This is a genomic window from Bacillus sp. GW821-FHT11D08, assembly GCF_058808515.1.
In genome coordinates, this window is the sequence record NZ_JBXARS010000003.1 from 284,132 (window position 1) to 341,802 (window position 57,671).

The 57,671-nt window shown below is 46.3% G+C and carries 51 protein-coding genes, 2 tRNA genes, 1 pseudogene, 1 riboswitch and 1 other annotated feature (2 of these 56 running past the window's edge); of the genes and pseudogenes, 7 read left to right on the top strand and 47 right to left on the bottom strand.

Annotated elements, in window-relative coordinates:
* The 11 genes from lonB to ilvB form a co-directional block, all read right to left on the bottom strand.
* Positions 1–885 carry the 5' portion of an ATP-dependent protease LonB gene (lonB, locus tag AC1RRX_RS08365; protein ID WP_012118116.1) on the bottom strand. It extends 774 nt beyond the left edge of the window, so only the first 885 of its 1,659 coding nucleotides appear in the window; the start codon lies at positions 883–885; its stop codon lies beyond the left edge, outside the window.
* Between the two features lie 149 nt (positions 886–1,034).
* The gene (gene clpX, locus AC1RRX_RS08370) at positions 1,035–2,297 is read right to left on the bottom strand and encodes an ATP-dependent protease ATP-binding subunit ClpX (protein ID WP_007408149.1); all 1,263 of its coding nucleotides are present in this window, start codon (positions 2,295–2,297) and stop codon (positions 1,035–1,037) included.
* 271 nt (positions 2,298–2,568) lie between these two features.
* Positions 2,569–3,843 (bottom strand): trigger factor, encoded by a 1,275-nt coding sequence (gene tig / locus AC1RRX_RS08375; RefSeq protein WP_003152618.1) that lies wholly within the window; start codon positions 3,841–3,843, stop codon positions 2,569–2,571.
* Positions 3,844–4,059: 216 nt separating this feature from the next.
* Positions 4,060–5,064 (bottom strand): DNA damage checkpoint antagonist DdcA, encoded by a 1,005-nt coding sequence (gene ddcA / locus AC1RRX_RS08380; RefSeq protein ID WP_144464175.1) that lies wholly within the window; start codon positions 5,062–5,064, stop codon positions 4,060–4,062.
* Positions 5,065–5,181: 117 nt separating this feature from the next.
* On the bottom strand, positions 5,182–5,781 hold the full coding sequence (gene leuD, locus AC1RRX_RS08385) for a 3-isopropylmalate dehydratase small subunit (protein WP_007408146.1): 600 nt from the start codon (positions 5,779–5,781) through the stop codon (positions 5,182–5,184).
* Between the two features lie 15 nt (positions 5,782–5,796).
* Positions 5,797–7,215, bottom strand: a complete 1,419-nt coding sequence (gene leuC, locus AC1RRX_RS08390) for a 3-isopropylmalate dehydratase large subunit (RefSeq protein WP_144464177.1) — start codon at positions 7,213–7,215, stop codon at positions 5,797–5,799.
* 49 nt (positions 7,216–7,264) lie between these two features.
* Entirely contained in the window at positions 7,265–8,362 is a 1,098-nt protein-coding gene (gene leuB / locus AC1RRX_RS08395; RefSeq protein ID WP_042635397.1) for a 3-isopropylmalate dehydrogenase, read from the bottom strand.
* 20 nt (positions 8,363–8,382) lie between these two features.
* Positions 8,383–9,939, bottom strand: a complete 1,557-nt coding sequence (locus AC1RRX_RS08400; protein ID WP_042635398.1) for a 2-isopropylmalate synthase — start codon at positions 9,937–9,939, stop codon at positions 8,383–8,385.
* Entirely contained in the window at positions 9,926–10,954 is a 1,029-nt protein-coding gene (ilvC, locus tag AC1RRX_RS08405) for a ketol-acid reductoisomerase (protein ID WP_007408142.1), read from the bottom strand. Before ilvC ends, AC1RRX_RS08400 begins: the two co-directional genes overlap by 14 nt.
* A 22-nt stretch (positions 10,955–10,976) precedes the next feature.
* On the bottom strand, positions 10,977–11,495 hold the full coding sequence (gene ilvN, locus AC1RRX_RS08410) for an acetolactate synthase small subunit (RefSeq protein ID WP_007408141.1): 519 nt from the start codon (positions 11,493–11,495) through the stop codon (positions 10,977–10,979).
* Positions 11,492–13,216 (bottom strand): acetolactate synthase large subunit, encoded by a 1,725-nt coding sequence (gene ilvB / locus AC1RRX_RS08415; protein ID WP_144464179.1) that lies wholly within the window; start codon positions 13,214–13,216, stop codon positions 11,492–11,494. Before ilvB ends, ilvN begins: the two co-directional genes overlap by 4 nt.
* A gap of 119 nt (positions 13,217–13,335) precedes the next feature.
* Positions 13,336–13,587 (bottom strand) — a binding site (T-box leader).
* Positions 13,588–14,013: 426 nt separating this feature from the next.
* On the opposite strand from ilvB, the gene AC1RRX_RS08420 reads away from it, so the two are divergent.
* Positions 14,014–14,364, top strand: coding sequence for a DNA helicase (locus AC1RRX_RS08420; protein WP_164833840.1), 351 nt, complete (start codon positions 14,014–14,016; stop codon positions 14,362–14,364).
* Between the two features lie 39 nt (positions 14,365–14,403).
* Here AC1RRX_RS08420 and AC1RRX_RS08425 read toward each other — a convergent pair whose 3' ends face one another.
* The 19 genes and pseudogenes from AC1RRX_RS08425 to sdhC all read right to left on the bottom strand — a co-directional run bounded on the left by AC1RRX_RS08425 (position 14,404) and on the right by sdhC (position 31,637).
* Positions 14,404–14,589: a hypothetical protein gene (locus tag AC1RRX_RS08425; protein WP_007408136.1), complete on the bottom strand. Its 186-nt coding sequence runs from the start codon at positions 14,587–14,589 to the stop codon at positions 14,404–14,406.
* Between the two features lie 615 nt (positions 14,590–15,204).
* A pseudogene (locus AC1RRX_RS08430) lies at positions 15,205–15,512 on the bottom strand (recombinase family protein); the annotation flags it as partial.
* 274 nt (positions 15,513–15,786) lie between these two features.
* Entirely contained in the window at positions 15,787–17,193 is a 1,407-nt protein-coding gene (locus tag AC1RRX_RS08435) for a restriction endonuclease subunit S (protein ID WP_144464181.1), read from the bottom strand.
* A complete protein-coding gene (locus tag AC1RRX_RS08440) occupies positions 17,190–18,620 on the bottom strand; it encodes a class I SAM-dependent DNA methyltransferase (protein WP_144464183.1) in 1,431 nt (476 codons plus the stop codon). Before AC1RRX_RS08440 ends, AC1RRX_RS08435 begins: the two co-directional genes overlap by 4 nt.
* Before the next feature lie 132 nt (positions 18,621–18,752).
* On the bottom strand, positions 18,753–21,959 hold the full coding sequence (hsdR, locus tag AC1RRX_RS08445; RefSeq protein ID WP_144464185.1) for a type I restriction-modification system endonuclease: 3,207 nt from the start codon (positions 21,957–21,959) through the stop codon (positions 18,753–18,755).
* A 210-nt stretch (positions 21,960–22,169) separates the two neighbouring features.
* Complete coding sequence (locus AC1RRX_RS08450) at positions 22,170–22,418, bottom strand: hypothetical protein (RefSeq protein ID WP_144464187.1); 249 nt, start codon at positions 22,416–22,418, stop codon at positions 22,170–22,172.
* A 203-nt stretch (positions 22,419–22,621) separates the two neighbouring features.
* Positions 22,622–22,695 (bottom strand) — tRNA-Arg (locus AC1RRX_RS08455).
* Positions 22,696–22,819: 124 nt separating this feature from the next.
* Positions 22,820–22,893 (bottom strand) — tRNA-Arg (locus AC1RRX_RS08460).
* 113 nt (positions 22,894–23,006) lie between these two features.
* The gene (locus tag AC1RRX_RS08465) at positions 23,007–23,516 is read right to left on the bottom strand and encodes a YfcE family phosphodiesterase (protein ID WP_007408135.1); all 510 of its coding nucleotides are present in this window, start codon (positions 23,514–23,516) and stop codon (positions 23,007–23,009) included.
* Positions 23,517–23,531: 15 nt separating this feature from the next.
* Positions 23,532–24,128, bottom strand: coding sequence for an XTP/dITP diphosphatase (locus AC1RRX_RS08470; RefSeq protein WP_087920775.1), 597 nt, complete (start codon positions 24,126–24,128; stop codon positions 23,532–23,534).
* An 11-nt stretch (positions 24,129–24,139) separates the two neighbouring features.
* Positions 24,140–24,877: a ribonuclease PH gene (rph, locus tag AC1RRX_RS08475; protein ID WP_007408134.1), complete on the bottom strand. Its 738-nt coding sequence runs from the start codon at positions 24,875–24,877 to the stop codon at positions 24,140–24,142.
* 109 nt (positions 24,878–24,986) lie between these two features.
* Complete coding sequence (locus AC1RRX_RS08480; protein ID WP_144464189.1) at positions 24,987–26,072, bottom strand: GerMN domain-containing protein; 1,086 nt, start codon at positions 26,070–26,072, stop codon at positions 24,987–24,989.
* A 106-nt stretch (positions 26,073–26,178) separates the two neighbouring features.
* Positions 26,179–26,997 carry a glutamate racemase gene (racE, locus tag AC1RRX_RS08485; RefSeq protein ID WP_108724798.1) on the bottom strand — a complete coding sequence of 273 codons (819 nt, stop codon included), beginning with the start codon at positions 26,995–26,997 and terminating at the stop codon, positions 26,179–26,181.
* Between the two features lie 7 nt (positions 26,998–27,004).
* Positions 27,005–27,445: a MarR family winged helix-turn-helix transcriptional regulator gene (locus AC1RRX_RS08490; RefSeq protein WP_003152580.1), complete on the bottom strand. Its 441-nt coding sequence runs from the start codon at positions 27,443–27,445 to the stop codon at positions 27,005–27,007.
* A 186-nt stretch (positions 27,446–27,631) separates the two neighbouring features.
* The gene (gene gerE / locus AC1RRX_RS08495) at positions 27,632–27,856 is read right to left on the bottom strand and encodes a spore germination transcription factor GerE (RefSeq protein WP_003152579.1); all 225 of its coding nucleotides are present in this window, start codon (positions 27,854–27,856) and stop codon (positions 27,632–27,634) included.
* Between the two features lie 120 nt (positions 27,857–27,976).
* A complete protein-coding gene (locus AC1RRX_RS08500; protein WP_007408130.1) occupies positions 27,977–28,414 on the bottom strand; it encodes an acyl-CoA thioesterase in 438 nt (145 codons plus the stop codon).
* A 59-nt stretch (positions 28,415–28,473) separates the two neighbouring features.
* Complete coding sequence (gene sdhB, locus AC1RRX_RS08505; protein WP_003152575.1) at positions 28,474–29,232, bottom strand: succinate dehydrogenase iron-sulfur subunit; 759 nt, start codon at positions 29,230–29,232, stop codon at positions 28,474–28,476.
* A 2-nt stretch (positions 29,233–29,234) separates the two neighbouring features.
* Positions 29,235–30,995 carry a succinate dehydrogenase flavoprotein subunit gene (sdhA, locus tag AC1RRX_RS08510; protein ID WP_007408129.1) on the bottom strand — a complete coding sequence of 587 codons (1,761 nt, stop codon included), beginning with the start codon at positions 30,993–30,995 and terminating at the stop codon, positions 29,235–29,237.
* A gap of 33 nt (positions 30,996–31,028) precedes the next feature.
* Positions 31,029–31,637, bottom strand: a complete 609-nt coding sequence (gene sdhC / locus AC1RRX_RS08515; RefSeq protein WP_003152571.1) for a succinate dehydrogenase cytochrome B558 — start codon at positions 31,635–31,637, stop codon at positions 31,029–31,031.
* Between the two features lie 296 nt (positions 31,638–31,933).
* On the opposite strand from sdhC, the gene AC1RRX_RS08520 reads away from it, so the two are divergent.
* Positions 31,934–32,380, top strand: a complete 447-nt coding sequence (locus tag AC1RRX_RS08520; RefSeq protein WP_007408128.1) for a YslB family protein — start codon at positions 31,934–31,936, stop codon at positions 32,378–32,380.
* Between the two features lie 46 nt (positions 32,381–32,426).
* On the opposite strand, the gene AC1RRX_RS08525 is transcribed toward AC1RRX_RS08520, so the two are convergent.
* The 9 genes from AC1RRX_RS08525 to AC1RRX_RS08565 all read right to left on the bottom strand — a co-directional run bounded on the left by AC1RRX_RS08525 (position 32,427) and on the right by AC1RRX_RS08565 (position 43,060).
* Positions 32,427–33,656, bottom strand: a complete 1,230-nt coding sequence (locus AC1RRX_RS08525) for an aspartate kinase (protein WP_039254317.1) — start codon at positions 33,654–33,656, stop codon at positions 32,427–32,429.
* Positions 33,657–33,781: 125 nt separating this feature from the next.
* Positions 33,782–33,961: riboswitch (Lysine riboswitch) on the bottom strand.
* 61 nt (positions 33,962–34,022) lie between these two features.
* Positions 34,023–35,795, bottom strand: coding sequence for an excinuclease ABC subunit UvrC (gene uvrC / locus AC1RRX_RS08530; protein WP_015417948.1), 1,773 nt, complete (start codon positions 35,793–35,795; stop codon positions 34,023–34,025).
* Positions 35,796–35,937: 142 nt separating this feature from the next.
* The gene (gene trxA, locus AC1RRX_RS08535; protein ID WP_003152560.1) at positions 35,938–36,252 is read right to left on the bottom strand and encodes a thioredoxin; all 315 of its coding nucleotides are present in this window, start codon (positions 36,250–36,252) and stop codon (positions 35,938–35,940) included.
* 153 nt (positions 36,253–36,405) lie between these two features.
* Positions 36,406–37,896, bottom strand: a complete 1,491-nt coding sequence (locus AC1RRX_RS08540) for an alpha-N-arabinofuranosidase (protein WP_144464191.1) — start codon at positions 37,894–37,896, stop codon at positions 36,406–36,408.
* A gap of 213 nt (positions 37,897–38,109) precedes the next feature.
* Complete coding sequence (locus AC1RRX_RS08545) at positions 38,110–39,087, bottom strand: electron transfer flavoprotein subunit alpha/FixB family protein (RefSeq protein WP_020956166.1); 978 nt, start codon at positions 39,085–39,087, stop codon at positions 38,110–38,112.
* A gap of 31 nt (positions 39,088–39,118) precedes the next feature.
* Entirely contained in the window at positions 39,119–39,892 is a 774-nt protein-coding gene (locus tag AC1RRX_RS08550) for an electron transfer flavoprotein subunit beta/FixA family protein (RefSeq protein WP_032866571.1), read from the bottom strand.
* Positions 39,893–39,905: 13 nt separating this feature from the next.
* The gene (locus AC1RRX_RS08555) at positions 39,906–40,685 is read right to left on the bottom strand and encodes an enoyl-CoA hydratase (RefSeq protein WP_003152548.1); all 780 of its coding nucleotides are present in this window, start codon (positions 40,683–40,685) and stop codon (positions 39,906–39,908) included.
* A gap of 13 nt (positions 40,686–40,698) precedes the next feature.
* Positions 40,699–41,283, bottom strand: coding sequence for a fatty acid metabolism transcriptional regulator FadR (fadR, locus tag AC1RRX_RS08560; protein WP_007408119.1), 585 nt, complete (start codon positions 41,281–41,283; stop codon positions 40,699–40,701).
* Between the two features lie 88 nt (positions 41,284–41,371).
* Positions 41,372–43,060 (bottom strand): AMP-binding protein, encoded by a 1,689-nt coding sequence (locus AC1RRX_RS08565; protein WP_007408118.1) that lies wholly within the window; start codon positions 43,058–43,060, stop codon positions 41,372–41,374.
* Between the two features lie 105 nt (positions 43,061–43,165).
* Here AC1RRX_RS08565 and AC1RRX_RS08570 point away from each other — a divergent pair, with 105 nt between their 5' ends.
* Positions 43,166–43,843, top strand: coding sequence for a DUF2711 family protein (locus AC1RRX_RS08570; protein WP_007408117.1), 678 nt, complete (start codon positions 43,166–43,168; stop codon positions 43,841–43,843).
* 138 nt (positions 43,844–43,981) lie between these two features.
* Here AC1RRX_RS08570 and AC1RRX_RS08575 read toward each other — a convergent pair whose 3' ends face one another.
* The 5 genes from AC1RRX_RS08575 to zapA all read right to left on the bottom strand — a co-directional run bounded on the left by AC1RRX_RS08575 (position 43,982) and on the right by zapA (position 49,397).
* Entirely contained in the window at positions 43,982–44,386 is a 405-nt protein-coding gene (locus AC1RRX_RS08575; protein WP_003152541.1) for a DUF350 domain-containing protein, read from the bottom strand.
* A 16-nt stretch (positions 44,387–44,402) separates the two neighbouring features.
* Positions 44,403–46,760, bottom strand: coding sequence for an endonuclease MutS2 (locus tag AC1RRX_RS08580; protein ID WP_020956170.1), 2,358 nt, complete (start codon positions 46,758–46,760; stop codon positions 44,403–44,405).
* A 20-nt stretch (positions 46,761–46,780) separates the two neighbouring features.
* Positions 46,781–48,493 carry a DNA polymerase/3'-5' exonuclease PolX gene (gene polX / locus AC1RRX_RS08585; protein ID WP_144464193.1) on the bottom strand — a complete coding sequence of 571 codons (1,713 nt, stop codon included), beginning with the start codon at positions 48,491–48,493 and terminating at the stop codon, positions 46,781–46,783.
* A gap of 105 nt (positions 48,494–48,598) precedes the next feature.
* The gene (locus AC1RRX_RS08590; RefSeq protein WP_007612958.1) at positions 48,599–49,132 is read right to left on the bottom strand and encodes a CvpA family protein; all 534 of its coding nucleotides are present in this window, start codon (positions 49,130–49,132) and stop codon (positions 48,599–48,601) included.
* A gap of 7 nt (positions 49,133–49,139) precedes the next feature.
* A complete protein-coding gene (zapA, locus tag AC1RRX_RS08595) occupies positions 49,140–49,397 on the bottom strand; it encodes a cell division protein ZapA (RefSeq protein ID WP_007408114.1) in 258 nt (85 codons plus the stop codon).
* A 133-nt stretch (positions 49,398–49,530) separates the two neighbouring features.
* Here zapA and rnhC point away from each other — a divergent pair, with 133 nt between their 5' ends.
* Entirely contained in the window at positions 49,531–50,472 is a 942-nt protein-coding gene (rnhC, locus tag AC1RRX_RS08600) for a ribonuclease HIII (RefSeq protein WP_007408113.1), read from the top strand.
* A 36-nt stretch (positions 50,473–50,508) separates the two neighbouring features.
* On the opposite strand, the gene pheT is transcribed toward rnhC, so the two are convergent.
* From pheT to AC1RRX_RS08615, 3 genes are all read right to left on the bottom strand, one after another.
* Positions 50,509–52,923 carry a phenylalanine--tRNA ligase subunit beta gene (gene pheT, locus AC1RRX_RS08605; RefSeq protein WP_042635406.1) on the bottom strand — a complete coding sequence of 805 codons (2,415 nt, stop codon included), beginning with the start codon at positions 52,921–52,923 and terminating at the stop codon, positions 50,509–50,511.
* Between the two features lie 13 nt (positions 52,924–52,936).
* Positions 52,937–53,971 (bottom strand): phenylalanine--tRNA ligase subunit alpha, encoded by a 1,035-nt coding sequence (gene pheS / locus AC1RRX_RS08610; RefSeq protein WP_085342242.1) that lies wholly within the window; start codon positions 53,969–53,971, stop codon positions 52,937–52,939.
* Positions 53,972–54,332: 361 nt separating this feature from the next.
* Entirely contained in the window at positions 54,333–55,079 is a 747-nt protein-coding gene (locus AC1RRX_RS08615; RefSeq protein WP_059367992.1) for a TrmH family RNA methyltransferase, read from the bottom strand.
* Between the two features lie 119 nt (positions 55,080–55,198).
* On the opposite strand from AC1RRX_RS08615, the gene sspI reads away from it, so the two are divergent.
* The 3 genes from sspI to glcD all read left to right on the top strand — a co-directional run.
* Entirely contained in the window at positions 55,199–55,414 is a 216-nt protein-coding gene (sspI, locus tag AC1RRX_RS08620; protein WP_003152527.1) for a small acid-soluble spore protein SspI, read from the top strand.
* Between the two features lie 61 nt (positions 55,415–55,475).
* Positions 55,476–56,561 (top strand): CdaR family transcriptional regulator, encoded by a 1,086-nt coding sequence (locus tag AC1RRX_RS08625; RefSeq protein ID WP_032866561.1) that lies wholly within the window; start codon positions 55,476–55,478, stop codon positions 56,559–56,561.
* Between the two features lie 99 nt (positions 56,562–56,660).
* Positions 56,661–57,671, top strand: the 5' portion of a protein-coding gene (gene glcD / locus AC1RRX_RS08630) for a glycolate oxidase subunit GlcD (RefSeq protein ID WP_007408109.1). 402 nt of this gene lie beyond the right edge of the window; only the first 1,011 of its 1,413 coding nucleotides appear in the window; its start codon is at positions 56,661–56,663; its stop codon lies off the right edge, out of view.

A 57,671-nucleotide genomic window follows, 5' to 3' on the forward strand; every position in this document is an offset into this window, starting at 1 on the left:
CAGCACACTGAGAGCTTCGTCAGAAATCTCTTTCTGAATTTTGTCGGCTGCTTTTTTCGCAACGATTTTAAGTTCATCCTTTTCCAGCTCGCGGAAAAATACTTCAAGACAGCGCGAACGGATGGCCGGCGGAATTTCATTCGGCATTCTCGTTGTCGCTCCGATCAAACGGAAATCTGCCGGAAGCCCATTTTGAAAAATATCATGAATGTGATTCGGTATTTGCGTATTTTCTTCACTGTAATACGCACTGTCTAAAAATACTTTTCGATCTTCAAGCACCTTCAGCATTTTATTCATCTGAATCGGGTGAAGCTCGCCGATTTCATCAATAAACAATACCCCTCCGTGAGCATGGGTCACAGCCCCCTGTTTCGGCTGCGGAATGCCTGCTTGGCCCATCGCACCCGCTCCCTGATAAATCGGATCATGCACTGAACCGATAAGCGGATCGGCAATCCCCCGTTCATCAAACCGCGCGGTCGTCGCATCAAGTTCAACAAATACAGCCTGCTTTTGAAACGGTGACTGTTTATGTTTTTTCGCTTCTTCCAATACCAGCCGCGCCGCAGCCGTTTTTCCGACTCCCGGAGGACCGTAAATAATGACGTGCTGCGGGTTCGGTCCGCAAAGCGCTGCTTTTAACGCTTTAATTCCGTCTTCCTGGCCGACAATGTCCTGAAAGCTTTTCGGCCGCACCTTTTCTGATAAAGGTTCTGATAAACTGATGGCGCGCATTTTGCGCAGCTGTTCCATTTCTTTTTTTGATTCTTTATCTATCGTCACTTTTTGTGTACGCTGGTTTTTGAGCAGATTCCAAAAATATAATCCGATGACTATCCCGAAAAACAGCTGTACAAATAATGCGATCCCTGTCCAACTCATGCTGGTCCCTCCTGAAAAAACGATTTATGTATCCAATTCATTCCTCTGTCCGCTAGTATCTCCCAGCAAAGCCCGGAATAAACATTTTCAGAAGGGTCAGGACAAGAAAAAAACCTCCTGATCAATTCGAGTCAGGAGGTTTTGTCATGTTATGCTGATGTTTTATCTTGGCCGACAACTGTGCCGTCTTTTAATACAAGACGCGGTGCTTCACCGTCTGCGACTGTCGCTCCGGTAATGACACATTTTTCAATATCATCGCGGGACGGCAGATCAAACATGACGTCAAGCATGATGCCTTCAATGATAGAACGCAGGCCGCGTGCGCCTGTTTTACGCTCGATCGCTTTTTTCGCAATTTCAGATAATGCCTCGTCTTCAAATTCAAGCTCGACATCATCAAGTTCTAACATTTTCTTGTATTGTTTGACGAGTGCGTTTTTCGGTTTAGTCAGAATTTCAACCAGTGCCGTTTCGTCAAGCTGCTCAAGGCTTGCAATGACAGGAAGACGGCCGATGAATTCAGGAATCAGACCGAAACGGAGCAAGTCTTCCGGAAGAACTTTAGAAAGCAGTTCTTCTTTTTCCAGGTCTGCCGCTTTATTATCAGAGCCGAAGCCGATGACTTTTTGTCCGAGACGGCGTTTGATGATTTGTTCGATGCCGTCAAATGCACCGCCGCAAATGAACAGGATGTTCGTCGTATCGATCTGGATGAATTCCTGATGAGGATGTTTGCGTCCTCCTTGAGGCGGCACGCTTGCAACCGTTCCTTCAAGAATTTTCAGCAGCGCCTGCTGAACGCCTTCGCCTGATACGTCACGTGTAATGGACGGGTTTTCAGATTTTCGCGCTACTTTATCGATTTCATCGATATAAATAATACCTTTTTCTGCTTTTTCCACATCATAGTCTGCTGCCTGAATCAGCTTGAGGAGGATGTTTTCTACGTCCTCACCGACATATCCGGCTTCAGTCAGAGATGTAGCGTCCGCGATCGCAAACGGCACGTTCAGAATACGCGCAAGCGTCTGGGCAAGAAGTGTTTTCCCGCTTCCAGTCGGTCCGATTAAAGAAATATTACTTTTAGAAAGCTCGACATCATCCACTTTACTGTTGGAGTTGATGCGTTTGTAATGGTTGTATACCGCAACCGCAAGTGATTTCTTCGCCTGATCCTGTCCGATGACATATTCATTCAGAATCTCACGGATTTCCTGCGGCTTCGGAACGTCTTTAAATTCGACTTCTTCTTCCGTACCAAGCTCTTCCTCTACGATTTCTGTACAGAGCTCAATACATTCGTCGCATATATATACGCCCGGTCCTGCAACCAGCTTACGAACCTGATCTTGCGTTTTTCCGCAGAACGAGCATTTCAATTGTCCTTTTTCCTCGTTGAATTTAAACATTCTTTCACCCCTTAATCTTGTCTCACTTTTTCTTTTACCTGAAGGGCAAAAGAAAACGGTTCTTGCTACGATCGAGTATGTATTGCATTTTACCATACTTTCCAGTAAGACGGTAACAATGTGTTTCGCACTTGCACATTCTATATGTATGACGAAAAACAGCCCGGCAATGACTATCTTGCCCCAAGAAAAAGAGTTATATCATAATTGTACAAAACAAGGCACGAATTAATCGCGCCCTGTTTTATTATGTCTATTATTATGAACCATATTAACGGTTTTCTACAAGAAAATCAATTGCTTTTCGAACTTTTAAATCTTCTTTCATCGCGTCAGTTGAACCGATTGCCTGCTTAATGTTTTCAACCGGCATGTTGTAAGCTTCAGCCATTTTAGTCAGCTCAGCTTCAACTTCTTCGTCCGTTACTTCAAGGTTTTCTGCTTGAGCGATCGCTTCAAGAGTCAGGTTTGATTTTACGCGTTTTGCGGCATCTTCTTTCATTTGCTCTTTTAACGCGTTTTCGTCTTGGCCTGAGAATTGAGTGTAAAGCTCAAGGTTCATGCCTTGCATTTGCAGACGCTGTTCGAATTCTTTCAGCATGCGGTCAAGCTCAGTGTCGATCATCGCTTGAGGAACATCAGCTTCAGCGTTTTCAGATGCTTTCAGAACAAGCTCTTCACGCAATTTAGCGTCAGCTTCGTTTTCTTTTGCTTCTTCAAGGCGTTTTTTTGTTTTCTCAGTTAATTCAGCAAGCGTTTCAACTTCTTCGTCAATGTCTTTTGCGAATTCGTCGTTAAGCTCAGGAAGCTCTTTCGCTTTGATTTCATGAATTTTCACTTTGAAAACAGCTGGTTTTCCGGCAAGCTCTTCAGCGTGGTACTCTTCAGGGAATGTTACTTCAACATCCTTTTCAGCGCCTGCTTCAAGGCCTGTTAACTGCTCTTCGAAGCCCGGGATGAATGAACCTGATCCTACTTCAAGTGAGTAGTTCTCAGCTTTTCCGCCTTCAAACGCTTCGCCGTCAACGAAACCTTCGAAGTCAAGAACGACTGTATCGCCGTTTTCAACAGCGCCTTCTTCTTTCACGACAAGCTCAGCCTGACGCTCTTGAAGCGCTTTAAGTTCGTTTTGTACATCTTCGTCAGTAACGGCAGTGTCATCTTTTTCGATTCCTAAGCCTTTGTAGTCGCCAAGTTTCACTTCCGGTTTTACAGTCACTTTTGCAGTGAAAATTAAGCTTTCGCCTTTTTCGATTTTTTCAACATCGATTTCAGGGCGGTCTACAGGCTCAATGCCGGCTTCTTCAACCGCTTTAGGGTATTCTACAGGAAGTAAAATATCTAAAGCATCCTGGTAAAGAGCTTCAACGCCGAAACGCTGTTCGAATAAACCGCGGGGAACTTTCCCTTTGCGGAATCCAGGAATAGAAACCTGTTTTACTACTTTTTTAAATGCATCATCAAGAGCTGTTTTGAACGTATCCGCATCAACTTCAACCGTTAATACGCCTTCGTTGCCTTCTTGTTTTTCCCATTTTACAGACATGTGTTTCCCTCCAAAAATCTATTCAGGTTGTGTCGGTCTTCCATTCTAAAGCAATCCGCGGGTTTGTCAAAGAAAAAACCGCTTTGAATCAGAATCATTATGTAATGAACTGGCAGCCTGTCCAACCGTAATTCTCATTTCAGTTAAACCGCTATACATAAATACAACCACTATATTATAACATAACGCCTACCGCTTTCAACTATATGGTGTGATTTACAAATAAGAAATTTCTTCAATATCCTTAATCATCGTGCAGGCTTCTTCAAGTTCGCGGCTGTCAAACTCGTACATCATATGAAGTTCCTCCGGCTCAATGTCAATGCCGTGCATCTCGTAACCGACCTTATGAAGCGCCGCCGCCCATAAATCTGCGTTCAAAAACTTCGGCATAAAAGGGTGCAGGACGTACAGATGCCTTCTCCACAGCTCCTCGACGGCAGCGTATAATGTAGGGTTTTCATTGCCGAGCGTTTCATCAAGCACCCGGAGAACACGATGCAAAATCGGAGCCGTATCAGGCTGAACCGTTTCACTCGGAACCGCGGTCATTGAATCGCCGAATTTTGTAATATGAACCGGCTTGCTGTAGTCGTGCTCCGCCATCAGCGTCAAAATCATCGTTTTGATAAGCGGATGTGCGCCCGGATCTTGAAGAATCGTTTTTAAGAGACCCGTGTATTTTGCAATATTGCGGTCTTTGAGAGAATGAATCAGATTCATTTGTTCAGCGGGGTTGTTCAGCACTTTTTCCGCATCAAGAATGTCCTCGTATTCCTCCTCCCACGCTTCATCCTGCTGGTCGGGATCGGTCATTTTGCGGCTGAATTCGAGCAGCCGGTAGAATTGCTCCGCACTTTCTGCGGGCAGCTGGTTTTCTTCCAGCACAGCTTCAATTGTGCTTTTGACTTCTTCATATTGTTTCAGCTGAATTAAAATGGTCATGTACACCTGCAGTACGGTGAAATAATGGCCGTACCCTTCATTCAGCATTTTCTCGCAAACTTGTTTTGCTTCTTCCAATTCCCCGAGTTCCAGAAAACAAATCGCCATGCCTAAATGCACGTCGGACTCGGTATCGCCGTGGCTTACCGCCTCTGAAAACAGTTCGAGGGCCTCCTGATACTGTTTATCCTTCATGGCGGCCATCCCTTTATCAACCAAGCGTTCTTTCAGACGGGGGAAAGGAATGATATCAGCTTTTTTCTTGTCATGCGTCATACTTTATTTCCTTTCAGGCGCTATTTTGTTCAAGTGTATCAACACGCGTCAGGAAACACAAGAAAGGATGGTGCGCACGGTAAAAAAAGCCGCCGGACAGATGCCGGGCGGCTTTTTTCAGGCTTGAAGCCATGAACTTCTTTTCGATTCAAACTGCTGAATGTCGTCCTCCAGCAGAAGCGTTAATGAAATTTCATCATAGCCGTTTATCAGCATTTCCTTCCAGTGAGGATCGACTTCAAATGAAATCTCTTTGCCTTCACTGTCGTGAATGAGCTGGTTTTCCAAATCAACCGTCATGTTAAGAGACTGATTTTCATATTGACCGGCGAGTTTTTTCCACTGATCATACGGCATACGGATGGGAAGCATACCGTTTTTAAAACAGTTTTGATGAAAAATATCGGCAAATGACGGAGCAATGATGATTTTGAAGCCGTAATCATCCAGCGCCCAAGGAGCGTGCTCACGGGATGACCCGCAGCCGAAATTCTCTCCGGCAATTAATATGGACGCGCCTTCATAGACTTTGCGGTTTAACTCAAATTCAGGATCAGGCTCACCGTTCTCAAGGTATCTCCAATCAAAAAACGCGAATCTGCCGTATCCGGTTCTTTCAATTCTTTTCAAAAACTGTTTCGGAATAATCTGGTCCGTATCGACGTTGATCCGGTTTAAGACGGCCGCTTTTCCCGTATGCGTTTTTAAAGGTTCCATCTTTTCGCGCACTCCTTACACAACTGTTTTTTCTTGATAAAACTTTCTTACATCGACGAAATGCCCGTGAATGGCTGCCATTGCCGCCATCGCCGGACTGACAAGGTGTGTTCTCGCGCCTTTTCCCTGTCTGCCTTCGAAGTTGCGGTTGGAAGTGGAAGCGCATCGTTCCCCTTCAGGCACGACATCATTGTTCATACTGAGGCACATGCTGCAGCCTGATTCTCTCCATTCAAATCCGGCCTCGAGAAACACGCGGTGCAGCCCTTCTTCCTCGGCCTGCTGTTTCACGCTTTGAGAACCCGGGACCACAATGGCTCTGACGCTGTCAGCGACTTTTCGGCCTTTGATCATATCCGCAGCCTGGCGAAGATCGGTCATCCGCGAATTTGTACAGGAGCCGATAAACACATGCTCGACTTTAATATCTTCAATTTTTTGATTCGGTGAGATTCCCATGTATTCGTACGCGCGGATGGCTTCTTTTTTACCGTCTTCAGAATCAATCGTTTCCCGCGCCGGTATTTGGGCATCGACCGGAAGAACCATACCGGGATTGACGCCCCATGTTACCATTGGAGAAATCTCGCTGCCGTCTAACACGATGGAATGATCGTATACGGCGCCCGGATCGGTTTTTAACGCTTTCCATTCTGCGGCGGCTTTTTCAAATTCCTCGCCTTTTGGCGCGTATTTACGGTTTTTACAATATTCAATCGTCGTGTCATCCGGAGCGATCAGTCCCGCCCGTGCTCCCGCTTCTATTGACATATTGCAGACCGTCATGCGTTCGTCCATAGACATGTTTCTGAATACTTCCCCGGTGTATTCAATGACATATCCGGTACCGAATTTCACCCCGTATTTTCCGATGACCGACAAGATGACATCCTTCGCGGTCACTCCTTTTTGGAGCGTTCCGTCAACACGGATTTCAAGCGTTTTCGGCCGCTGCTGCCATAGTGTCTGAGTGGAAAGAACATGTTCCACCTCACTTGTGCCGATACCGAAGGCAAGCGCTCCAAACGCGCCGTGAGTCGATGTATGGCTGTCTCCGCAAACGATCGTTTTTCCCGGAAGTGTCAGACCAAGCTCAGGCCCGACCACGTGAACGATTCCCTGGTCTGCGCTGTGAAGATCCGCAAGACGGACGCCGAACTCCTCACAATTCCGTTCAAGCGCGGTTACTTGGCGCTTTGCAACTTCATCTTTAATGTCAAAACGGTTGACGGTCGGAATATTGTGGTCCATCGTCGCGAATGTATTCTGCGGCCGTCTGACCTTTCTTCCCTTCTGCCTTAACCCTTCGAACGCCTGAGGAGACGTCACCTCATGAATTAGGTGCAGATCAATATAGAGAAGGTCGGGTTTTCCTTCACCGCTTTTTACAACATGCCGATCCCAAATCTTTTCGATGATTGTTCGAGGCATCATCTTTGTTTCCTCCCTCTACCTATGAACTAAGACCGCTTTCTTTAAAGCGTCACACTATAGATTTTGTATTCGAGCCGGCTAATGCGGCTTTTACTTTTTCAGTAATGTCATGCGTTCCGGCATATTGGCCGTCCCGGGCGATATCACGTGTACGGCTGCCATCTGCAAGCACCTTTGCGACCGCTTTTTCCACCGCCTGCGCTTCGTTTTCAAGCCCGAAAGATGTTCTCAAAAGCATCGCCGCTGATAAAATCGCCGCAAACGGATTGGCCATCCCTTTACCGGCGATGTCAGGCGCAGATCCATGCACGGGTTCAAACAAGTGAAGACCTGAACTTGATAAACTGGCTGACGGCAGCATGCCGAGCGAGCCTGTCAGCATGGAGGCTTCATCGCTTAAAATATCGCCGAACATATTCTCAGTTACGATGACGTCAAATTGGCTCGGAGCGTAGATGAGCTGCATCGCGGCATTATCGACAAGCATATGTTCAAGCGTCACATCAGGAAATTCTTTTGCGATTTCATCCGCTGTTTCACGCCACAGCCTGCTTGAAGAAAGCACATTCGCCTTATCAACGGACGTCACTTTTCCTTTTCTGCCGGCAGCCATCTTAAAAGCTTCTCTGACAACGCGTGCGATTTCTTCTTTCTTATAAAAAAGGGTATCGACCGCTTCCTTTTCTCCCGCTTCATTGACATACTGTCTGCTCGGTTCTCCAAAGTAGAGGCCGCCCGTCAGTTCCCTGACGATTACAAAGTCGACGCCGCTGATATACTCTTTTTTCAGCGGAGACGCCTCAGACAAGCTTTCAAATACGGTCACGGGACGCAGATTGGCAAACAGGCCGAGTTTTTTTCTGATGCCGAGTAGGCCTTTTTCCGGTCTGAGCTCCGGAGGATTTTGGTCCCATTTCGGCCCGCCGACTGCCCCGAGCAGGATGGCGCCGGATCTTTCACAAAGAGCCACCGTCTCCTCAGGAAGGGGGTTTTGATGGGCGTCAATAGCCGCTCCCCCGATCAGCCCGTTTTCAAATTCAAATTCATGTCCGAATTGTTCGGCAACGCTTCTCAATACATCTGCCGCTGATTCCGCCACTTCCGGTCCGATTCCGTCACCGGGCAGCAAAGCAATGCGTTTTTTCAAATCAAACGTTCTCCTTTCTATTACGAGCCGACCGCAGTCTGTCTCTTTAATCCGTCTAAATTGCTATCCAGCACCAGCTGCCGGTTCACGGCGTTCAGATAAGCTTTAGCAGAAGCTTCCAGAACATCCTGCGCGATTCCCCGCCCTGATGTTTCTTTTCCGTTCACGGTCACTCTGACAAAAACTTGAGCCAGCGCGTCTTCGCCTTTCCGGTTGGATTGGATGCGGTAGTCTGTCAGTTCAATATTTTTATCGATGCAGCGCCCGAGCGTATTATAAACGGCTTCTACGCTGCCCGCCCCCGTTGCCGCCTCTTGAATCAGCTGTTCGTTTTCCTGATTTTTTAAAGAGACTGTTGCAGTCGGCACCTGAGACGTCCCGTAATGCACTTGCAGAGACAAAAATTCATAGCCGATTTTTTTGTCTGTCACTTTTTCTTCTAAAATAAGAGAAATCAAGTCATCATCGGTGATTTCTTTTTTCTTTTCGGTCAGTTCTTTAAACATCGTAAAAAATTTATTGATTTCCTCACTATCAAACTGGAATCCAAGCGAATTCAGGCGGTCTTTGAACGCATGGCGTCCGGAATGCTTTCCGAGTACGAGCGCATCAGCAGTCACGCCGACAAGTTCCGGTGAAATGATTTCATATGTTGATTTTTCTTTCAGGAAACCGTCTTGGTGAATGCCGGACTCATGTGCGAAAGCGTTATCTCCGACGATTGCTTTGTTGCGGGGAACGGCCATGCCCGTCAGTTTGCTGACAAGATCACTCGTCCGCTTCAATTCATGAAGATTAAGAGATGAATCGGCTTGATGCGCGTCATTTCTGACATGAAGCGCAACGGCGATTTCCTCTAGCGCGGCATTCCCGGCTCTTTCTCCTATGCCGTTAATGGCGCATTCAATTTGATCAGCGCCGTTCTCAATTGCCGAAAGCGAGTTGGCAACCGCCATTCCGAGATCATCGTGGCAATGGGCTGAAAGCTTTACCCGGCTGATATTCGGAACGTGTTCCTTCATATATTTAAAGATGTTTCCGTATTCATCCGGCGTCAGGTAACCTACAGTGTCCGGCAGGTTGATGACGCTCGCGCCGGCATCAATCACTTCTTCAACGATTTCAGCCAGAAACGGAAGTTCGGTGCGGCATGCGTCTTCTGCTGACCATTGAACGATCGGAAAGCGTTCTTTTGCATACTTCACCATTTCAACCGCTTTTTCCTTAACCTCTTCCCGCGTCATTTTCAGCTTATGCTTCAGATGAATGTCAGAGGTGGCGATAAAGATGTGAATCCGCGGGCTGGCCCCGTCTTTCAGCGCTTCCCAGGCTGCGTCGATGTCACCTTTGACAGATCGGGCAAGCCCTGTTACCGAACAATTTTTAATCGTTTTTGCGATTTCCTGCACGGCTAAAAAATCACCTCGGGATGAAGCGGGAAATCCCGCTTCAATAATGTCCACCCCGAGTCTTTCAAGCTGCTTGGCTATCGCCAGTTTCTCCCGGGAATTGAGGTTGACCCCGGGGGATTGTTCACCGTCACGAAGGGTCGTGTCGAAAACATTAATTTTGCGCAACGGAGACCACCGCTTCCTTCTTTTTGCCTTGTTTGACAAACGGCATCATTTCACGGAGCTGTCTGCCGACCTTTTCAATCTGATGCTCGTTTTCACTTGCATTGATCGCATTGAAGCGAGGACGGTTCACTTGGTTTTCCACGATCCATTCTTTCGCGAATGTACCGTTTTGAATATCCGTTAATACTTGTTTCATCGATTCTTTTACCTTTGCATCGACTACGCGCGGCCCTGAGACAAAATCTCCCCATTGAGCCGTATCAGAGATAGAGTATCTCATGCCCGCCAATCCTTCTTCATACATCAAGTCTACGATCAACTTCAGTTCGTGCAGACACTCGAAGTATGCGAGTTCAGGCTGGTAGCCGGCTTCTGTCAGCGTTTCAAAACCCGCTTTGACAAGCGCCGTTAAACCTCCGCACAGAACGGCCTGCTCACCGAACAAATCCGTTTCCGTTTCTTCCTTAAATGTTGTTTCAAGAACGCCCGCACGCGCTCCGCCGATTCCTTTTGCATAAGCAAGAGCCGTATCTTTCGCTTCGCCTGATACATCCTGGTAGATGGCAAACAATGCCGGTACGCCCGCGCCTTGTTCATATGTTCTTCTGACAAGGTGTCCAGGCCCTTTAGGGGCGACAAGGAATACATCCACATCAGCAGGAGGCACGATCTGATGGAAATGGACGTTAAATCCGTGTGCGAATACTAATGACTTGCCCGCCGTCAATTCATCTTTGATTTCAGCTTCATATACTTTTTGCTGCTGTTCATCCGGAAGAAGAACCATAATGATATCAGCCTGGGCAGCCGCTTCTCTTACCGAAAAGACTTGATGACCGTCTTCTTGGGCCTGTGTAAATGATTTTCCTTGTCTGACGCCGACAATGACATCAATTCCGCTTTCTTTTAAGTTCAGCGCATGTGCGTGACCTTGTGAACCGTAACCGATAATCGCTACTTTTTTACCTGCCAATACGTTCTCTTTGATATCACCGTTATAATATACTTTTACCATTTTAATCTCTCCCTTTTTTGTGTTATACAATTGAAATTGTTTTATTGGATGACGTCTTCTGCTGGGTTCCCCTCGCAAAAGCCGTTGTGCCCGTTCTCGCGATTTCTTTAATGCCGTAAGGTTTGAGAAGCTCTATGAGCGCTTCGATTTTATTAGATTCGCCGGTAACCTGAACGACGATGCTGTCTCTTGAGACATCAACGACGGAAGCTCTGAACGGCTCAATGATTCCATTGATTTCCGTTCTGGCCGACGGTGCGGAAACAACTTTGATTAATGCCAGCTCACGCTGTACAATCGATTGGTTTGTAATATCCGTCACTTTCAGGACGTCAATTTGTTTGTTAAGCTGCTTTGTCAGCTGCTCTACGTCATTTTCGCCTTCCACATGGACGACAAATGTAATCCTTGAAACACCGCTTGTTTCCGTGTGGCCTACAGTGATGCTTTCGATATTATAGTGTCTTTTTGTAAACAGGCCGGTGATCCGGTTTAATACTCCCGAGCGGTTGACCACCGTTAATGTGATAATGCGTTTCAAGGTTTCACCCCCACCATTTCATGAAGTCCTTTACCCGGCGCAATCATCGGGAATACTTTCTCGCTTTTGGCGACCCGGACGTCAATAACGGCCGGTTCTTTTGATGAAAGCGCCTTTTTAAACTCTTCTTCCGCCTCTTCCTCCGATGAAATCCGGACGCCTTTAATGCCGTAGGCTTCTGACAATTTGACAAAGTCAGGCTGCGCCGAGAATTTGGATTCAGAATAGCGCTCTTCATAGAAGATTTCCTGCCACTGTCTGACCATGCCCAGACATTCGTTGTTCAAGATAACCACTTTGACAGGAAGATTCAGCTGCCGGATGACATCTAATTCCTGAAGGGTCATCTGAAAACCGCCGTCTCCGAGGATGGCAACGACCGTGGCGTTACGATCGGCCAGCTGCGCTCCGATAGCCGCCGGAAGGCCGAAGCCCATTGTGCCGAGTCCCCCCGAGGTAACCCACTTATCAGCCTTTCGGAAAGGATAAAACTGAGCCGCCCACATCTGGTGCTGGCCGACATCCGTCGCCACAATCGCCTCTCCGTTTGTGAATTGGTGAATATACTCAATCAGCTTTTGGGGTTTCAAGCCCTCTTCTCTGTTGTCTGTATACCAAAGCGGATATTCTTCTTTCCATTCTGAAAGCTGCTGTTCCCATTCCTCTGTCTGTCCCTGTTTTCCGTTTTGCTTCAATAATTCCTGAAGGACGATTTTACTGTCGCCGACCACCGGAATCTGCGTTTCGATAATTTTTCCGATTTCAGCAGGATCAATATCGATATGCGCTACTTTGGCCGTTTTTGCAAAATGCTTCAGATTTCCGGTCACGCGATCATCGAACCGCGCTCCGATGCTGATCAACAAGTCACAGTGGTAAAGCGCCATATTCGCTGTGTATGTGCCGTGCATCCCCGCCATTCCCAGAAAAAGAGGATGGTCTGCCGGGAAACCGCCCAGACCGAGGAGCGTGTGCGCTACCGGAATTTGCTGCTGTTCGGCATAATTTTTTAAATCTTCTGAAGCTTTACCGTGCAAAACACCCGCTCCGGCTAAAATAACCGGCTTTTTCGCACTACTGACAGCTTCCACGAGCTTTCGGATCTGCAGATAGTTAGGCTCTTTTACAGGCTGATAACCCGGAAGGCTGATCTCGTGATCATATCTGAACTCTCCTTCAAATGCTGCGACATCCTTCGGTATATCAATTAATACCGGGCCCGGTCTTCCCGTCGTGGCGATATGGAACGCCTCTTTAATCACACGGGGGAGATCTTCCGGACGGCGGACTTGGTAGCTGTGTTTCGTAATCGGCATCGTAATTCCTAAAATGTCGGCTTCCTGGAAAGCGTCGCTGCCGATGACCGAAGTGGCCACCTGACCGGTAAACACTACGAGCGGCAATGAATCAATCATCGCATCCGCAAGACCGGTAACTAAATTTGTCGCTCCGGGTCCGGAGGTAGCAATCACAACCCCCGGCTTTCCGGAGACTCTCGCATACCCTTCAGCCGCATGAATCGCGCCTTGCTCGTGGCGGGGCAGGATGTGAACCAATCCTGATTGATACAGTTTATCGTAAATCGGAAGGACGGCTCCCCCCGGATAGCCGAAGATCATCTCGACATTTTCTTTCTTTAATGATTCAATCAGCATCAGAGCCCCGTTCATTGTTTTTGTACATTCGGCAGACAAAGAATCCGCCTGTACATTTGTACCCATTTTCAGTTCCTCCTTTTCAATGTTCCCTTCTAAAATCCAATTCATAAAACGCAGCGCCGGCTGACGCAAATAAAAAAGCCTTCCCACCCACATTCAGCCAAGCATTTCATGCGATAGCCAAAAGGGGCGAAAAGGCTTTGCTTTCCGCGGTACCACCCTTGTTTACGGTCATATGCAGACCGTCTCATGGATAATGATTATCCGTTTTGATAACGAGTAAACATTGTGTTCACTCGGCCGAGTCCTACTCTTTACATTTCAGACCGGCACTCTGAGGGGAGTTCACTTTGATTTGTTTTACCGGCTCTCAGCGTTACCGGCTCTCTGTGAAAAACTTCAGCAAAGCTACTTATCCTCTTCTGCGCTTTTTATTATGGCAGCTCTTTTATTAAAAAAGAACCTTCACTTGTTTGTTTTTTCAGTGTTTTATGATTTTTCTTTTTAGCGTGAATCATTTATTTATTTATTTTTGTTTGAACTCATATTACGCCCGTTTGCAGACAGTGTCAACAGCATTTTTATAATTATTAGACAATTTAGATTAATCAATCTATTTTGTATACGCTTTCATTACTGGTACAAAGGGATCTGTAAATGTTAAAAGTTTTTATCATTTTTTTATTAATCTCTCAAGATTACATGAAATTTTTCCGTTCATATACGAATATGTCACATTTTATTACACAATTTTTCTCTGTCCTTCCGGCATGCTTGTCAGATATTCCGTTCGATTGAACAGGCTCTTTCTACAGACATACGCATACACTGTTCTTATCTCGTAAGAAATGAGTGATGTCATGAATAAGATGTTATCAGGCATGCAGGGCCTGCCTCCTGGATTTCCGCCTTTACCGGTCTTACCGCCGCAGTCTTACTATCCTCCGGCCCCGATGCATACAGCACCAAATCAAGGCGGCCCTTCTTTTCAGCAGGGATTCCCGTCATCCGGATACGGACAGCAGACCCCGCAAAGCACGCTGTCATTCGCCGGGCAGCAATTCGTTCCGTACCCTTATACAACCGGGTACTACGGCCAATCCTTCAGTGACGTCGGCGGAAGCCTCGGCGCCGGGGCGCATCCCGGCGCGCTCGGGGGCGGTTTCAGCGGCCATGCCGGGGGCTTCAGCGCTCCGAGCGGATTCAGATGATACAAAAACCGGCCTCCCACGGCCGGTTTCTTTTCTTATTCACAGAGTATAACGGTCATTCCATTGATTCATTTCCTGCTCCGTATAGTAATCAGCCCTTGAAACCTCAACAATGATTAAACCGCATTGAGTGATTAAAAATTGCTTCAGTTCCTCAAACAGCTCGTCTTTTCCGCAAAAGATCGTTTCTATATTGTGATTTTTATATGCAAATGCGTACTTCAAAAGCTAATTCCTCCTGCTGTCTTTCTATCATTCATTGACAAAATGTATGATAGAAATTAGATAATTTATCACTCAAGGGCGCCTTAAGTATCTTTATACATATATTTATTACGATAAATATTACATTAAGTTTCATTTATATTAAAATTACTTTACAATTTTCATCAAATACGGAACTTTTGTTTCGTAAAATAAAAAATAAAATACAAAAAAACCTCAAACCCATTGTCAGGGCTTGAGGTTTTTTATACGTCCCAGGAGAGATTCGAACTCCCGACCGACGGCTTAGAAGGCCGTTGCTCTATCCGGCCTCCCCCCTTTATATATCGCTATTCGTTCACGTTCATGTATAACGGTCACTTTCCGAACTTTGACCGATTGACTTAATTTCTTATTATATTTACTTATGCTTTACAATTCAAGCATTCATATAGTGGAAAACAACCCTATTGAAAAGGTAATACAGTTAAATCTGCTATGTTAAAAGGTAAAGGTATTTATTTAAAGGAGTGGTTTCATGAGAGATAACAAAGAATGTTGTCCCTATTGCGATGCTGATGCAACCCACGATAATACCTGTAACACCAAGTAAGCTATGAAAGAACCGATGAGTCATTGTGTATACAACAATGGCATATCCATTTCAACAATATGTACTTTAATGCTCTGTGTGATATCTTTCCACTCGTTTAAAATCATCTCTTTGTTACGACCTAGCCTATCTAATGTATGTATAACGTATCTCCTTTTCGCAAACGCAATTTCAAAGCTTGGTATTGAGGTCTATTGAAGTCTTACACGCTTTGCTTATCGATATGAATATCACGCTCATCAATTCCAGGAGCATACACACTATTCAGTTGTCGTGCTTCATTTTGGTCTTTGCTGCTTACTCTAACGTATCCAAATTCTTTGTTGTCCATAATTGATTCCACCTTGAGGCAGCGGTATCTTTTCTTTGATATCACTTATAAGTCTCCACCTCTGCTATCGATACCATTATCGAACTTGAATAGGGTTTCACTGCAATTCTTATTACTTTATCATGCTAAATCATATTGATAATGTGGGTCGTGTCGGAAATTTACCGATTGTCAGTTTGTGAATGAGAGTGGTTCTGTATCAAACCAATACCACAACTTGGCATGTATACAACCATAAAAGACACCCAATTAATTTGGATGCCTTCTTTTGTAACTATTTTACTTGTTCTCGTAGCACTTCTTTTAACAATTCAATCGCATTTTCTTCACTTGGGTCATTTGTTCCAAGTTCACCTCGGAAGGCTTTTGAGAGGATGGATTGTTTTAAGAGTTCTATACTGTTTTCAAGGAATAGATATTGACTTGCTTCATATTCTTTATCTAGTAAATTCTTTATTTTATCCATTATAACTTCATGTTCTCTTAGCGATGGAACTGGAACTAAAACTTCATTTAGAATTTTTAAATTTATGTTTTTTTGTGCGGTTGCAGGAGCGTAATGTTCTAAATCATTTTTAATCGTGCTTATATAGTAATGGACAAATTCTGAAGACACAATCTCTTCAAACGGAACAAAACCGACAACACTATCTGGAAAGCAACAAGGGAACTTCAAAATAGCTGTATCTGCGATATTAGCTGCAATTGTAATACATACAGTACCTATAGGAAATAATTTACTCTGGTTATAACCAAACTCACTTAATGTTTGAGAGAAATCCTCTACATAGTCACTCGATCTAGCTACATCACCAGTTTGAATAAACGGATATTCCCCTCCAAATAACTTAGGGTCATTTCTAGGTCTATGTTTAGATTTTCCTCTTTGTAATTCTCCTATTTCACCAAGTTTCTTCCATTCCCAACCATGAGGTAGTTTAAAAGGACCTAAATTACCAGATTGTTCTATAAGCTCTAACTTATCACACTGATTTTCTTCTCTCCACTTTCTTGTTAACTCCCCATGAAACGCCTTATCCAAAATTGCCGCTCGACGAAGTTCAAACGTTTTCTTCGCTTCCTCAATCAACTGCTTAGCTTCCTCAATTTTACTTAAAAGACGCTCCACTTTGTCAGCAATCCGTTTTTGTTCATTAAAAGGAGGTAAAACATAAGGAATCAAAGACATTTTTCCTTTATTAATTATTGAAACTGTTGTGGCAGAAGAGCGATTCCAAAGTTCATTTTGGTAAGTTCCATTTAAAACTTGATAATAGTTAAACTTTGGGTTAATCATTTTCTTATTTGGCACAAGTGAATTTATTTGTTGATTAGTTGTACATTCAACAGTACTAAATCCAGCCTTTCCAATAGAACCAATACAACATACCACCGTAGATTCCTTTGGTATAATTCTAGAAACGGCTTTGCCCTTCTCAGTCAAATATTCAGAAGCATGAATAACTTCGCTACCTTGTTCTAAATCTGCTGGCTTCACAAATGGAAAGCCACCACCATAATACTCACTCTGTTTCTTAGCTGGGGTAGAACCTGTAACTATGTCATTTGCTGTTTCAGTTCTTACCCAAACCCAATTCTCAGGTACTTGGAATGGTTGCTCATCCTCTGGTACTAGTGCTTCTTCTAACAATTCCTCAATGGTCTTTTTTTTCTTACTCATTTTATGACCACCTCTTCATCTTCACCAGCACGTAACTCTTCAACTACTTCGCTTAACAAATCCATCGCCTGTTGAAGTTTCACAATCGCTTCTTCTGCTGATGCAATTGGGTCTGGCAAGTTGTCGTATGAAGATAATGATTCATCTGCAATTAATCCAATATCTAAACTATCATCTTTTTTTGCGATATCTTCTCGTGTAAACACATTCCAACGCTCATCTTCTATCTTAGAACGGTCTTCAGTTACATATGCCTTCATGAAGTTTTCAAAATGAGCCATTGTTAGCTGATTACGTTTGCCAAATGAAGTCATATTTGTCCGAAGGTCATATACCCATACATCCTTCGTATTATCTTGGTCTGTTGTGCCTCTTGTAAAGAACAATACATTTGTTTTTACACCTTGAGCATAGAATATCCCTGTTGGTAAGCGTAAAATCGTGTGTAAGTTACATTTGTTCATTAAATCACGACGAATTTGCGAACCAATACCGCTTTCGAACAAGACATTATCAGGTAAGACAACCGCTGCTCTTGCATTTCCATTATCTTTTAAAGCGTTATAAATCAACTGCAAGAAATTCAACTGTTTATTCGATGTTTCAAACGTTAAATCGTCACGGGATACCCGTTCCCCGCCTTTTTTTGTACCGAACGGCGGGTTTGTTAAAATAACATCAAAGTTCTTCATCCATTTCCCGTTACCCGATAAAGTATCGCCTTGTTCCAACCGTCCTTCGATATTATGAAGCAACGCATTCATGAGTGCCAGACGATGCGTATCTTTAACAAGTTCCATACCTACAAAAGCTTCTTTCTTTTGGAACTCGGCTTCTTGTGGTTCTATATCGAAGTAGTCATCTGTTTGATTCTTTAAATATTGGTCTGCAGCAATCATGAAACCGAATGTTCCAGCTGCAGGGTCAGCGCACCGCTCACCGATTTTCGGGTCGATTAATTGAACCATCACATCAATTAATACACGAGGTGTGAAGTATTGCCCCGCTCCTGATTTCTTTTCACTTGCATTCTTCTCTAATAGACCCTCATAAAGATTGCCCAGTCCTTCTTCTTTTGCATTGTACCAATCAAGGGCATCAATAGATTTAATAATCTTCTCTAAGTTTTTCGGCTCAGCAATACTTGTAGAAGCATCACTGTATATTAGACGCAGCCGCTCATTTTCACTGCTTCCTAATTCAAGTAACAATCGCTGATAAAATGTCTTTAATTCCAAACCTTCTTTATCTAACAAATCATCCCATCGATTTCCTTCTGGAATCACACCTTCTGTTTCCTGCTCCTTCATCATTTTGAGGAATAATAAGTAGGTTAACTCTGTTACATATTGCTGATAGGTAATCCCATCATCACGTAACACATTACATAAATTCCATAGTTTTTGAACGATTTCTTGGTTGTTCATTTTTCAGCCTCCTGCTAACTCCGAGTATATTTTAATGTTGGATTCTCATTCAAACCTCATTAAAGTGAAAATAAAAGATAAAGTAACTTATCTATTATAACTGAAAAAGTGCCCCTATGAAGAGGCACATTGTTAACTAATATAAAGGTTCTCATTTATTGTGGTAACAACCGTATCAATATAGTCACCGAACTCCCGCTTCAGCAATTTATAGCCGCCCGGAGTTTTAAATGGTTCTTCCGAGAATGCCTCTTCTGCAGTCGGTGCTAATACAGGCACTTTAAGTAATTGCTTTTCTATTCTCTCTAACCATTTCTTCTGTCTTGGAGTCCAATCATGCAGTGAATACACTTTTTGCATCGCCTGTTTAATACGTGCTTCATGGGCAACTAGCGCTTCACCTAATGCAGCTTGGCGAATAAAGCTAATAATGTCTGCTGCAATGTCTTCATTTTTTGTCTGCTTCCAAGCTATCTGCAAATGCGATTGCTTAAAGCCTTTCGTTTCTAGAATGGTAATAAGTTCTCGTAAATCCTGCCTTGTTAAATCTTTCGGTCGTGTGCAAATAAGATGAAGAGCGGGAATTTCATTAATATTTTCTTGGATAAAACGAACAAAACCTTCTAAATAATCTTCTGGTCTCTTGTTTCCTTCACCATATCCCCGAACCACATCTGTTACTTCATCCTCTTTGTTGGAGATATATCGTTTCTCGCCTTTTACCCGATAGGCTTCCATATATTCAAATAACATGTTGTGCTGTTTTGCTTCTTGTGGCGTATACGTTTGAATTTCTTTCGCCCACTCATCCACATTTTTTCCATTCGACAATTCTTCAAACTTTTGTTTTCCTTCTTCATTCAGCCTTTGCTTGCGACGCTGAATTTTCGCTGCCAATTGGTCACGATAAAACGAAGCTTCATCTTCTGCAGTAGCATTGGCAAGTGATTCATATAGTTCACCGATACTGTAATTTTGTTTCTTTACAACAGGTTTCATCTCCGTATAGTTTTGCAATTTATCGTAGATGCCCACTGCATCGTAAATGTTAAAGTGTGTTTTTCCAATGTCGGGACAAAGACGGGTTGCACGTCCAAGCATTTGGTCATAAAGAATACGAGACTGTATACGCCGTAAGAATACTAGATTTGTTATTGGAGGAACGTCAATGCCTGTGGTGAGTAAATCAACCGTTACAACGACATTTGGCAACCGCTCGTTCTTAAACCTTTTAATGGCATCTAATGGCTTATAGATATAGCCAGTAATTTTCATAATAGCATCATCTTCAATTTCATCGCCACGTTCTTTAAAGGCTTCCTTTAATAACCGAACAACCAAATCTGCGTGTTGGTCAGTGGCTGCAAAGATAAGAGTTTTCTCTTTTCCTGTCGGATCAATGTATTCAACCAGTTTGTTTAGAACCGCCCGATTAAAAGGTTCAGTAATTACCCGTTTATTAAACTGCTCAACCTCAAAATGAATGGTATCTTCCATTTTTTCTAGTTGAATCTCGCCTTTATCAACATCATACACTTCAACTTCTTCGTCTTTTTCAAGAGTAATGCCGACTTGTGAAAGTTCTGTCTTAAACAGATATGGTGGTTCATGGTCAACTAAGTAGCCATCCAGAACCGCTTCACTATAAGAATACTTAAAAATAGGCATACCAAAAATCTCTGTTGTATGAAGAGCTGGTGTTGCAGTAAGTCCTAAACATGCCGCATCAAAATAATCAATTACACGTCGATATTGGCTAATATAATCATTTTGGTCACGGAATTTCAATTCTTCCTCTGACATTTCTTTGTCACTTGTATAGCCACGATGTGCTTCATCTACAATGATGAAATCATACTGCCCGACACTTGGAAGCTTTTCGTTATCGCTATAGAAAAGTCTTCTAACCATTCCCTGCACCGTCGCAATTTGCACCTTCGTTTCAACTTCTGGAGACATGTCTTCTAAAGACTTCACATCGTATATATCAGCAAATGAGTAGCCTTCAATTTTTGTATCCTTAAGTGCATCCTCTGTCTGTTTTCCTAACGAATTACGGTCTACAAGGAAAAGAATACGACGACATTTTTTGGACTTAATTAAGCGATACATGAGGGCGATAGCTGTACGAGTTTTCCCAGTTCCAGTTGCCATTGCAATAAGCATTCTTCGTTGCCCTTCTTTTAATCCCTCTTCAGCGGAAAGTACCGCTCTTTGCTGATAATGACGCAAACCAAACTTCGTAATATCCTCTTCTTCTAACCGTTTATTCGCATCCTTATCATCTTGACTAAGAAGAAGCTGCAAGTCGTCAGGTGAATGCCAGCCTTCTAATGGGCGAGCATGTTCTAACGGTTTACGTGAATCCCAAAACCAGATGCCCGACTCTTCTTGAAGTTGTTTCAAGTATGGTCGGCCGTTCGTTGCGTATAAGAACGGCACCTTATATTCACCTGTTGTAGGTGTGATGACTTCATCTTCGACTTGTACCACATTTTTTGCATACACTTTTGTTTGACTTTCTAATGCGCCAGGAATCGTTTTCTTTTTTGCCTTAGCTTCAATAAAGCCAACAAGCTTTAAGCCAATAAACAACGCATAGTCAATCCTGCCGCCATTGACCTTCCATTCAGCAATTGCCATGTTTCGATTTTTCTCTGGCAGCGTTCCGTTCTTTTGATGATTTAGTACAGTTGTGTCTACTTCCCATCCAACAGCACGTAGTTTTCCATCAATAATCGTACGCGTTTCGGCTTCAGTTAATTGCTGTCGACGCATAAAGTTTTTGGATATTTTTTTACGCTCGATTTTTACCTCTTCTTGTTCCACTTCCGCCTGTCGACGAATTGCCTCTAATTCTTCTTCAAGCTTTTTGACTTTCTCCTCATATTCTCGCTGAAGTGTTTCTGTACTCTGTTCTACTTGTTCTTGAAGTTCTGTATACTCTGGTGCTTGAAAATCCCAATCACCATATACCTCCATGAACCAAATGGACAAGCGGAACGTTAATTGCAACAAAGCCTTTGCTTCTTCTACTTTTCTATAATCCGCTTCATGCATCGCTACATTCCCTTTGCGACGAAGAGCCTCTAATATATCAATTAATTCAGGCTCAAGTAACCTTTCCCGACGCAAAGTGTTAATGCGATCCACTTGCGTTGTACCATATGCCTCTTTAATATTTTCAGCGGCAAGAATAAATTTAGTTAGTGTTTCAGCGAACAATCGCAGTTTCATTACTGTTGTATGGGGGTCATGATATACATTTCTCTCAGCTGTCTCTCCCAAGTTAGCAAGTACATCCCATTTCCCTTGAAAAAATGAAAAGTTGCCACTCATTGTTATCACCGTTTTCCTAAAAGGTTGTTTGTGTCTATTATACTATAATCATGCAAAAATTAGGAATAATATGTATCGCTCTTTTTTCTACTCTGCTCCTTAGTTTAGGTTCATTCTTTAACCAAGTGAATAAAAGACGGGTTTTATTAGTTATTGTTTAAATATCGGAGCTACGACATCAGATTTGATCGATAAAAAGAAGAGCCTCAATTAAGAGACTCCTACAAAGTTTGTGCCTTTTAGGTTATATAAATCGAATAATTGCCGCATCCGCTCCATATATAGATTCTGCAAGTGTAACCTCTTAACTCCCAAGTCATAGCCAGCAAAGATATCTTCAAGTTCTTGCTGCGTGTAGAAAAGTCTAATAAATATTTCCTCTTCATCAGTGGCAAATCCAATATTCTGTTCCTTGTATTCCTGAAGCCTTTGCTTGTGACGTTTCTCAGCCTTTTTCATGATATTTACCTTGCGTTTTAGCACATAGTTTTAGCACATAGTCAGCTTCATTTTCATTTTCTTTTGGTCACAACAAAAAACCTCCTATACCGAAAGTGATATAAGCCAATAACAGGTGTAATTTCTTACGTGACCGTTATACTGACCGTTTCACTAAACGATATAAGAGGTTGATTTGACGGGCTTTACACCCGATTTCTTAGCGTCCCAGGAGAGATTCGAACTCCCGACCGACGGCTTAGAAGGCCGTTGCTCTATCCGGCTGAGCTACTGGGACATGAAAATCAAATTGTTCTGCTGATCATTTTACCATGATTTCAGCAAATTGACAATATAGTCATCCGATAAAAAAGGCCAGCGGCATCAGTTTTCACTCTGATGTCACCAGCTCTTTTTTTATACGTCCCAGGAGAGATTCGAACTCCCGACCGACGGCTTAGAAGGCCGTTGCTCTATCCAGCTGAGCTACTGGGACAGCTTTTGCTTTATGTATCAGCGACAAGATTTATTATATACAGGTTCAAATCATAAGTCAATATTTTTTTAAAAACTTTTGATGGGGAAGAATGAAATCTCCCCCATCACTTGTTAAAAACTGATTGTATTCCCAAAGTCCTTCAATTCCCGACCCGTTTCATCGTAAAATGTCACGGCGCCTTCTCTTTCTGTAAGAGTAAGAATGGCATAGCTTTTCACATTGCGGACTCTCGGAAGACGGATGCTGCCCGGATTAATCAAAAGCTTGCCCCGAAGCTCTTCACTCCCGGCAATATGTGAATGGCCGAAGCAGACGATATCCGCCCCAAGCTCTTCCGCCCGGTAAAAAACAGTTAAAAGTGACTGTTTAATGCCGTGAAGATGCCCGTGAACGGCCAGAATTTTCTTTGAACCTGCGTCCAGAAGAAGTTCATCCTGAAACCCGCCGCCAAAGTCGCAATTGCCTTTTACCGTGTGAAACGGCGTAAGCGCCGGATGTGCGGCGTCAAGCTCTGAATCACCGCAATGAATCATCAGATCCGCTTCGTCTTCGTGCCGCTTTGCAATCGTCTCCAGCTCGTCTTCAAGGCCGTGACTGTCACTTATTATCAGCACTTTCATTGCATACGCTCCCCCTTATGAATCAAGCAGCTTTGACAGTTTCTTGAGCGCCTCAGCCCTGTGGCTGATTTTGTTTTTCTCAGCGCTTGTCAGCTGGGCCATGGTTTTATCTTTATCTTTTACAATAAAAATGGGATCATAGCCGAACCCGTTATCCCCCTCGGGTCCTTCCGCAATATACCCTTCAACATGACCTTCGACCGTTTTTGTTTCCTGCCCCGGCATGCTGACGGCAAGGGCGCAGCGGAAACGGGCTGTGCGCTGCTCTTTTTCGATGCCTTTTAATTCTGACAGCACCTTGTCCATATTCGCTTTATCATCTTTTGCTTCTCCGGCATAACGGGCTGAATAAACGCCCGGTCTGCCTCCAAGGTTGTCCACTGATAAACCGGAGTCGTCTGCAATGACCATTTTGTTGACGGCTTTTGCCACGGCTTCCGCTTTTAAGATGGCGTTTTCTTCAAAGGTATGTCCGGTTTCTTCAATTTCTTCCGTAAATCCGATTTCCGCCAAAGAAGAGACGCTGTAGCCTTTCGGTTCGAGTATTTCCTTGAATTCTTTTACTTTTCCCTGATTGTGTGTCGCAATAATGGCTTCTTTCACGGTGATCAGGCCTCTCTTTCTTATTTCAGTTCAGGCAATGTTTCTGCCAGCACTTCTTTTTGCTTTTGAATAAGCGTCTGGATTCCTTTTTCGGCAAGACTTAACAGTCCGTTTAAATCTTCACGGGAGAATGTGGCTTCTTCGCCCGTCCCTTGAAGCTCTACAAAACGTCCGCTTCCCGTCATGATGATATTCATGTCGACTTCAGCCGCCGAATCCTCTTCATAATTCAGATCCAAAAGAAGGCCTTCTTCTTTATCCATCCCGACAGAAATGGCCGCGAGATAATCTGTCACAGGAGAGGTTTTGATAACGCCGCTTTTTACGAGTTTGCCGATCGCAATGGCCATTGCCAAGAAGGCGCCGGTAATGGAAGCCGTTCTTGTTCCGCCGTCAGCTTGAATGACGTCACAGTCGATCCAGATCGTGCGTTCGCCAAGCTTCTCCAAATCAACGACGGCCCGGAGCGCGCGCCCGATCAGCCGCTGAATTTCCATCGTTCTGCCGGAGACCTTTCCTTTTGAAGATTCTCTTATCGTTCTTTGATTCGTCGCGCGGGGAAGCATGCTGTATTCCGCTGTGATCCAGCCTTTTCCTCCGCCGCGTAAAAATGGCGGCACCCGGTCTTCCACAGATGCATTACAGATGACCTTCGTATTTCCCGCTGTAATTAAAACAGAGCCTTCCGGGTGAGTGATAAAATCCAAATCAAATGTGATAGGGCGCAGCTCATCGTGCTGTCTTCCGTCGTGTCTCATATTTTACCTCCGATTATATGTACATAAACCTTTTGTTCCGGATTGTGAATAAAGAAAGAGGCAGCCGGAACGCTAACCTCTTTTTTACTAGTATATCAAAAATCGCAAATTAAAAACTACCCGTATTCACTTGTGACGGCCTCGAAACAGGTTTTGAAAGGGATTCTCCTTTTTCATTCACCAGTTCTGATTTTCCGTTTACTTTTATAGAAACACTTTTAATCGACGGCTGTTCGGTTAACGTGAGAACGATGCTGTCCAATACGCCCGATGATACCATTTTTGTTTTTTCGTCGGCGCTTCCGTAAATGGAGCTGTTAAAGTCCAGTGTAACCTGGCCGTCTTTCACTTTCGGCTTGCTGAGAAGCTTAACATCGTTATTAAAGTCCGTCAAAAGCCCGCTTGCTTTGCCCGGTCCGTCGGCGAGCTGTTCAACGGCAGCGGTGATGTCATTTGTTTCCGAATTGTCAATCCGCTTTGTGACAGGCACGTAGTATTCGCTTGTCTCTGTTTCCGCCAGATAATAGACAGTCAGCGGATGGGTGTCTGTCAGATCATTCACTCCGGCCGTTTCAATATTAACCCCGTCTTTTCTGCTTAAGTCGCCCGTAATCGGAGTGCCGCCCACAGGCATTTCTTTCAGTTCGTGCCCGTTGATTCTGATTTTAACTTTATCTATTGAGCTGAATTGGGTAAGCGTCCATGTAATCGATTGCAGGATTTTTTGTTCGTCTTCTTTTTTATAGTTTTTAAATTCCTTCGAAAAATCAGCGACGGCAGTGCCGTCTTTTTTAATATCGACATTTACCGTCGTATCCGCAGGGAGCACAGCTCTGAAGCCGTTCGGCAGGATTTCTGACACAGGCCCTCCCTGAACCAAATACTCAAGGGCCTGCTTTGCGGTTCCCTCACTGTTCGGAAGAGGCAGTGTCTGTGCTGCGACATAGCCGTTTTTATCAATCAGATACAGCTCTCGCATGACTGTATTGGCCGGCTGGTCGGCTTTAGAAGTGCCGTTTTTCTCTGACTGCTTTGGTTTTGCCTGAATTCCCGCTTCATCCTTTACATATGAAATGTCTTGAGGCGGGTCAATTTCCCCGGCTGTTTTATCGGATTGAAACAAACCGCATCCAGATAACACAAAAGCCGAAGTAAGACATGTTGCAGCAATGACTGCAGGTCCTTTTTTCAGCATACTTTTCCCTCCTAAGGCTGTTTGTACTATGATGTATACGAGCCCTGTCCGGGAAATAGACCGGGAAGCGCAAAAAAACCCGCCGTAAACAGCGGGTTTTTTTGATTTATTTTCTGACCGGCTCTTGAAGGGAGATGCACTCGACATGGCCGATTTCGTGGCCGAACCAGTCTTCGGCAATTTTTGCGAAACCGTTCCGCTCTCCCGTTGTAAGAAATTGATGCTCCGGTGCATGTTTCGATTGGTTTAACAAACCTTTATAAGACAAGATGGTGCTCACTTCTCTCGCCGTCTCGTCTCCGGAGGAAATGATTTTCACATGCTCTCCCATATAGTTCTGAATCGGATCTTTTAAAATCGGATAATGCGTACATCCTAAAATCAAGGTGTCAATTGATGTACCTTTTAAAGGCTCAAGCGATGCTTCAACCGCTTCCTCCGCTGATTCCTGAAGAAACCGTCCGCTTTCCACAAACGGCACGAGCAGCGGACAAGCCGTGTTCTTAACTTGAAGTTCTGCGTTTAATCCGAGCAGCGCCTGCTCATACGCTCTGCTTTTAATGGTATTGACCGTGCCGATGACGCCGATATGCTGGTTTTTCGTGACCTTTATCGCCGTTCTTGCACCCGGCTGAATGACGCCGACAACCGGAATATCCGTTTTGCGCTGAATATCCTCCAAGGCAATGGCCGTGGCCGTATTGCAGGCGATTACGAGCATTTTGATATGGTGGTTTTCCAGCAGGTAATCGGTCATTTCCCACGTGTATTGAAGAACTTCTTCTTCAGGACGCGGGCCGTACGGGCAGCGTTTTGTATCTCCCACATAGATGATATTTTCCTTCGGTAGCTGTCTCATGATTTCCTTAGCAACGGTTAACCCGCCAACCCCGGAATCAATGACTCCTATCGGCTGTTCCAACAAAATCGCCTCATTTTCTTTTCATTTCATGCTGCAGTTTCAATAATGATTTTTCGAAAGCGGCTGTTTCTTCTTCGGAAAATGTCGCAAACATATCCCGCAAATAAGCCTGTCTTTTCAAAATCACTTCTTGGATAATGCGCTCTCCTTCAGCGAGAAGATGAATTCTGACGACCCGTCTGTCAGCCGGGTCTTTCACCCGCTCGACAAGCTTATTTTTTTCCATGCGGTCTATCAGATCCGTCGTCGTGCTGCAAGCCAAATACATTTTGCCTGATAATTCGCCTATTGTCATATCCCCCAATTCATAAAGCCATTGAAGCCCCACGAATTGCGGCGGTGTAATTGCATATTGGTTAAGGATTTCTCTTCCTTTTTGTTTAATGATCGCAGCGATATGGCGGAGTGATTTTTCGATATCCGCAACATGCTCTACAGATTTTGATGTCATTTGTCCATCCCTCACTCAAGGATCTTTCTGGGCTATGCGCTCCGTGTCTATTTTCCTTCTTTTTTTAAGAAAATGCAAGACTGACGGAGAAAAAGGAAAAACCGGGATTTTCACCGCATGCCCATCAGCCCGGGCGCCAACGCAAATAACCGGCTCCTTCTCGAAAAGAAGGAAAACCGGCAAGAATCAGAGCTCTAGCTCACCCATTCTAAGAAGCTCGACAACAGCTTGCGAACGCCCTTTCACACCTAACTTCTGCATGGCATTTGAAATGTGATTCCGTACAGTTTTTTCACTGATAAATAGCTCGCTTGCAATTTCCTTTGTTGTCTTGTCTTGAACGAGCAATTCGAATACTTCTCTTTCTCTTTTGGTCAGCAGCGGCTTTGATTGAAAATCTTTCTCCTTCAAGTATTGTAACCCTCCTTGCTAAGGTGAGAGCGAATCTGAAACGAATGGGTTTATATAGTCAAGATATCATATGTAAAGGGCGCTTCGGAGGTGACGTCTCTTAGAGAAATAGTTATCCGTTCAGGCGAGCAGAATGCCTTTCTCCCGCTCCGTCCAGCTGACCGCTTTGCCGCTTTTCTTCGACACTTGAACCATAACGACGGAACCTGTAAAGCACGGCAGGCCCGACTCATTTTCTCCAAGGTAATGAAGGGTGACGGACGCATTTCCGGCAGCGCTTGCTTTCACATAAATCCGCAGATTTTCATACGGCATCACCTGACGCATATAGTCGCACTGCTGGCTTGCGACGACCGTCATCGTTTCCGAGTTTTGCGCCGTTATGCCTCGCTGTTTGAAATAAGCGATCCGCGCTTCTTCAAAATAGATGAAAGGGGTTACATTATTCATATGGCCGAACATATCCGTTTCTGAAAAACGAACCGATACTTCAGTAAAGAAAGAAAACGACTGTCTCCATTCTTCAAACGGGACATCAATATATTGCGGTTGTTTCATCACCTTCAGCTCCTTATAAAAAAACCTCTCCCGTGCGGAAGAGGCTCTTTTTCTCTTTCTTATACTCTGTCGCTTCCGAAGAAATTACGGAATGCTTGTAAATTGGTATCTCTGTTCAAAGCGGCGATTGAAGTCGTAAGCGGAATGCCTTTCGGGCAGGATTGAACACAGTTTTGTGAATTCCCGCAATCTCCGAGGCCGCCGTCTGTCATTAACGCTTCTAAACGTTCTGCTTTGTTCATCGCGCCCGTCGGATGGGCGTTAAACAGACGCACTTGCGACATCGGGGCAGGCCCCATGAATTTCGACTTGCTGTTGACGTTCGGGCAGGCTTCGAGGCAGACGCCGCATGTCATGCATTTAGACAATTCATATGCCCACTGGCGGCGTTTTTCCGGCATTCTCGGCCCCGGCCCCAAATCGTAAGTTCCGTCAATCGGCACCCATGCTTTCACTTTTTTCAGTGAATCAAACATTCTGCTGCGGTCAACCTGAAGGTCACGGACAACCGGGAATGTTTTCATCGGTTTCAGACGGATCGGCTGTTCCAGCTTATCAATCAGCGCCGTACATGACTGGCGCGGTCTCCCGTTGATGACCATGGAGCAGGCGCCGCATACTTCTTCAAGACAGTTCATGTCCCATGCGACCGGAGTGGTTTTCTCTCCTTTTGCATTCACGGGATTTCTGCGGATTTCCATCAGGGCGGAAATCACGTTCAGGTTCGGGCGGTAATTGATTTCGAATTCTTCATCGTATGGCGCGCTTTCGGGCGTATCCTGACGTGTAATGATAAACCGTATCTTTTTCTCACTCATGATTATTTCGCCACCTTCTTCTTCGAGTAGTCGCGTTTACGGGGCGCAATCAGTGATACATCGACATCCTGATATTCAAATTCCGGAGCTTCAAACGGACCGGCATGTTTCGCCATCGTCGTTTTGAGCCACTCATCGTCATTTCTTTCAGGGAAATCCGGTTTATAGTGCGCTCCCCGGCTTTCATTTCGGTTATATGCGCCGAGCGTGATGACTCTGGCAAGCTGAAGCATATTGGAGAACTGGCGGGTGAACATCGCCCCTTGGTTGCTCCATTTTGTCGTATCGTTGATATTGATTTTCTTAAAGCGTTCCATCAGCTCTTGGATTTTGTCATCCGTTTTCAAAAGCTTGTCGTTGTGGCGGACCACCGTGACGTTGGCCGTCATCCATTCTCCGAGCTCACGGTGAAGCACGTAGGCATTTTCGTCGCCGTCCATCTTCATAATATCGGCCCATTTTTCTTCTTCTTTTTTCACATAGGAATCAAATAATGAAGAAGGCAGGTCTTCCGCTGATGTTTCAAGTCCGGAAACATATTTCACCGCATTCGGTCCGGCCACCATTCCTCCGTAGATGGCGGAAAGCAGAGAGTTCGCCCCTAAACGGTTTCCTCCGTGCATTGAATAATCACATTCTCCCGCTGCGAACAGTCCGCGGATGCTTGTCATCTGATCATAATCAACCCACAGTCCGCCCATCGAATAGTGAACGGCAGGGAAAATTTTCATCGGAAGCTTGCGCGGGTCATCGCCCATGAATTTTTCATAGATTTCGATAATGCCGCCAAGCTTAACGTCAAGCTCTTTCGGATCTTTGTGCGACAGATCGAGATACACCATGTTTTCACCGTTGATGCCGAGTTTCTGATTCACGCACACGTCAAAGATTTCACGTGTCGCAATATCCCGCGGCACGAGGTTTCCGTAAGCCGGATATTTTTCCTCAAGGAAGTACCAAGGTTTTCCGTCTTTATACGTCCAGACTCTTCCGCCCTCGCCGCGCGCCGATTCACTCATCAGACGCAGTTTATCGTCCCCCGGGATTGCTGTCGGGTGAATTTGGATAAATTCGCCGTTTGCATAATAAGCGCCCTGCTGATAAACGATTGATGCGGCAGATCCCGTGTTGATCATGCTGTTTGTTGATTTGCCGAATACGATTCCGGGACCTCCTGTCGCCATAATAACGGCGTCAGAACGGAATGACTCGATTTGCATATTGGTCAGATTTTGGGCTACGATACCGCGGCATGTGCGCTCATCGTCAAGAACGGCGCCGAGGAATTCCCAGCCTTCGTATTTTGTGACGAGACCCGCCACTTCATATCTGCGCACCTGCTCGTCCAGTGCGTAAAGAAGCTGCTGACCCGTCGTCGCTCCCGCGTATGCGGTTCTGTGATGCTGTGTACCCCCGAAACGGCGGAAGTCCAAGAGCCCTTCCGGCGTTCTGTTAAACATAACCCCCATGCGGTCCAATAAGTGGATAATGGACGGCGCCGCTTCACACATCGCTTTTACAGGAGGCTGGTTTGCCAAAAAGTCGCCTCCGTATACCGTGTCATCAAAATGCTCAAACGGAGAGTCTCCTTCCCCTTTTGTGTTGACAGCTCCGTTTATCCCGCCCTGCGCGCAGACCGAGTGAGAGCGTTTGACCGGAACGATGGAAAACAATTTAACGGCCGTGCCTGATTCCGCTGCTTTAATTGTCGCCATGAGGCCGGCAAGACCCCCGCCGACTACGATAATGCTTGATTGACTCATGATAGCCCCTCTCCCTCTAGTAATCTAGTTCTCTTACACAAACGCAAAAATCGCTTTTAAACCTACGTATGAAAGCGCTAAAAATATAATCAGCGTCACGTAAGTCGAAATTCTTTGAGAACGCGGCGTGACCGTGATCCCCCATGTGACCGCAAAAGACCATAAGCCGTTTGAAAAGTGAAAAATGACCGATAAAACGCCTACAATGTAAAAACCGAGCATAAACGGCGAGCTCAAAATATTCGCCATCATATCGAAGTTGACTTCAGCGCCCATCTGCGCGGCAATCCGCGTCTGCCATACATGCCAGCTGACGAAAATAAGGGTGAGAATACCAGTGACACGCTGAAGCACAAACATCCAGTTTCTGAAATAACTGTAGTGGCCAGCGTTGTTTTTCGCAGTAAATGCTATGTACACACCGTAAACCGCATGATAAATTAAAGGTAAGAAAATAATAAAAATTTCTAACGCATACCTGAACGGCAGACTGTCCATAAAGCCGGCCGCCTTGTTAAACGCATCCGCTCCCCTTGCGGCAAATTGGTTGACGACTAAATGCTGGATCAAAAAGATGCCGACCGGAATAACACCGAGCAAGGAATGCAATCTTCGAAAATAAAACTCTCTGTTCCCAGACATTACTTTACCCCCTGTTTGATTTAAGTGCGAAATGTACTAAAATCTCTGCCCCCACTTCGTTTCAATTGTAAGCACTTTATTAAAATTTATTGACAATTTCATTTTACTCCTCCCTCAAAAGGGCGTCAAGAAAACGTGTACATAAATTATAATTTTCGGAATTGATTATTTGACGGGAAAATTTTATTTTCCTGCGATATCTTTCTCACATTTTTTCTCGTGTTTTATAGGATCATCCTGTAATCCTCCCCCCTGTTTAAGCTATAATAAACGAAGGAGAGAGGGGAATACATAATATGAAGAATAATTATGAAGCAGCTTTAGAACCTTTAACTGAACTCGACGTCAGCGCATACGGCTACGAATTAATCCGGGAAATCGTGCTTCCGGATATCCTCGGCCCGGAGTATTCATCCATGATGTATTGGGCGGGGAAACGCCTCGCCCGCAAATTTCCTCTTCAATCGTGGGAAGAAATCCCCGCCTTTTTTGAGAAAGCCGGCTGGGGAACTTTGACAAACGCAGGATCAAAAAAACAAGAACTGGAATTTGAACTGGAAGGACCGCTCGTATCCAGCAGACTCAAACATCAGAAAGAGCCTTGTTTTCAGCTTGAAGCCGGTTTTATAGCTGAACAGATTCAATTGATGAACGATCAGATTGCAGAATCTTATGAACAGGTAAAAAAGAGAGCGGATAAAGTCGTTCTGACTGTAAAATGGGATATGAAGGACCCTGTATAATTGAAAAAAGGCGGTGACTCCAAGTCCCGCCTTTTTGCCTGCCCGTTTATACGGCAGACGGCTGTTTAGAAAGCTCAAATGCATCATGAAGCGCTTCGACCGCTTTCACCATATCATTTTCACTGACAACCGCTGATACTTTTATTTCAGATGTGCTCACCATTTTGACTTGTACATTTTTTTCCGCCAGTACGGCAAACATGTCCGCGGCGACGCCGGGATTTGAAACCATGCCGGACCCGACAATAGAGACTTTCGCCAGTTTTCTTTCGGTTTCAATTTTTTCATAGTCAAGCGCGTTTTTATATTCTTCAAGCACGGCGACCGTTTGCGCGGCATCTTCCGTTTTCACTGAGAAAGAAATATCCGCTTCCCCATCGTCCGACTGAGTCTGAATAATAATGTCAACGTTGATGTTTCGTTTTGCCAGCGCGGTGAAAATTGTTGAAAGTGTTGTCAATCCGCTTGCAAGGCCCGTAACGGACACCCTTGTGATCTGGTCTTCAAATGCAATTCCTCTGACGATTAAATTCTGCTCCATTGATGATTCCTCCTCAATTAATGTTCCAGCTTCATATTCTGTGCTTGACCGCACTTCTAAAGGCACTTGGTAGTTTTTCGCGAACTCAACCGCCCGCGGGTGAAGAACACCCGCTCCTAGATTTGCAAGCTCCAGCATTTCATCATAAGAAATCCCCGCCAGTTTTCTCGCTGACCGGACATACCGCGGATCTGTCGTAAATACGCCCGGAACATCTGTATAAATGTCGCATTTATCCGCTTCCAGCGCTGCTGCAAGAGCGACCGCCGTCGTATCGGAACCGCCCCGTCCGAGCGTCGTGATGCCTCCGTCTTCCGTTATGCCCTGAAAACCGGCAACGACTGTGATTTTGCCTTCTGCAAGCTGCGAACGAATCGCCGTAATATCAATATCCGTAATTCTCGCATTGCCGTGAACGGCTTCCGTGCGGACACCCGCCTGCCAGCCCGTATAAGAGACGGCGTCATATCCTTTTTCCTGAAGCGCCATGGCCAAAAGCGAAATCGTGACCTGCTCTCCCGTAGACAAAAGCATATCCATCTCGCGTCTGCTTGGTGCAGATGTGATTTCAGCCGCGAGGTTAACGAGCGCGTCGGTTGATTTTCCCATTGCCGAAACGACGACTACGACATCATGACCTTTTTGCTTTTCAGCAATGGCGCGATTTGCGGCATTTTGAATTTTTTCGGCAGAGCCGACGGAAGTGCCTCCGAATTTTTGTACGATAAGACCCATACTAGACCACCCTTTACATTTTGGTTCGTGCGGGTGAGGAGAAAAGAGCGTTTTGTCCACAATAAAAAAAGCAATGAGAGGAATAGCTCTCATTGCTTTTTCATATCATTACGATTGATTATGAACAACGAGATAGCCCTCCAAGAAAATGAATTCTTGACAACCTTACATTTATTCAATGCAAGGCCAGCAAATCACACCGATGGGATGTGATACACTTCGGCGACGCTCCCCTTTCAGCCTTTTTCGCAGAATCCATCATTCTCCAAAGGCTTACTATTGAAGTTCGCACCTCTATCTTCACCATATAACACGATCTTATGAAATTAGTTCACATTCTAGCAGATTTTTCAGAAAAGCACAATACTATTTTTTTAATTTTTCAAACAGCAGCTGGGCCGCCGCGGCCGGCACACCCGCTTTTTTGATATCGTCAAGGCTTGCTTCCTTCATCTTTTTGACAGATCCGAAATGTTTTAAGAGCATTTTTTTGCGTTTTTCGCCGATTCCGGGGATATCATCCAGAACGGATTGAAAGGCGCTTTTTCCCCGGATCTGTCTGTGAAAGCTGATCGCAAAACGGTGAACTTCGTCCTGAATGCGCTGAAGCAGGTAAAACTCTTGGCTGTTCCGCTCCAGAAACACCGGTTCAAGCGGGTCGCCGATCAAAAGGTTGGATGTCCGGTGTTTATCATCTTTCGCCAATCCCGCTACCGGGACATCAAGGCCGAGCTCATTCTCGAGCACGTCGCGCGCCGCGTTAATCTGCCCTTTTCCGCCGTCAATGATGATTAAATCCGGCAGCGGAAGGTTTTCGCGAAGCACCCTCGTGTATCTTCTTCTGACGACTTCCCTCATTGAGCCGTAATCATCAGGCCCTGTTACGGTTTTAATTTTATATTTGCGGTATTCCTTTTTATTCGGTTTTCCGTCAATAAAGACAATCATGGCCGATACGGGGTTTGTGCCTTGAATATTGGAGTTGTCAAACGCTTCAATCCGATGCGGCGTATAAATATTCAGCGCTTCGCCGAGCCGTTCGGCTGCACCGATTGACCGTTCCTCATCCCGCTCGATTAACGAGAATTTTTCCCGCAGGGCGATTTTCGCATTTTTGTGCGCAAGCAGAAGCAGCTCTTTTTTCGGGCCTTTTTTCGGCTGATGCACGGCGGTTTCCAACAACTCGGTGATCATGTCCCTGTCAACGCTGTCAGGCACCAGAATTTCCTTAGGCAGAAAGTGATTGTTTTTAGAGTAGAACTGGCCGATGAAGGTCAGAAATTCTTCATCCGCTTCCTGATACATCGGAAACATGCTGACGTCGCGTTCGATCAGTTTTCCTTGGCGTATGAAAAAGACTTGGACGCACATCCAGCCTTTATCGTAGGCATATGCAAACACATCGCGGTCCAGAAGGTCATTCATGGTCATTTTTTGCTTCTCCATCGTCGATTCGATGTGAGCAAGCTGGTCGCGGAATTCTTTAGCCCGTTCAAATTCAAGCTTTTCCGCCGCTTCTGCCATTTTCGCTTCGAGCTCTTTTTTGATTTCGTTATGCCCTCCCTTTAAAAAACGGGTAATGTCTTCAACAATCTCGCGGTTTGTCTCCTCAGATATATCCTTTACACATGGGGCGAGGCATTGTCCGAGATGATAATATAGACAGACGCGGTCCGGTAGCTTTGAGCATTTCCTGAGCGGGTAAAGGCGGTCCAGCAGTTTTTTCGTTTCCCGCGCCGCCTGCACATTCGGATACGGGCCGAAATAGCGTCCTTTGTCTTTTTTGACATTCCGGGTGACAATCAGCCGCGGATGGCGTTCATGGGTGATTTTAATAAAGGGATAGGTTTTATCATCTTTCAGCATGACATTGTATTTCGGATCGTATTTTTTAATCAGATTCATTTCCAAAATAAGCGCTTCAAGATTGGAGGAAGTCACGATATATTCAAAGTCCTCAATCTCCGTCACAAGCCGTTGGGTTTTTGCGTCGTGAGAACCGGTGAAATAAGATCGCACCCTGTTTTTCAAGACTTTCGCTTTCCCCACGTAGATGACTGTTTTTTGACGGTCTTTCATTAAATAACAGCCCGGCTGATCGGGAAGGAGGGCCAGTTTTTCTTTCAGTTGTTTATTCATACGTTACCCTTCCTTACATTCATTTCTCGTGTCCATTCAGTGTATCACGAACATTTGTTTTTCTCCATTCTCAGCTTTTGGAAGATCAAAAAAGGCGATTCCCTTTCAAAGGAATCGCCCTGCCGTAACGGAAGCTTTTGGCTTACAGATGTTTGTTTACAAGCTCTTCAAGAGCTTCTTTCGGTTTGAAACCGACAGATGTTTCAACGACTTCTCCGTCTTTCAATACGAGAAGTGTCGGGATGCTCATGACGCCGTATTTACCGGCAGTTTCTTGGTTTTCATCCACGTCGATTTTAACGATTTTCAGTTTGTCTCCCATTTCTTGATCAAGCTCTTCAAGAACGGGCGCGATCATTTTACAAGGTCCGCACCAAGGAGCCCAGAAATCAGCCAATACGACACCTTCACTTGTTTCAGCTGAGAACGATTGATCAGTTGCTTTTACGATAGCCATTTTGTTATTCCTCCAATTGTCAAATGATGATTTTTAGTATAGCATCTCCCATTCGTTCATGCTAATTTAATGCTTATATTATTTTCTCCCGAACCCGCCGGAAATAATCTTTTTTATACAGTGTATTATAACCGGGCGGCAGGCGTTCAAAACTTAAGATGGGCCCGCAGGCAGCGTGATTAATACAACCGCCATCGGAGGAAGCTCCGCCTCAAGTTTTCCGCCCTTTTGAGCAAACCCGGAAAACGGCTTCGGTTTGACGTTTTCCGGACTGCTAAATGTATTGTGGGCATTCATTTTTTCCGCGTGAAGAATCGTTCCCGAAGGCTTCCCTGTCTTTTTCATGCCCCGCAGTTCAATCTTCACATCAGCTTTGTGCAGATGATCGATATTGCAAAGGCTGATATGTATGTCTCCGTTTTGCTGTTTGGACGCTGAAATGCTGACTTGCGGGAGCCGGCCGTCATTCCATTCGTACCCGGCTGCTTTTGTTTCTGTCGCCAAAAGAGAAGCGTCCTGATGCACCTTAAACATATCAAACACATGATACGTCGGCGTCAGCAGCATGTCTTTCCCTTCTGTCAGGATCATTGCCTGAAGCACGTTGACGGTTTGCGCGATATTGGCCATCTGTACGCGGTCTGCATGCTGATGAAAAATGTGAAAATGCGTCGCGGCCACAAGGGCGTCGCGGATCGTATTCTGCTGATACAGAAAGCCCGGATTCGTGCCTGGCTCAGGATCAAGCCACGTGCCCCATTCATCAATGATCAGCCCGACTCTTTTTTCGGGATCGTACTGATCCATGATGGCGCTGTGCCTTGTGATCAATTCATCCATATGCGCCGCTTTTTTCATCGTGATGAACCATTCATCTTCCGTAAACTCCGTCGCTGATCCTTTCCCCTTCCAGAAGTCGCCCGGTATTGTGTAATAATGCAGGCTCAGCCCGTCCATGAGATCAGCGGCTTTTTTCATTAAAGTTTCAGTCCAGCGGTAATCGTCGACATTCGCGCCTCCGGCAATTTTATAGATTTCATTACCGCTGTAATTGCGGACATAGGTTTGAAAGTTTCTGTAAAGGTCGGCATAATACTCAGGATGCATGTTTCCGCCGCAGCCCCAGTTCTCATTCCCTATTCCGAAATATGTCAGCTTCCACGGTTTTTCCCGCCCGTTTTCTTTTCTCCAGTCGGACATCGGCGTGCCCGCTTCAAACGTCATGTATTCAATCCAATCAGCCATTTCTTTAACCGTTCCGCTGCCGACGTTTCCGGCGATGTACGGTTCGCAGCCGAGCAGTTCACAAAGCATCATAAACTCGTGCGTGCCGAATTCATTGGAATCAATCGTCCCGCCCCAATGGGTATTCAGCATGGTTTTGCGTTTCCCTACGCCGTTTGCCCAATGGTATTCATCTGCAAAGCAGCCGCCCGGCCATCTGAGGACGGGAATCTGAAGCTGTTTGAGGGCGGCGGCGACATCCGTCCTGACCCCGCCGGTATTCGGAATATCGGAATCTTTTCCGACCCAGATGCCCTCATATATGCCTCTTCCCAGGTGTTCCGCGAAATGTCCGTATATGTTTTTATTAATGGTTCCCCGTGTGATATCAGTTTGAATGACTGCCGTATTGTGAGACAAACTTGATCATTCCTTTCCCTTAATAAGAATGAAAGCACTACAGCCGATCTATGTATCTGGGATGTATGCTGAATGGATAAGTTTGTAAGCGCTTTACAAAAGCTTATTATATTGGTTCGTACATGTCAATCTCTTATTTTATCAACCTTTAATTTGTACGAACCAATTAACACAAATTAAAACCCTCTGACAAATAAGCCAGAGGGTTTATGATTATGAATGAATATTGGCATTTTTAAATTCCTGCGTCAGAAGCGGAACCACTTCGAACAAATCGCCGACAATTCCGTAGTCCGCTATTTTAAATATTTCCGCTTCCGGGTCTTTGTTAATGGCAACAATGACCTTACTGTTTGACATGCCCGCCAAGTGCTGAATCGCTCCGGAAATGCCGCAGGCGATATACAAATCCGGCGTGACGACTTTTCCCGTCTGGCCGATTTGAAGAGAATAATCGCAATAGTCCGCGTCACACGCGCCGCGTGAAGCGCCCACCGCTGCTCCGAGCACCTCGGCAAGTTCTTTTAACGGTTCAAATCCATCTTTGCTTTTTACACCGCGGCCGCCTGCTACGATAATTTTCGCTTCTGATAAATCCACGCCGTCCGCCGTTTTTTTGACTACTTCTTCAATGACCGTCCGCAAATCTGCCGGCGGCGGCGCAAGCTCTTCAATATCACCCGTCCGGTTCGCGTCTTTTTCTAATGCCTGAATATTATTCGGACGAATTGTCGCCATAATGAACGGATCGGTTGAAATTACCTGTTCAAAGGCTTTGCCGGAATAGATCGGTCTTGTAAAAACGATGTTGTCTCCGGTAACGCTTACATCCGTGCTGTCTGAAATCAGCCCCGTTTCAAACCGGGCCGCAAGCTTAGGTGACAAATCTTTTCCCATAGAAGTGTGGCCGAAAATGACCGCATCAGGCTTTTCATTTTCGATCAAATCCCCGAGAACCGCGGCATATCCGTCCGCCGTATACTGAGAAAGCCCCGGCGAATCGGCCGTAAATACTTTGTCGGCGCCGTACTGAATGAGTTCTGGTGCTGCATCAGCTGCGCCTTTTCCCATCAGCACGCCGATGACATTTCCTCCGCCGGAAATGGTTTTGCCTGCGGCTATGGCTTCAAAGGTGACGTTCCGTAAGGCGCCGTCACGAATTTCTCCGAGTACGATCACTTTTTTTCCCATTCTGACATCCCCCAGTTTCTTTAATATCGGTTTATACGACTTTGGCTTCTTTTCTCAGCAGTGACACAAGCTCTTTCGCCTGCTCAGCGGCTTCTCCTTCGATCAGTCTGCCCGCTTCTTTTTGCGGCGGCAGAAAACGTTCGATCGTTTTGAGCTTCGGTGCGGCATCATCTTCATCAATGTCGAGGTCATCGAGTTCAAGTTCTTCCAGCGGTTTTTTCTTCGCCTTCATAATGCCCGGAAGCGACGGATAGCGCGGCTCGTTTAAGCCTTGCTGTGCCGTGATGACTAAAGGAAGTGAGGTTTTAATGATTTCGGTATCCCCTTCATTGTCTTTCTCTGCCACAGCTTCATCGCCGCTGATTGTCAGTTTTGTGATCGTTGTGACGCAAGGAATGTTCAGCAGTTCGGCAAGCCTTGGAGCCACTTGGCCTGAACCGCCGTCAATCGCGACATTTCCGCCGAGAATCAGATCATATTCCCGGTCCTTGAAATAATGATATAAGATAGTTGAAATGGAGTATTGGTCAGGATCGCTCAGATCATCTTCAATATTGATTAACACCGCCTGGTCACAGCCCATCGCAAGGGCGGTTCTCAGTTCTTTCTCCGCATCTTCTCCGCCGACGGTTACGGCGGTAACGCTTCCGCCGTGCTCTTCCTTCAGCTGAATGGCTTCTTCAATGGCGTATTCATCATACGGATTAATGATAAATTCGGCCCCGTCCTCCTGAATCTTTCCTGCTTCAATGACGATTTTCTCTTCTGTGTCAAACGTCCGTTTCATCAGTACAAATAGATTCATAATCTTATCCCCTTTATCTTCGCCCACCGAATTGAGGCTTTCTTTTTTCGAGAAATGCCTGAATGCCTTCTTTTGCGTCATCTGATGCAAATGCTTCCCCAAAGCGCTTTGCTTCAAGCTTTAAGCCGCCGTCATAAGAATAGACCTTGTTTGAATAAAGGAGCTCAAGCAGAGAAGCCATCGACTGCGGGCTTTTTTCCGCAAACTTGCCCGCGAGCGTTTTCGCTTTTTGCAGCAGCTCTTCCTCATGTTCGGCGCCTATCGTGACAAGGCCGAGGCTGAGCGCTTCTTCTCCGGTCACAGGTTCTGAAGTGCCGATCATTTCAAGCGCTTTCGCCGTACCGACGTACCGGGGAAGCCGCTGCGTCCCGGCAAAGCCCGGAATAATGCCGAGATTCAGCTCGGGCAGGCCGAGCTTTGCATCCAATGTGGCGATTCTGATATGGCAGGCCATGGCTAGCTCAAGACCGCCGCCGAGCGCAGCGCCGTGAATCGCTGCGATAACGGGCTTCGGAAACCCTTCAATTCTTTCCATCAGCTGCTGGCCTTTATCCGCCATGGCAGAAGATTGCTCAAGATTTTCAAGCGACGTAAATTCCTTTATATCGGCGCCCGCCGAGAAAAATTTCCCCTCACCGCGAATGATGATGCTTCTGACGCTGTCATCTGTTTCACACCTGTCGAACAGACCGGACAACTCATCTAAAACCGCACCGGACAGCGCGTTGGCCGGCTGATGATTAATGGTGATCACCGCAACAGATTGTTCTACCGCCATCGAAAGGCTGTTCATCCGTCAACCCCCTTTAGTTTTGATGAATTCCTGACACCAACAGCTCCAATACCTTGTCTGACAAATCCGGAAGATCATATTTCTGATCGTTCATCACCCATGTTGTCACTGTTTCATCTATCGTCCCGAATATCATCTGCCGGGCGAGGCGGACGTCGAGATTGTCTTTCCATTCCCCCGACTTGATTCCTTCGGTCAAAATGGTGTCCAGCATGTTTAAATAACCTTTTAAAATATCATTGATTTTCAGGCGCAGCTTGATATTTGACTGTCTGAGCTCAAGCTGGGTCACAATCGCGAGGTGGCGGTCGTTGCCGAGCAGTGTGAAATGCTGCTTAATAACGAGGGCGAGTTTTTCTTTTGCCGTCGTTTTTTCTTTCACTTCTTCTTCCATGCGTTCAATGAACTGGCCCATCTTTTCTTTAAAAAGAGAAATGAGTATATCCTCTTTGTTTTTGAAATATAAATAGATGGTGCCGTCCGCAACGCCGGCCTGCTTGGCGATTTTGGACACCTGTGATTGGTGATAGCCGTTTTCCGCTATGACTTCTACTGCTGCATCAATAATCTGCATATACTTTGGCCGTTTTTGGTTCAATGTCATCGTTCCTTCCTTCGATAAATGAATGACTATTCATTCATAACTTCATGATAAAAAGGAATCCGGATTTTGTCAAGTTTTTCTTTTAAGGCACCTTGTTTTCACGGGAAGCATCTTCCTCTTCGACTAAACGCCTTCTTAATATTTTTCCGACGGCCGTTTTCGGAAGCTCTTTTCTGAATTCGTAAAGCTTCGGGACTTTGTACGGCGCAAGCCGCTCTCTTGCAAACGCATCAAGCTCATCGGCATCGGCCTCGGCGCCTTTTTTCAAAACGATAAATGCTTTCACCGTTTCCCCTCTGTAGGAATCAGGGACGCCCGCTACGACGATTTCCTGAACGGCTTCATGCTCATAAAGCGCCTCCTCCACCTCCCGGGGGTAAATGTTGTATCCGCCGGCAATGATGATGTCTTTTTTCCTGTCGGCGATGTAGAAAAATCCTTCCTCATCCATATATCCCATATCTCCGGTAAACAGCCAGCCGTCTCTGATGACACGCGCCGTCTCCTCCTGCTTATTCCAGTATCCTTTCATGATCTGAGGGCCTTTTACGATCAGCTCGCCGTGCTCATACGGCCCCGCAAGCCCGCCTTTTTCTTCTGAATAGATTCCGGCATCGGTATTGGGCCAGGGACAGCCGATGCTGCCGGGTTTATTTTTTCCCCAAATGAAGTTTGAATGGGTAACCGGTGATGCTTCGGATAATCCGTAGCCTTCCACAAGCTTTCCTCCGGTCACTTTTTCAAATTTCTGTTTGACCTCAACCGGCAGCGCCGCTGAACCGCTCGGACAGCTTTCAATGGAGGACAAATCATACTTATTCAGCTCCGGGTGATGCAACAGCCCGATGTAAATCGTCGGTGCCCCGGGAAAAACCGTCGGCTTCAGCCTGTCGATTGTTTTCAGGGTATCCAAAGGATTAAATTTAGGAAGAAGGATCATTTCACATCCCTGCATAATGGAAAAATTGAGCACGGCGGTCAATCCGTACACATGAAAAAAAGGCACGATGCCGAGCACCTTTTCGGCTCCCTTTTTCATTTTGTACATCCAGGCGGCGCACATTTCTGTATTGGCCTGAATGTTCCGGTGTGTGAGCATGACGCCTTTCGGATAGCCGGTTGTTCCGCCCGTGTATTGAAGCACGGCGATGTCATGCGCAGGGTCAATATCAAATGGCTCTGCCTCCTCCGCGCTTTCGTTTTTTAAAATATCCGCTAATTTGTGAATTTGTTCGCAGCCGTCATAATCAATATGCACCTGTTGTTTTTGCGTGAGCGTATACAGCATATTTTTCGGAAACGGCAAAAAGTCTTTTATACTTGTTGTAATAATGCGTTCGACGATTGATAACGTTTTCATTTTTATCACCTTCGGAAACAGCATATCAAGGGTGATGATCACGCGCGGCGCACTGTCTTTCAGCTGATACTCAAGCTCGTGTTCCGTGTAGAGAGGATTGGTCTGAACGACAATGCCCCCGGCAAACAATACGCCGTAAAAAGCGATGACCGACTGCGGACAATTGGGCAGCATAATGGCGGCTCTGTCACCTTTTTTCAGGCCTGTTTTGCGTAAAAAAGCGGCTAGCTTTAACGAATCTGTGAGAACGTCTTGAAATGTGAGTTTTTTTCCGAGAAAATAAATGGCGGTATGGTTCGGGAATTGAGCTGCGGAGTTTGTCAGATTGGATGGCAGGGTTTGATCGGTAAATTCAAGCTCATGCGGAATCTCTTCGGGATATTGAGAAAGCCATGGCTTTTCAGACTGCATAATACCTCTCCCTTCTGTTTTCCTATACGCTATTATTATAGCAGAAGGGTGATTGGAATGGGAAAGCGTTTCATGTGAAATTTCGAGTTTCAGGAGGTGTTGAGCTTGCTGGAAACGCTGCATTTTGAAGAAGGAGTTCCTATCCTGCGCCAGCTGCCGAAGCCGTTTACGTCGGCCGCCTTTTTGCTTCATCCCTTTGTCCGGATGCCTGATGGGTGGGAAGAGCAAAAGCGCAAACGGCCTTATGAACATATATATCCGAGTGATGAGGAGATCATCGCGATGGGCAGACCCGTTTCCTGGAAATCCGTCATGACCGTTTGCGGATTGCGCTCTGAAAAAGAGACGGCGCTTGCGCTTATGAGCGCTGTCATGGCACTTCGGGATGAATATGCACATCCTGAATCCGCCGAGCTGTTAAATCGGCTTCATCATCCCGATCTGTACTTGCCGAGCGATGATGTCACTTCGCCATTTTTGATACCGGGACTTTTGGATGTGTTCCGTTCAAAAGGCATAAAGCGCTGCACTTATTATGAGCCGGTCGAAGAGAAAGGCATATTTTCACTCAATCAAACGGCGGCTTCGGATGTATGCGGATTGCTGCGGGCTGACATGATCATTGCCGACGAAAAACGGCGCGCCGCTTTTATGAGCATATATGATTCTTTTACGACACTCTTTCTCATGGAAGATCAAGACATGCCGTCTGTCATCCGCGCCATGAGTTGGGAAGCCGTCATTTGCTCTGATACGGCCTGCATAAACTGGTATTCTCAATAAAAAAGGCCGCCGATTCTAGTTCGGCAGCCTTTTTTCAGTATTAAGATGTCATGACCAGATAAATAAGTCCGATGAACAGAAAAATTCCCGCTGCCGACAGCAGCACTTTCGCAAGCTTCTCCATTTTTCCCCGTCCCCTTAAATCCCGGCGGCCACCACAAATGACAGGCCGACTGAGATGACAAATGAAATAAAGCCGACAGCTCTGTTATCTTTTTCAATTTCTTTATCAATTTTAAACCGGGGCGTCAGAAATTCAAAGATAAAATAGCTGATTAAAAGCATAATAAATCCGTATACGCCCCAGCCGATCATTTGCAAAAGCGAATTATGCTGGGCGATGCTGTGCTGAAAGACATTCGCGATACCGAGAATTTTCCCTCCGGTCGCCATTGCCACCGCAAGATTGCCTTTTTGGATTTCCACCCAGTTTTTATAGGATGTCACCAATTCAAACACGGTCAGAAAAATGACGAGACACAAGACGGCTACACTGTAATAAGCCGCGATTTCAACAAGCTCATTTTCCCAAAAAGCATTCATGACGTTTACTCCCTTTTTATTTTAGTTCGACAATCGTTACGCCTGATCCTCCTTCTCCCGCTTCCCCGAACCGCGAGCTTTTCACGCTGCGGTGGTTTTTCAGAAGATCCTGCACCCCTTTTCGGAGGGCGCCCGTGCCTTTTCCGTGAATGATGGACACTCTCGGATAGCCGGCAAGCACCGCGTCATCTAAATATTTTTCGACGCGGCTGAGGGCGTTTTCGTAACGCTCTCCCCTGAGGTCAAGTTCAAGGGATACGTGATAATCCTTCCCTTTTACGGCGGTGATTGCTTTTTCTTTTTTCGGTTCAGGAGCCGATTTGAGAAACTCAAGATCTTTTTCCTTCACCTTCATTTTGAGGATGCCGATTTGGACGTTCCATTCTTTCTCGCCGGTTTTTTCAAGCAGCGCCCCTTTTTGTCCGAATGTGAGCACCTTTACTTCGTCGCCCGGCTTGAGCTCGCGTTTTTTCTCTGTCTTTCTTTCCGGCTGCTTTGATTTTTCAAAAGCCGGCATCGCGTCTCCGAGACGTTTTTTGGCGTCAATCAGCTCGTGTTCCTTAAAGGATCTGTGTTCTTGCTTGATAGACCTGAGCTCGCGGATGATCTGTTCGGCTTCATTTGCGGCGGCTTCCAGTTTTTCCGCAGCTTTCTGCTCGGCTTCTTCCATCATTTTATCTTTTTGGGCGTTTAGCTCAATGATTTGCTGCTGAAGTTCTTTGTGCAGTTTTTCTGCTTCTTTTCTGATTGATTCGGTTTCAGAAAGCTCTTCATCCGCTCTTTTTTTGCTTTTTTCAAGCGATGCGATCATCAGATCGACTTCGTTATGTTCGGCGGTCATTTCTGACTTCGCCTGGCCGATGATATGCTCCGGAAGCCCAAGGCGTCTTGAGATTTCAAATGCGTTGCTTCGGCCCGGCACTCCGATCAGAAGCTTATAGGTAGGCGAAAGCGTTTCAATGTCAAATTCAACGCTGGCATTCATGACGCCTTGTCTGTTATATCCGTATGCTTTCAGTTCCGGATAATGGGTTGTCGCAAGCACTCTGGCGTTTGTCCGGTGAACTTCGTCAAGGATGCTCATGGCAAGCGCCGCTCCTTCCTGCGGATCTGTTCCGGCACCGAGTTCATCAAACAGCACAAGACTGTTTTCAGACACGTCTTTTAAAATATTGACGATATTGACCATGTGGGATGAGAACGTACTCAGACTTTGTTCGATCGACTGTTCATCGCCGATATCGGCAAACACATTGTCAAATACTGCTGCTTCCGATCCCTCATCAGCCGGTATGTGCAATCCTGCCTGCGCCATTATCGTCAGCAGCCCGAGTGTTTTTAACGTAACGGTTTTACCGCCCGTATTCGGTCCCGTGATAACGATCGTTGAATAATCTCCGCCCAGTTCAATATCGTTGGCCACGACTTGATCTTGGGGCAGCAGCGGATGGCGCGCTTTTTTCAGCCGGATAAAGCCGTCTCCGTTCATGAATGGTTTTGTCGCCTTCATCGCTTTTGCGTATCTCGCTTTGGCGAAAATGAAATCCAGTGTCTGCAGCACTTCCACATTTTGAGCGATTTCTTGTGTGTGTTCAGCCGTATGCTCCGTCAGCATCCGGAGAATCCGTTCGATTTCCTGTTTTTCTTTTACTTTCGCCTGCTGAAGCGAGTTGTTCATATCTACGATCGCCTGCGGTTCAATAAACAGTGTCGCACCGGATGAAGATGTATCGTGGACAATTCCGCCGTAGCTTGATCTGTATTCCTGTTTGACCGGGATGACAAAGCGGTCATTCCGAATCGTAACGATGGTGTCAGACAGCATTTTAGAAGCGGAAGATGAACGCAGCATCGATTCAAGCCGGTCTCTGACTCTTGATTCAAGCGTCCTGAGCTGCGTGCGGATTCCCCTTAAAGCGGGAGACGCATGATCAAGCACTTCACCGTGGTCATCAATGCAGGAGTTAATCTCCCTTTCCAAATCGCCTAATGTAATCAGTTCTTCTGCATGGGCTTGTATCAGCGGAATGCCGACGCCGTCTTCTGTCATTTGGCTGATAAAATGCTTCATTTGTTTAACTGCATACAGCAGCCCGGACAATTCGGTGAATTCCGCCGGCGTCAGCACACTGCCGATTTCCGCCCGCCGTAAAGCGGATCTTATGTCGGTCAGGCCGCCGAACGGAGCATGGCCTCTCAAGCGCATGACCGCGGATGCTTCTTCGACTTCATCCAGCTGTTTTTGGATGTCTGAGAGATCCGTCAAAGGTTTCAGCTGCAGAAGCTTCTCCCGGCCGAGCGATGAGGCGGCATGTGCGGTAATCTGTTCTTTTACTTTATGAAATTCAAGTGATGATAACACTTTTTGCTGCACGGTTTTGTGATCCTCCTTACTTAATCATTGCGCGTCAGAAATGCTTTGACCTCGTGTAGCGGCCGGGCGTTTAACACATGTTTTGTCTCCGTCCACCCTTTGCGCGCAGCGGTCACGCCCGTTTTCATATCATCGAGCATCTCGATATTATGGGCATCGGTATTAATGACCAAAGTCACGCCTTTTTCATTTGCTTTGATCAGATGCTCAGTCCGTAAATCAAGGCGCGCGGGGTTTGCATTCAGTTCAAGCGCCGTATTTGTTTTGGCGGCGAGTTCAATCAGCATGTCGATGTCGACTTCATAGCCGGCCCGTCTGCCGATCAGGCGTCCCGTCGGGTGGGCGATAATGTCCACGTGCTTATTCGTCAGCGCCTGTTCAAGCCGTTTCATAATGACATGCTCCGGCTGGCTGAAGCTTGAATGAATAGATGCGATGACAAGATCCATTTCCGACAGAACACTGTCATCATAATCAAGCGAACCGTCGGGGAGAATGTCCATTTCTACGCCTTTAAAAATATGAAAATTTTCAAAGTCAGCATTTAACGCGTCAATTTCTTCCGCCTGTTTTTTGAGCCGTTCGGCCGTTAACCCGTTGGCTACCTTTAAATATTGGGAATGGTCGGTGATCGCCATGTACTGATAGCCTTTTGCCATACACGCTTCTGCCATTTCTCTGATGGAAAAAGCGCCGTCACTCCAGGCTGAGTGCATGTGGAGATCGCCTTTTATCGCTTTATGCTCCACAAGATCCGTTTCTTCCCGGTACGTGTCGACCTCCTGACCGCTTTCTCTGAGCTCAGGAGGAATAAACGGCAGACCGAAGTGGGCGTAAAACGCTTCTTCGCTCGAGAATGTTTTGACGTCTCCCGTTTCTATGGTTTCTACTCCGTATTCACTGATCCGTTCACCGCGCTCTTTCGCAAGCTGGCGCATTTTAATGTTGTGATCTTTAGAACCGGTAAAATGATGCAGTGTGGTGGCAAACTGTTCCTCTGTCACAAGCCGGAAATCCACACTCGTCTCATATTCAAAGGTCAGGATGACTGATACTTTTGTATCCCCGCTCGCTATCACGTCTTTTACGTTCGGGAGGGAAAGAAGCTGTTCTCTGACAGCCTCCGGATGATCTGTAGCGATAATGTAATCGAGATCTTTTACGGTTTCCCGCGCTCTTCTGAGACTGCCGGCCCGGGAATATTTCTGAATATCCGTCAGCCGGGCCAAATGTTCTTCAATTACTGAAGCAATGCTGAGCGCATAGCCGATCGGAAACCGTTCCGGCTGTTTTCCGGCTTCTCCGAGAGCCTGGAGGATTTTCTCCTCCGTTTTTTTGCCGAAACCGGCGAGCCCCTGTACTTTTTGCTGCTCGCATGCTTCTTTCAGCGATTCCGCGTCATGAACGCCCAGTTCCTGATACAGCTTGGCGATTTTTTTGCCGCCGAGGCCCGGAAGCTTCAAAAGAGGAACCAAGCCTTCCGGAACTTCTTTCTGCAATTGGAGAAGCGTGCCGGACACACCTTCCTGCATATATTCACGAATGACGCCGTAGGTGCCTTTTCCGATTCCGGATAAAGACATCATGTCGTCGATTTCCGACAGGCTGCGGTCATCCTGCTCAAGCGCCGCTGCCGCTTTTCGGAAGGCTGATATTTTAAACGGGTTGTCCCCTTTCAGTTCCATATAGACCGCAATCGTTTCAAGCAGCCTGATGATATCTTTTTTATGCATACTGTTAACCCCCAGTCGTTTCCTGCTTTTCATCATACAAATTTTTCTCCTCCGGCACAACTGACGCAGAGCTTGAAAAAAACTTCTCCGGTCAAGAGAAGTTTTTTATGCCCCGTACTGGGCCCACAGTTCTTGCAGGAGCCCTGACAGATACGGCGTATGATGTGTGATGATATTTGCAAGCGTCGATTGTGCGAGCATATCCTGAAGCGCGCTTACCGGCAGTACGGATGCGACGTATAACAGGATAAACGCAAATAAATAGACTTCCAGAAATCCGAGCACCCCGCCCAGCAGTTTGTTGATCTGTTTAATGACCGGAATGCTGGCGATGATATTAAGCGCCGCTCCGATAATCCGGAGCAGAATCTTTGCGATGATAAACAAAATGACAAACGCGATCGCGTTGTAATAAGCCGTCTCTACGTTTCCTTTAATAAAAGACAGAGCCGCCTGCCCGCCGGAAAAATCAGGCGCGGGTATAAAGCTCAGATGCGGGGCCAGATTTTTGTAAAAAAGCGCCGCAAACGCAATCGAGAGGATGAAACTCGTTAAATATATAAATTGGAGGATAAATCCTCTTTTTAATCCAAGCAATGTGCCCATTAAGAGCAAAACTAAGATGATGATATCTATCATATGGTGTTCATTCCTTTTCTTTAAGCTGCCGCTCCAGTATTTCATATTTTTCTTGCAGTTTCATATAATCATGCACGACATTGACCGCAGTCAATACAGCGAGCTTATTTATATCAAGATATGGATTTTTCTCGTTGATTTCTCTCATTTTATCATCAACCACTCCGGCCACATGGCGCATGTGCGCTTTGCTTTCTTCCCCGATAATGGTGAAGTGCTGGCCGTAAATGTTTACTGTCGTTTTGGTTTTTTTGCCGTCAGACAACGTTTCTCCTCCATTCCGCGAGAATCCTAGTTCCTATCATACCACGATTATCGTTTGAATGGAAAGACGAGCCTCGGGCTGTTATGATACACTGGTATATACAGTGAAAAGTGCCAAAAAAGGAGATTATATCGTGTCCCATTCTGTTATAAAAGTATCCGCTTCCGCTATGGAACAAATGAAACAATCCTATGCCGGCTCCCTTACTCCCGCCGTTCCGCAGGGCGCCGTCTTCCAGGCCAAGCCTCCGGGCTGTACCATTACAGCCTACCGCTCGGGCAAGGTTCTCTTTCAAGGAAAAAACGCCGGCACAGAAGCGGCCCGCTGGGGAACGGCTGAGGCGCCGAAAGCAAAGAAAACCGTCAAAAAAGCGGCCGACCCGCTTTACGCTCCCCCGGCGGGCATTGCCTCCATGTCAGTGATCGGCTCTGATGAAGTCGGAACAGGCGATTACTTCGGGCCGATAACGGTTGCCTGCGCCTACGCCGACAAATCAAAGCTTTCTTTAATGAAAGAACTCGGTGTGAAGGATTCGAAGGATTTAAAAGATCCGCAGATTATTGAAATCGCCAAACTGTTAATTAAAACCATTCCTTACAGCCTGCTTGTGTTAAAAAACGAAAAATACAATCAGATGCAGGAAAAAGGCATGAGCCAAGGAAAAATGAAGGCGCTCCTTCATAATCAGGCGATTTCCAATCTGCTGAGAAAAATGAACGGCGTTAAACCGGAAGCGATTCTGATTGACCAATTCGCAGAGCCCGGCATTTATTTTAAGCATCTTTCCGGACGGGATATCGTAAAAGAAAAAACGTTTTTCAGCACGAAAGCGGAAAGCATACATCTTTCCGTCGCCGCAGCCTCTATCATTGCGCGATATTCTTTCTTAATTGAAATGGATAAGCTTTCCCGTGAGGCTGGGATGACGATTCCGAAAGGCGCGGGGCCGCATGTCGATGAAGCTGCCGCCAAGCTGATCATCAATAAGGGAGAAGGTGCGCTCAGAACGTTCACCAAACTTCATTTTGCCAATACGCAAAAAGCGAAACGCCTTGTTGAACGGAAGCGGTCATAATAAAAAAGCTTGCAGAGTGATCTGCAAGCTTTTTCTTTATCCTCTTAATACGGCCTGATACGTTTCTTCCAGCGCTTTCAGCACGTTTTCATGAACTTTTGTCACTTCTTCTTCTGTCAATGTTTGTTCAGGGTTAACATATTGGAGCGAGAAGGCGACGGATTTTTTGCCTTCTTCCATATGCTCACCTTCGTACACATCAAATACGGTGACTTCTTTCAGCAGCGCGCCGCCGGCTTCTTTGATCACGGCTTCGAGCTGTCCGCTTGTAACGGTTTTATCTGCCACAAGCGCAATATCGCGCGTGACGGACGGGTACTTCGGAATCGGCGTATACACGACAGGTTCTGTTTCCTCGGTCAGAAGCGCGTGCAGATCAAGCTCGAACACATACGTTTCTTTGATATCCAGCTCTTTTTCCATTGCCGGATGCACCTGGCCGATAAATCCGGCAAGCGAACCGTTCAATAGAATGTTTGCCGTCCGGCCGGGATGCATGTTTTTGCGTTCTGACTGGACAAATTCAACACGGTCTGACACATTCAATTGATGCAGCAGGCCTTCAACGATTCCTTTGGCGACGAAGAAATCAACCTGCTTTTTCTCACCCTGCCATAAATTTTTGCGCCACAATCCGGTTACAGCTCCGGCAACCCGTTCTTTTTCAACCGGTTTTGTGTTTTCTTCTTTCGTCAGAAATACAGAACCCGTTTCATATAAAGCAACGGAATCAGTCTGTCTGGCCAGATTGTATGAAACGGCTTCAAGAAGATTCGGCACGAGGCTGTGTCTGAGAATGCTTCTTTCTTCGCTCATCGGCAGAGCAAGCATCGTATTGAATGATTTTTCGATCGCAAAAGCGGCCGCTTTTTTATCATTCGTTAATGAATAAGTGGTCGCTTGTGAAAGACCCGCTCCTTCAAGGAAACGTCTCACTTTCCGGCGTTTTGCCTGATACGGTGTCAAGCCGCCTGTCGTGCCGGCCGTTTCCGGAAGCGTGGACGGAATATTGTCATACCCGTACAATCTCGCCGCTTCCTCAATCAGGTCTTCTTCTATTCTAATATCTCCGCGGCGCGACGGCACCGTTACGACGAGAACGTCTTCAGCTTCACCGACTGCAAACCCGAGGCGCTTGTAAATGCTGATGATTTCTTCTTTAGCGATTGTCATGCCGAGCACGGCGTTCACTTTTTCAACAGACACGTGAATATTGTTTGCTTCAATTTTCAGATGGTTTTCTTCAACCGTGCCTGAGAGCACTTCTCCGCCGGCATATGCCTGAATGAGACTGCAGGCCCGTTCAGCCGCCAGCAAAACGCGGGCCGGATCAATGCCTTTTTCATATCTGGCGCTCGCTTCGCTTCTCAATCCGAGGTCTCTCGACGCTTTGCGGACGGTCTGTCCGTCGAAATAAGCGGCCTCCAGTAAAATCGCAGTGGTGTCTTCACGGACTTCAGACTCAGCTCCGCCCATGACTCCCGCAACGGCTTGCGCTTTTTTTCCGTTTGTGATGACCAAATGGCTGCTTGACAGCTTTCGCTCTTGTTCATCCAGCGTTACGATGGTTTCGTTTTCCGCCGCTTTTCTGACGACGACCTCTTTTGAACCGAACCGGTCGTAATCGAAAGCGTGAAGCGGCTGTCCGTACTCAAGGAGGACGAAGTTTGTAATGTCCACGACGTTGTTATGCGGGCGGATGCCTGCATTCATCAGCTTCGTCTGCATCCAAAGCGGTGACGGGCCGATTTTGACGTTTTTAATGATTTTTGCGGCATAATGCGGATTGGCCTGCGTATCTTCAACCTTAACGGAAACAGCATCCGCCGCTTTTTCTGCCGCTTTTTCATATGAAGCCTCCGGAAGCTTTACCTCTGCGCCGAGGATAGCCGCAACTTCATAAGCCACGCCTAGCATGTTCATCGCGTCGGCGCGGTTCGGCGTTAAACCCAATTCTAAAATCGCATCATCAAGCTGAAGGGCCGCCATTGCGTCAGCTCCCGTTTCAGCATCATTCGGAAAAACGAAAATGCCTTCCGCATATTCTTTCGCCACGAGCTTGCTTTCAATGCCGAGCTCCTGAAGGGAACAGATCATGCCGTGAGACGCTTCGCCGCGCAGCTTGGCTTTTTTAATTTTGAAATTGCCGGGAAGCACGGCTCCGACCGTTGCAACGGCAACCTTCTGTCCTTTCTCAACATTCGGGGCGCCGCAGATAATCTGCACGGGTTCCTCCGCACCGATATCAACAAGGCATTTGTTGAGTTTGTCGGCATTCGGGTGCTGTTCGCGCTCAAGCACGTGTCCTATGACAACGCCTTTTACGCCCTCCCCTTTATACTCGATACCCTCAACTTCAATACCGGCTCTCGTAATTTTTTCTGCAAGCACGGCCGGATCGATTCCCTGCAAGTCAACGTAATCTTCTAACCATTTATAAGAAACAAACATGTGTATCCTCCTCTTACGCCTGTTTAAACTGCGAAATGAATCTGACATCATTGGTATAGAAATGGCGGATATCTTCAATGCCGTACTTCAGCATCGCGATACGTTCAACACCCATTCCGAAAGCGAAACCCTGGTATTCCTCAGGATTGAATCCAGCCATCTTCAGCACGTTCGGGTGAACCATGCCGGCGCCGAGAATTTCGATCCAGCCTGTTTTTTTGCAGACGGAGCAGCCTTGTCCGCCGCACTTAAAGCAGGTCACATCCACCTCGACAGAAGGCTCTGTGAATGGGAAAAAGCTCGGACGGAGCCTGATTTCACGGTCTTGGCCGAACATTTTTTTGGCGACCAATTCAAGCGTGCCTTTCAGGTCGCTCATGCTGATTTTGCGGTCGACGACGAGACCCTCGATCTGCATGAACTGATGGGAATGTGTCGCGTCATCGTTGTCGCGGCGATACACTTTACCGGGACAAATGATTTTGACAGGGCCTTTTCCTTTATGCTTTTCCATCGTGCGCGTCTGCACCGGTGACGTCTGCGTTCTCATCAGCATTTCTTCTGTAATGTAAAAGCTGTCCTGCATGTCGCGGGCAGGATGTTCCTTCGGCAGGTTCAGCGCCTCAAAGTTGTAATAATCCGTTTCCACTTCAGGGCCTTCTTCGACGGTATATCCCATGCCGATAAATAAATCTTCAATTTCTTCAATAACGACCGTCAGCGGATGGCGTCCGCCGATGTTTACCTGACTGCCCGGCAACGTGACGTCAATCGTCTGGCTGCTGAGTTTTTTATTCATCTCTTCTTGTTCAAGCTGTTCATTTTTCGCCATAATGGCTGCTGCAATGCGCTCTCTCACTTCATTGGCGAGCGCTCCCATTTTCGGGCGCTCTTCGGCGGACAGTTTGCCCATGCCGCGGAGAACTTCTGTAATCGGCCCTTTTTTTCCGAGATATTGCACCCGAATGTCGTTAACTTCTTTTAATGAACCCGCCGCTTCTACTTTTTCTGCAGCTTCCAGTTCGAGCTGTTTAAGCTTCTCTTCCATCATGCATCCTCCTTTTATGTAAACCAAACCGTTCTATGCCTTTTTCAGAAAACAAAAAAACCCGCCCCTTGAGAGAAGGGACGAGTTGTGGCCGCGGTACCACCCTTTTTAAGGCAGACTTCATCTGCCGACAGCTTCATTGACATAACGGAAACGATCGTTCCGGTTCACCTTTACGCGCGTTTGGCGCGGTCCCGGTGACAACTCGAGAGGTGAAAATCAATTTTTGTGCTGCGATAAAAATGCTCTCAGTCAGCGGCATTTTCTCCCTGGAAGGCAGTGTGTGCAAAAATTGACGTCCTCTGTCACGGTTTTTACATTATTGCTATCTATTATAGTGAAATCCAAGGCTTTTCGCAACCTATCCTCTGAGATGATAAACGAGGATGGCGGCCGCTACCGCCACATTCAGCGATTCCGCCTGTCCGTACAGCGGAACGTACAGGTTGAGATCGGTTTTTTGCAGAAGGCCGGCGTCCACTCCCGCCCCCTCGTTCCCGACGATTAACGCGAACGATTCTTCAGGCTTCACACTTTGATAAGCCGCACCGTTTTCAAGCGCCGTGCCGTAGATCGCGACGCCTTGTGATTTCAGCTCAGCGGTAAACTCATCAAGCGGACGTTTCAAAATGGGAATATGAAAATGAGAACCTTGTGCTGAACGCAGCGTTTTTCCATTGTACGGGTCTGCTGTTCCCTCACCAAGGACAACGGCGTCGATTCCCGCCGCATCTGCCGTTCTGATCATTGTTCCTAAATTCCCCGGATCCTGCACGGCATCAATCAGAAGCAGCCGCTTCAGCTGATCAGGCTGCCTATCCGGCATATGGCAGACCGCGGCGATCCGCTGCGGCGTTTCTGTTTCCGTCACGGCTGAAAACGCGTCTTCGCTCAGCACGTAGCACGGAATGCTCATGTCCAGATCGGCCGGGATGGCGCTCTCATCGTTTACGAGAATTTCTTTTACCGTTCCCTTTGATTTGAGCGCTTCTTCTGCCAGATGCTCTCCTTCTATCAGAAATGTATTCGTTTTAAGTCTCTCTTTTTTTGTGTGAAGTTTTTTCCAGTCCTTCACTTTTTGGTTTTTTGCAGAGTCGATTCGTTTCACTTTATGTCTGTGCTCTCCTTTTTTCATGCATGTTGTTATTATATCTTAAGAACAGCACATAATAAACCGCGTGCGCGGTAAGAATATGCGTATCACATTCAGAAAAAGGAGCGGTTGTAATGGATCTTAATTTACGCAACGCCGTTATTGCCAATGTAACCGGCAATAACCAGGATCAGCTGGAGCATACGATCGTTGACGCCATCCAAAGCGGTGAAGAAAAAATGCTTCCGGGCCTCGGCGTCTTATTCGAAGTTCTTTGGCAGCATGCGTCAGACTCAGAAAAAAATGAAATGCTCAAAACACTTGAAGGCGGATTAAAACCTGCGCAATAAGCATGAACCGGGTGATGGGACACCCGGTTTTTTTTGTATAATAATGGCGAGGGGGATCGCCATGCAGTTACAGCCGGAACTGGCAAAGAAATTGATTGCCGAAGTCAAACATATGTACAGCCGCGAAGTGATTATTGCCGATACAAAAGGGATGATCATCGCGGGCACCAACGAGGCGCGCGCCGGATGGTTTCATGAAGGCGCACTGATCTGCGCGCGCGAAAAACGGAATGTCATCATTACGAAAGAAGATGAAAAACGGCTCGAGGGCGTAAAAGCAGGACTGAATCTCCCCGTTTTTTCAGGCCATGAAGTGATCGGAGTATTCGGCCTGACAGGAGACCCTGACGATATCCTGCCTTTCGGAGAATTGCTCAGAAAAATGACGGAGCTGTTTATTAAAGAAACGCGCCATATGGAAGAAGCGCAGTGGCGAGCGAGAATGCTTGAATCCTTTATGGTTGATTGGCTGCAGCTGAAAGAATGGTCTCCGGGCTTTTTAGAAAAAGCAAAGCTCATCGGCGCAGACCTTCACGCATACCGCCGGATCATACTCATTCAAGGCCGTTATGAGCAATATAAAGCGGAGGAGCTCGGGCGGCTCTGGCAGTACGAATGCCCTGAAGACCTGTTTGTCCGCTGGGGAAATGAACGCATTCTCATTAATCATGAAGCAAATTCGGGTTCCAAAACACAGCTCATTAAAAAGATCGGCGCCGTTTTTGGGCAGCCTGTCACCGCCGGCATCGGACGGATCGTTCCGGGAGAGCGCCTCACGGAATCATACGAACAGGCAGATAAAGCACTTTCAGCCGGAATCGGTGACAAGCAGGCCGTCTTTGAAGAAGATTTAAAACTGGATATGTGTCTTGCCGATATCACACCCCGCACGAGGTCGGAATTTTCACGGCGGGTTCTCGAGCATGTACTCGGCCGGGAAGAACTTCTGGATACGCTGCGCGCCTTTTTCGACCGGCAATTATCGTTAAAGCGCACCGCCGACGACATGCATATTCATATCAACACATTGCGCTACCGTCTTTCCAAACTGGAATCACTGACAAATATGAAGCTGGACCGCCCCGAAGACATAGCGGCTTTTTATTTGGCGCTGCGCTTTTTAGATCAACATACAAAAAGCACGTAATCATATCAACATTTTTCATATGTTTCTCCATAGTGTACGGAATCGTTTTTCTTTACAATTAAATGAAAAAGCTTTTCTTATCAGGGAGGTTGGGAGAACATGATTTCACGAGAGGCAAAAGAAGCGTTCATCCGGACGGTCGGGAAGGAGAATTATGATGATTCGGCGGCGGGCCGTCTTGTGTATTCTTATGATGCGGCTCCTCAGCTGCAAGCCATGCCGGATGCGGTAATCGCCCCCCGCAGTGCGAATGACGTGTCCCGTATATTAACGATTTGCAGCAGGCATGACATTCCGATCGTGCCGAGGGGTTCAGGCACAAACTTGTGCGGCGGCACATGTCCGTCTGAAGGCGGGCTTGTGCTTTTATTCAAACATATGAACCGCATTCTAGAAATCGATGAAGAAAATTTGACGGCAACCGTCCAGCCGGGCGTGATTACGCAAGATATGATCCGTGCGGTTGAACAAAAAGGTTTATTTTATCCGCCTGATCCGAGCAGCATGAAAATATCGACAATCGGCGGGAATATTAATGAAAATTCCGGCGGGCTGCGCGGTTTGAAGTACGGCGTCACCCGGGATTATGTCCTCGGCCTTGAAGCCGTATTGGCTTCAGGCGATATCATCCGCACAGGAGGAAAGCTGACAAAGGATGTCGCCGGTTATGATCTGACCCGGCTTTTCGTCGGATCAGAAGGGACGCTCGGCGTTGTGACGGAAGCGACTTTAAAGCTGGTTCCGAAGCCGGAAACGAAAAAAACGCTGCTTGCACTCTATGAACATATTGAAGCGGCTGCGGAATCGGTTTCTGCCATCATCGCTGAAAAAATCATTCCGGCGACACTCGAATTTCTGGATCAGCCGACACTGCAGGTCATTGAAGATTACGCCAAGATCGGGCTTCCGACCGACGCAAAAGCGGTGCTGCTGATCGAACAGGACGGTGACATCGACACGGTCAGACGAGATATGGAAAAAATCGAAGCGATTTGTAAAAACGGAGCCGCCGTATCCGTCCAAACGGCTGAAACCGAGGAAGAGGCATTCGCGCTTACAGAGGCCAGACGGTCCGCATTATCAGCCCTTGCCCGGCTGAAACCGACAACG

Bases quoted from the DNA above. Each gene is read 5' to 3' on its own strand.
- clpX (WP_007408149.1), bottom strand. From the start codon at position 2,297: ATGTTTAAATTCAACGAGGAAAAAGGACAATTGAAATGCTCGTTCTGC.
- tig (WP_003152618.1), bottom strand. From the start codon at position 3,843: ATGTCTGTAAAATGGGAAAAACAAGAAGGCAACGAAGGCGTATTAACG.
- ddcA (WP_144464175.1), bottom strand. From the start codon at position 5,064: ATGACGCATGACAAGAAAAAAGCTGATATCATTCCTTTCCCCCGTCTG.
- leuD (WP_007408146.1), bottom strand. From the start codon at position 5,781: ATGGAACCTTTAAAAACGCATACGGGAAAAGCGGCCGTCTTAAACCGG.
- leuC (WP_144464177.1), bottom strand. From the start codon at position 7,215: ATGATGCCTCGAACAATCATCGAAAAGATTTGGGATCGGCATGTTGTA.
- ilvC (WP_007408142.1), bottom strand. From the start codon at position 10,954: ATGGTAAAAGTATATTATAACGGTGATATCAAAGAGAACGTATTGGCA.
- ilvB (WP_144464179.1), bottom strand. From the start codon at position 13,216: ATGGGTACAAATGTACAGGCGGATTCTTTGTCTGCCGAATGTACAAAA.
- AC1RRX_RS08420 (WP_164833840.1), top strand. From the start codon at position 14,014: ATGAATAAGATGTTATCAGGCATGCAGGGCCTGCCTCCTGGATTTCCG.
- AC1RRX_RS08435 (WP_144464181.1), bottom strand. From the start codon at position 17,193: ATGAGTAAGAAAAAAAAGACCATTGAGGAATTGTTAGAAGAAGCACTA.
- AC1RRX_RS08440 (WP_144464183.1), bottom strand. From the start codon at position 18,620: ATGAACAACCAAGAAATCGTTCAAAAACTATGGAATTTATGTAATGTG.
- hsdR (WP_144464185.1), bottom strand. From the start codon at position 21,959: ATGAGTGGCAACTTTTCATTTTTTCAAGGGAAATGGGATGTACTTGCT.
- AC1RRX_RS08450 (WP_144464187.1), bottom strand. From the start codon at position 22,418: ATGAAAAAGGCTGAGAAACGTCACAAGCAAAGGCTTCAGGAATACAAG.
- AC1RRX_RS08465 (WP_007408135.1), bottom strand. From the start codon at position 23,516: ATGAAAGTGCTGATAATAAGTGACAGTCACGGCCTTGAAGACGAGCTG.
- rph (WP_007408134.1), bottom strand. From the start codon at position 24,877: ATGAGACACGACGGAAGACAGCACGATGAGCTGCGCCCTATCACATTT.
- AC1RRX_RS08480 (WP_144464189.1), bottom strand. From the start codon at position 26,072: ATGCTGAAAAAAGGACCTGCAGTCATTGCTGCAACATGTCTTACTTCG.
- AC1RRX_RS08490 (WP_003152580.1), bottom strand. From the start codon at position 27,445: ATGACATCAAAATCTGTAGAGCATGTTGCGGATATCGAAAAATCACTC.
- AC1RRX_RS08500 (WP_007408130.1), bottom strand. From the start codon at position 28,414: ATGAAACAACCGCAATATATTGATGTCCCGTTTGAAGAATGGAGACAG.
- sdhB (WP_003152575.1), bottom strand. From the start codon at position 29,232: ATGAGTGAGAAAAAGATACGGTTTATCATTACACGTCAGGATACGCCC.
- sdhA (WP_007408129.1), bottom strand. From the start codon at position 30,995: ATGAGTCAATCAAGCATTATCGTAGTCGGCGGGGGTCTTGCCGGCCTC.
- sdhC (WP_003152571.1), bottom strand. From the start codon at position 31,637: ATGTCTGGGAACAGAGAGTTTTATTTTCGAAGATTGCATTCCTTGCTC.
- AC1RRX_RS08520 (WP_007408128.1), top strand. From the start codon at position 31,934: ATGAAGAATAATTATGAAGCAGCTTTAGAACCTTTAACTGAACTCGAC.
- AC1RRX_RS08525 (WP_039254317.1), bottom strand. From the start codon at position 33,656: ATGGGTCTTATCGTACAAAAATTCGGAGGCACTTCCGTCGGCTCTGCC.
- uvrC (WP_015417948.1), bottom strand. From the start codon at position 35,795: ATGAATAAACAACTGAAAGAAAAACTGGCCCTCCTTCCCGATCAGCCG.
- trxA (WP_003152560.1), bottom strand. From the start codon at position 36,252: ATGGCTATCGTAAAAGCAACTGATCAATCGTTCTCAGCTGAAACAAGT.
- AC1RRX_RS08545 (WP_020956166.1), bottom strand. From the start codon at position 39,087: ATGGGAAAAAAAGTGATCGTACTCGGAGAAATTCGTGACGGCGCCTTA.
- AC1RRX_RS08550 (WP_032866571.1), bottom strand. From the start codon at position 39,892: ATGAATCTATTTGTACTGATGAAACGGACGTTTGACACAGAAGAGAAA.
- AC1RRX_RS08555 (WP_003152548.1), bottom strand. From the start codon at position 40,685: ATGAACAGCCTTTCGATGGCGGTAGAACAATCTGTTGCGGTGATCACC.
- AC1RRX_RS08565 (WP_007408118.1), bottom strand. From the start codon at position 43,060: ATGCAGTCTGAAAAGCCATGGCTTTCTCAATATCCCGAAGAGATTCCG.
- AC1RRX_RS08575 (WP_003152541.1), bottom strand. From the start codon at position 44,386: ATGAATGCTTTTTGGGAAAATGAGCTTGTTGAAATCGCGGCTTATTAC.
- polX (WP_144464193.1), bottom strand. From the start codon at position 48,493: ATGCATAAAAAAGATATCATCAGGCTGCTTGAAACGATTGCGGTCTAT.
- AC1RRX_RS08590 (WP_007612958.1), bottom strand. From the start codon at position 49,132: ATGATAGATATCATCATCTTAGTTTTGCTCTTAATGGGCACATTGCTT.
- pheT (WP_042635406.1), bottom strand. From the start codon at position 52,923: ATGTTTGTTTCTTATAAATGGTTAGAAGATTACGTTGACTTGCAGGGA.
- pheS (WP_085342242.1), bottom strand. From the start codon at position 53,971: ATGGAAGAGAAGCTTAAACAGCTCGAACTGGAAGCTGCAGAAAAAGTA.
- sspI (WP_003152527.1), top strand. From the start codon at position 55,199: ATGGATCTTAATTTACGCAACGCCGTTATTGCCAATGTAACCGGCAAT.
- AC1RRX_RS08625 (WP_032866561.1), top strand. From the start codon at position 55,476: ATGCAGTTACAGCCGGAACTGGCAAAGAAATTGATTGCCGAAGTCAAA.